This is a genomic window from Pseudomonas sichuanensis (assembly GCF_024749065.1).
Lineage (GTDB): Bacteria > Pseudomonadota > Gammaproteobacteria > Pseudomonadales > Pseudomonadaceae > Aquipseudomonas > Aquipseudomonas sichuanensis.
The window spans coordinates 3,303,612-3,361,282 of sequence record NZ_CP087185.1; the positions used below are offsets into that span (position 1 = coordinate 3,303,612).

Here is a 57,671-nt window from a genome sequence, read left to right on the forward strand (position 1 = left end):
CACTCCTCGGACTACATCTTGCGTTACTGGAAAGCCTTTTCAGCGAACCGGGCCATGGGCATCTAACAAAATTAAGTCTCACGACAAGCACCAGAAACAGCATAATATAACTAGATATTATCGAAAATTAATGGACCTGGATCTTGAACAGCGCCGTTACATTTAGTATCACCTAAACATCGCAACATGCTATGTTGACCCTACCGCTAGAATTCGTGGAGACAATGTGCTCAGCGCTTCGACACGGCAGAATCAGGCTTTAAATTTTTATTCCATTTCCACATAACGGAATTGTCAGAATATCGGATTTCCCATTAAATATTTGACAATCGATACCAAGTTGCTCAAAGACGTACTGGGAGGATGGCGCTGGCATAAAAATTGCTGGAAATTAGGCACAATCAACCCAGCATGGTAAACAGGAGGAAAGCGATGGGCCTTGATGAGAACCATAAAGTACGTTTTTCTAGAGATGTACACTCCCAGGCACAAGTTATATCGCAGTGGCAGCAGCAATATGCGCAGATTTCTCGTGGCGTATTCAAGGGTGTCGGAATCGACCTATCGTTAGATCAGGCAGATTTTTACTTTGAGCAAATGAATAAGGCCACGTACCAGAAGGGCTGTATACCAGACAACTCAATCGGCCTCGTCGTTGCACTCAAATGTGATGAGCAGATGGTAACTTGCGGAAGATCAGTAAGCCAAGGGGACGTGGTACTGATATCAGGACGGTGCGGATACGAATTCAAAAGCGCGGAGAACATGAAGGCACTGATGATCAGCATCCGTAAGGGATCAGAACTCGAAAAACACTTAACAAATGATTTGCTTTTAAATCTTGAATCGTCACCGAGAGTGTTGGCAACAATCTGCGAACCAAACTTGAAAAGACTCGAAAATTCATTCTATCTGTCCAGCGATGCGAACACACACTCTGCCTCCACATCAGTCAACTTGATAGACGTATTCACCGACTCGCTATATGAATGGCGCAAACAAACGAACTCAACTAAATCCCACATCGAAAGCTACATCGTTAATCATTACTGGGAAATCATAAAAAGGGCTTACTCGATAATCATTTCCCAGCCTTATGAGATCCGTTCTATATCGCAACTGATTGATGAATTACACATTTCACGTGGAACGCTTCAAAACGCAACTCATCAAACGGTAGGTATGAAAGCCGCCGAGTTCATGAGAGCAATCCGGTTAAATCAAGTCCTGAAAAACATGTCATCAGGAGAATCGGTAACTACGGCTGCTACTAACTGGGGCTTTCTACACCTCAGCCATTTTTCCAGAGAATACAAAAAGCTATTTGGTGAACTACCTTCGCAAACACTAAAGGCAAAACTCGAAAATCTTTATACTAAACCTAAACATAGGTAAGTTAGGCTGGCAACCAGTCCAGCCTAACAACCTCTTAGCCAGTTTAATACACAGATTCAAACCCGCTCACACACCTGAACCAGCCGCAACGGCGATAAACATTTGAGATACAAACCGCGTGTTGCCCCAATCACAAATGTGCCTACCACCACCGCAACTATCGAAATATTTACAAAATTCCAACCTTGACTTCCTGTCAGGGCGGAAATATTCACAAGAGCTAGGTGCAGGAAACCAACAAGGCAGATCAAAGAGAGGTACGGTGCAATTTTGGAGTTCCACACCGGAACTGCGCGTGAATCCTTCCTGAAGAACAGAATGACTGAAAGAGCAGTTAGGGTAATGATGAGCATGTAACCCAGGGTACCTGCCGCAGACCCCCAAGTATATACCTCTTTGATAGGGTCGAGGTTGAATACAACCGAACCGACAACCAATGCCAAAGCCGTTAGAGTTTGTGTAAACGAAGCTCGATGTGGAGACCCATGAACATGGTGTACGTCAGAGAATCTTGGATTAATAACAGATGAACGGCCCAAAACATATTTATACCGAGCTATCACATTGTGATTTGCCAGTGCAGCGGAGAACAAGCTGGTAATCACCAGGATATTAGCTATATCTTGGGCAACCTTCCCCATATAATGACCTACAAAATCAATATACATATATTCTGTATTACTTAGCGCCTGCTTTACTACATCATCAACACCAACACCAATGATAGTAAGATAAAACGACACACAGTAAAGCACGACAATGATAATGATAGAGTAGTAGGTAGCCAGAGGTATCGTCCGATTCGGATCTTTGACCTCTTCTCGGTAAACGACTGTTGCCTCAAAACCTACAAAGCACAGCACGGTGAAGAGGATGCCAATACCAGGATTACCAGACATGAAGCTGGAGGGTAGTAGAGGAGTGGGATCCAGGCCTGCTAAGCCGTGTTGCCAAAAAACAACAATATCCGCAACAATTATGATAGCGATCTCCGCCACCAGTGCCACACCTAAAACCTTGGCGCTCGCCTCAATATTTCTGTAACCAAGGACACCGATAACTAGGATGATAGCACTGGTGTATATACTCCAGTGTAAATTCACATCCACCCAGCGCTCGACTGCATCCTTTACAAGAATAGATAAGAACACTTCAAGTGCGAGCAATACCAATGTATATGAAACCACAGCAACGGCTGCGCCGCCAATTCCTGTAACTGGCCCCATTCCCTTGAGAATATAAGCGTAGAATGCGCCTGACCCTTCAATATATTTGGACATAGCCACAAATCCAAATGCAAACAGAAGCAAAGCACAACCAACCACCACCGAAGTCATCGGAACACCGATACCGTTACCCAACCCGATCATCAGTGGCCCAGTACCAGCCATTACCGTCAAGGGAGCTGCTTGGGCTAGCACCATCAATACAACGCCCATCACACCAAGGCTGCCTTGCAAACCGGCCATCTTGTTTTGAGTTTCCATTATATTTCACCTTTAACCCTGCAACCGAAGCACTACGTCAGCTAGATAACAGTCCTGAACGCATGTATCGGATATAGAGCTGTTAGATAACGTTATTATTTTAAACTTTTTAGCACTGGCAGCTTTAAGGAAACACTTTGTTATGCAAATCTATTACTTTACACACTTGAACGGAAAGGATGGCCGCTCCACTTGAATGTAGACACTCTTTACTTGAGTATACTCTTTAAGAGCGTAAGCACCATTCTCCCTTCCTAATCCGGAATTTTTATACCCACCGAAAGGGAGTTCAGCAGGCACGACATTGTACGTATTTGTCCAGCAAACACCGGCCTCAAGGTTCTTCGTCATACGTAATGCGCGACTAATATCCTGGGTGAATACCCCAGCAGCCAATCCGAAAAGAGTGTCATTAGCACGGGCAAGCACCTCTTCCTCGGTTTCAAATTTCAAGATCGACATAACAGGGCCGAAAATTTCCTCTCGGACGATATCCATCTCGTCAGTGCAGTCACAGAACACTGTTGGGAATACAAAGCTACCACCCTCCAGCCCCTCAACAACGTATACACCACCACCTACAAGTAAAGTTGCGCCCTGCTGAACACCACTCTCAATGTACGAACACACCGAATCCCTATGCTGAGGAGAAATGAGCGAACCGATCTCGGTTTCCAAATCCATAGGATTGCCAACCTTGAGCGCTTTTGTAGCCTTAGCCACCTTCTCGCAAAACTCATCATAAATCGAAGCTTGGACGAACACTCGTGTTCCATTACAGCAGTTTTCACCTTGTGATGAAAAGTTTGAACACAGGGCCGCCTCCACTGCAACATCAATCTCAGCGTCAGCAAAAATGATTAGCGGTGACTTCCCACCAAGCTCTAGAGTAGTTTTCTTCATCATTTGGGCGGTGCTAGCAGCTACCTTTAGACCGCTAGCGACTGACCCGGTGAATGAAACTTTAGCCACTTGCGGATGCTCAGCCAGGTATCGACCAACCTGACCATCACCTTGTACGACATTGAATACACCTGGCGGTAGACCAGCTTCGCTCAGTATCTCAGCGAACAAGACTGCATTAGAAGGCGTCATCTCAGATGGCTTAAATACCATTGAGTTTCCTGCTGCCAGGCACGGCGCCGCCTTCCAAGCTATGAGCTGGATTGGATAGTTCCACGCACCAATACCTACGCATACACCAAGCGGTTCGTGTCGCGTGTAAGCCATATTTGCCCCCAGATCATACTGCTGGGCATGTACTGTTGCCGCTTGCGCGCTCATGTACTCCAAGCAATCGATAGCCGATACTACGTCATCGGCCCTTGCTTCACGCAACGGTTTACCAGTATCAAGCACTTCAACTTCAGCAAGAACGTCTAATCGCTCACGCATCAACTGGGCCGCTTTACGCAGCACTGCCGCCCTCTGCCCCGGGGGAGTAACTGCCCACTTTTTAAAACCCTCGCTAGCCGCAGCAATAGCGTTATCGCAATCCTGCTCTGCTGCGAAACTAACCTTGAGCAATAACTCCCCGCTAGCCGGATAGAATTTATCAAAGAGCTTCCCGCCCCCTTCAACCTGAGCACCATTAATGTAATTCAGCACAGTTTTCATATAATTCACTCTTGTTGTATCAACGTTGTTTCGACTGCCAATTTTCGACAAATATTGGTTGCCGGGTTGCCGGGGCGATAGGCGCAATGCCCAACACATGATCCGCGCCTTTTTCTCCTATCATGATAGAAGGAGCGTTAATATTTCCCATTGGAACAAGCGGAATAATGGAAGAGTCTATGACACGTAGATTCATTAGCCCTACTACCCTGCATTCAGGATCAACCACGGTCATCGGATTAGCCGGATCGCCCATAACACAGGTTCCACAAGGGTGATACGCACTACCAGTATGCTCGAGGATGAACTGATCGATCTGCTCGTCAGTTTCATAACCGGCTCCCGGCAAAAGCTCTTCTCCAGCAAATTGATTCATAGCCGGCATCCCAATCACTTCCCTAGCGAGCCTAATACCATTGCGAATTTCTACAATATCATCTGGGTGATCGTAGAAATTATAATCAATGCTTGGTGATACATCGGGATCACTCGACTGAATGTGAGTTGATCCTCTGGAAAGAGGCCGAGCAGAAGCAACCATAATTTGGAAACCATGTTTCTGCTCAATGGCAGTACCATCATACTGTATGGCAGCCGGCATGAAGTGAAACTCTAAATTAGGATACTCAATACCCGCTCTATCTCGAATAAACGCACAGGCTTCGAAATGATTCGTAGCACCTAGACCTTCCTTGGTGAGCAGCCATTGAGCGCCAATGAATGCCTTTGATAGAACATTGTTGTGTTTATTGAGAGTGATTGGCTTTTTACAATGCCATTGCATGATCACCTCAGGATGATCCTGCATGTTTTCTCCGACGCCAGGCAATTCGTGCACTAGATCGATTCCGTTTCTTAGCAATACATCAGCTCTGCCAACACCGGAAAGCTCAAGTAATTTCGGTGTATTGATCGACCCTGCACAGAGAATAACTTCTTTATTCGCAAAAACTTCGAAACTATCGCCCCCCTTAGAGTAAGCGACACCTCGAGCAGTTTTTTCCGAGATAATAACTTTATTTACCAACGCGTGCTTAATTAAGGTAACGTTTCCTGTCTCAAGAGCTGGTCGCAGATACGCGCTAGCTGTAGACCAACGACGACCATTATAAACTGTGCGCTCCATAGCGCCGAAACCTTCACCACATGAACCGTTATAGTCTTGGGTTCGATTGTATCCAGCTTCCACTCCTGCATCGATGAAGGCTTTGTACAAAGGGTTTTCCAGCGTACCTCTCGTTACATGCATTGGCCCATCTGTACCCCTCCATCCTTCTTCCCCGGCATGAGATTTTTCCATTCTCATGAAATAGGGAAGGACATTTTTATAAGACCAACCTTGGGCGCCTAACACTTCCCAACTGTCAAAGTCGCGCGCATGCCCACGCACATAGACCATACCATTAATTGAAGAAGACCCACCTATTACCTTACCGCGCGGACAGAAAAGCACACGATTTTTAAGATTTTTTTGCGGAACACTAGAATAATCCCAGTTATATCGCTTAATGCTCATCGAGACTTGAAGGGCTGAAGGCATCTGGAGAATTGGCCCCCAGTCACTTCCACCAGCCTCCAGAACCAACACTTTATGACCTGCAGCCGCTAGTCGGTAGGAAACAACCGCCCCTGCCGATCCTGAACCAACTATTACGTAATCATACTGACTAGTTTTTTTATTAAGCTCTGCGTTCACAATTATCACTCTACGAAATTACTGAAGCGCTATAAGCGACCGCTTGAGTCACTTTGCCGGTAGCATCAGTATGATTTTCGAGAGAGGTGGTCACTATCCATTTTTAGCAAGCAAAGCACCGCACGTCCGCACTCAAGGAGCGGATTGAGAGCGCTTTGCGTTTGCGAACGCTTGCAGTTTCAGCGTCCATACACATGGCCTCGCCAAGGAGATCGACCGAATCCTGAGTGCGCGCAGGGCCGTCAGGAGCCGGGACAGAGCAGCTACCAAAGCACCGTATGATTCGGCTTTGAGGACGATGCCATGGCCCTTCTGATGCCAACCTGTTGCAGTAATTAAGGTGTCTATACGCTGTTCGGTAGCACTTCAGAACTCCACCACCATCCACCTTTCGCTAGCCGTAGAACCCGTCAGGGGCTCCGGCTTTACATTCCCAAAGCCGATGGCAGGCAACGCCCGTTGGGTATTGCTTCTTTGGAGGACAAGATCGTACAGCAGGCGGTTGTTACCGTTCTGAATGCGATCTATGAGGAAGACTTTCTTGGGTTCTCGTATGGGTTTCGACCGGGCCGCAGTCAGCACGATGCGCTGGATGCGTTAACGGTCGCGCTGAACAGCCAAAAGGTGAACTGGATACTTGATGCGGATATCACGTCGTTCTTTGATGAGATCGATCATGAGTGGATGCTGATGTTTCTAGGGTACCGGATTGCAGACCGGCGCTTGCTCGGGCATATCTGCAAGTGGCTTAAAGCAGGTGTCATTGAGGATGGCCGTAGGGTGGCTGCGACCAAGGGTACGCCCCAAGGCGCAGTGATATCGTCGTTGCTGGCGAATATCTATCTTCACTACGTGCTGGATTTATGGGCAAGGCAGTGGCGCGAGCGCCACGCTCGCGGTGATGTGATTGTCGTGCGCTACGCGGACGACAGTGTCGTGGGATTATCAGTTAGTCAACGTCCAGATCGCCCCCGCGCTGCACGCGACGGTCGGGGAAGCACTGCGCCACGTGCTCCAGCGTTCGGGCTACTCCCTCTGTCCCGACACCGGGTCGTAACCACACACCATAAGAGCCCCTCCGGCAACCGAATTCTGTGGAGAATCTATGCCTACTCCTCCCGCTAGCCTACCAACGACACCAAGGCGCCCGGGGTTGCTCTTCGGTACGTTCGAGCTGTGCCTAAGCTTGCTGGGCCTGCTATTCGCTTCTCTGATGTTCTCCGTCGTGCTGGAGTTCGTGGGCATGCTGTGGTTCTGGCCCGAACAGGGTTGGCATCACAGTCATGCCATGTGGCTCACTGAGCTGGGATGGCTCAGCGATCACTTCAAAAATTCGCTGCTCGTGAAGGAACCCGCGCGAGCCACCGCCAAAGTCCTTCAGCACCTGAACGAATGGGTCGTGGTCCGCTCTGGCTGGGCGCATTCTGACACTCAACTGAGGCTCCTGAGTCAGGAAGTGTCGGTGCAGGGTCAGTTTGCTCAAGCCTATGTCGTGCTGCAGGACTACCTATTGGCCGCCCTGTTCACCATTTTCACCTTGGTCGTGCGTCTAACCATCCTCACCCTAGCCACACCACTATTCCTGCTCGCCATAATCACAGGCGCTGTCGATGGCTTGATGCGCCGCGACCTTCGCAAGTTCAGCGCCGATCGCGAGAGCAGCTATGTCTACCACCGAGCGAAGCGAGCCCTATTGCCCCTCATAATCAGCCCATCGATGATCTATCTCTCTTTTCCATCGTCTTTCAATCCTGTTTGGATACTGCTTCCCTCCGCAATTTTGTTGGGATGCACAGTTGCCATAACAACGAGCACATTTAAAAAATATATTTGAGTGTATAGTCGTCAATGCAGCATTTTGGATCTGTAAAGAATACCCCTTTTCGTTTTCCTCTTCTCACTAGTTAAGCCGGGTTAAGCATCGCTCCGTAGGCTGGTCTAAAGTGCAGTCCTGCTATGAACAAGCTGATTACGTCAGCCTCTATCGTTGTCCTTGGCGGGTCAGTCTCGATGCCATGCGTCTAGAGCACTTGCCTTGGGGAAGCTGGCAACCATTCTTGAAAACCCGCACCCGACTCCCCTCAGAAGCGTAGAACACCATACCGCCGGCCAGGTACTCCACATCGAAGGTGGCCGGCACATTGGCACCTTCAAGGAGGATTTTCACGGTGGCACGGCTTTCAATCCAGAACTCGCTGGAGGTTGGCTCGATGATAAGGAGCAGCCGCTTGGGAGCCCCATTGATAAATTGGAATTCTTGGCTGTTGTTCATTTAATTGCCTTCAAAGTGGTCTGACTCATCGCACAACTCCAACCTCTGCGCTGAGTCTGCGCGTGCCTCGTCTTACGGTCTCGAAGCAGAGCAAACCGCCTAATGCTGAGAATGCCATTAGCACAAGGAACATGCTGGTGGGTGCAGAGTAGGTAAGGAAGAACCCGCACAGAATCGGGCTGAGAGCGCCACCCAAGGCCGCGAGGTTTTGGGCGCCGTAATAGCTGCCACGAAGATGCTCTGGGGCGATGGTGTCGATGAACAGGTATTCGCCCGGCAGCACGATCATTTCACCCAGCGTGAATACAAACATTGCAATGCACCAACTGACGCTGTTCTCGGCGTACATGAAACCCAGTAGGCCACTGATGAAAAGCACCGAGCCGATGCCCATCCAGAATGCCAGGTGCTCTCGCTTGAGCAGGCGACCGAACTGATACTGCAAGACGATCACCGTGATCGCGTTACAAGCCAGCACCGCAGAGAGAATACTCATGGCATCGTCGGACGAATATTCAACCAGCAGATACTGCGACAGGTAGATGGTGAATCGGCCATGAACCACCGCATTGAGAAGGCTTCCCAGCGTGAACAGGATCAGGATGCGATCGCCTCTGAGGGTGGCTAACGTGGCGAGGAAGCTGGGAGGCTGAAGGGTGGCAGCTGCGTCTGAACGCTTGCTGGTGGGAACACCCTTCATCAGGAAGATGCTGAGAAAGGCGATGGCACTGGCTGTCCAGAAGGGGGCCATCGGCTGAACGCCAGCCAGGATTACGCCAAGCATCGGGCCAGTGGCATAACCGATATTGGTCAGGGTGTAACGCAGGGAAAAGGCCTTCGCTCGCTGCTCCACAGGCAGGTTGTCACTGAGAATGGCCTTGGAGCCAATGACGAACAATGCTGAGGCTGACTCGGTGATGATCAAGGCCAGCGCCGCGACATGCAGGTCATTGGCGAACGTCAACAGCAGGAATCCGATGGCGCCGGAAAGCATCGACAGGATGAGAAGCCGACGTTTCTCCAAACGATCCACTACGTAGCCGCCATACAGCCCCAGAAACGTACCAATGAACGCAGCAATGCCCACCAGCAGACCAACGTCATTCTGATTCAGCCCAAGCTGGGTGCTGATGAAAAGTGCCAGCAGAGGGCTTGTGACGGCGCGGCTGATAACGATGGTCAGCGAGCACACCATCAGGCGGCGAATGGCGAGCGGGTAAGTAGTCACAGAGATCATGCACGTCCTTGCGGTCATGGGTGGGGGCAAGACAACGCGGTGTTATCCGACCGAAAGCAATTCAGGAAGCTGCTCGGTGGTGTGCAGGTCTTCGAGGCTCAAAAGAAGATTGGCTAAGTGCGTGGCCTTCGGCAAAGGGAGCACGCGCACAGCCAAGCTATAAAATTTGTCCAACAGCGCCACATCGCTGATGGGGTTGCCTGGTGCGCCCAGCGCCAGCTCGACACACAGGCTGGCCTCGCGACCGTCATGAGTACGAAGGGTGACGATAGGTTCCCCGTCTTCGGACAGTGCGGAGTTCACGCTCAGGTGGATGCGCTCGAACCAGTGGCTAATCATCGAATGCTCGCGACACTTGTCTTCGTAAGCGTCCAGCCCTGCGTGGCCATAGGTGAGCCTCGCCGCGAGCGCATACGGTAGGCTCATTTGTGCGCTGGCCAGCGTTTCTATACGGGTATGGCCACACATGTCTTTGAGGATCGCGCACATCTCCACGCGCACCTCAGTGATCTCGTGAGGTGTGATCTCCAGTTGCTCCATGAGCAAACCCACAGCATCGATTGCAGCATGGGTGCCACGGCAGGAAGCATGGGGTTTGATGGAGCAACGCCCCAGTTTCCAGACCTTGCCCAGGGTTTCGTCCAAGGCTTGCGGTTCGGCATCGTCGCCAGCCAGGGTTTTAAGGAAGCCTCCCCACACGTCGTCGAACAAATAGGCCGGCCCAGTGATGCCTTGTTCGGCAAGCATGACCGCCAGCAAACCGCCTTCTGCTGCTCTGCCGGTATGCAGCTTTTTGGTTTGCGAGCCATCGTGGATGAACGCCCACAGTCCGCCGCTGAAACTGCCAGCGATGCCCAGTGCGCAGAGCGTCTGCGCCTGATCCAACCCGAAGATCCGCGCGCAAGCCGCTGCGGCACCAAAAACGCCGCAGGTGGACGTGGAGTGCCAACCGGCACCATTGTGTGCGGAGTAGCTCCCGCAGGCCTCGAGTACACGTCGGCCGACTTCATAGCCGATAACCACGGCCACCAGTAACTCTTTGCCGGAGACAGCCCTGTTGCTGGCCTGCAAGGCAGCCATTACGGCGGGCAACACAACAGCGCCGGAATGATCACAGCCACCGGCATCGTCCAGTTCCAAAGCATGGGCCGCTATACCATTCAACAAAGCTGCATTGCGTGGGCTGGCGCGGTGGTGGGTGCCCCAGAGCACGGTACTGCCTGAGGCTTCGTGCTGAATGAAAAGCTGGCAGGAGGCCTTGAATATGTCACTGGTGGCGCCCGCCAGAGTCGCCCCGAAGGTGTCCAGGATATGGCGTTTGGCTTTTTCTACCAGGGGCGGTGGTAGATCGTCGAACAGGGTCTCGACTACAAAACGGGCCAGTTTCTGTAGGCGCTCAGTCACAGTTGATGCTCCGTATAATGGCGTGCGTAAACAGCGGCAGGGTGGTCAAGGGGCAGCGCGGGGCCGGATTGCGCCCACCACTGCGCCACTTCTTCGGCAGTGGCGAACCAGACGTCCGGAAGCTGCTGAATCCCTTCCAGCAACTCGCGCAGGAGCCCGATGCGGCCCGGTGTTGCGATGATCTCCGGGTGCAGGCGCAGCACGTAGCAGAGGCCATAGCGATGAAACCCGGCGAAGTCCATCTGCAGGTTCTTCAGGGTGTGGCTGTAGGAGGCGATGCGCGATTGAGCGGGCGGCACTGCCGGGCTCAGGTTGAACGCGAAGTAGGGCTCGTCCTCCAGTTCGTAATGCAGGGGTAACTCAATTAACGGCGCGCCGCCGGGCGCCGACTGCAGGTGCGCATACGGCAGATCATCACCACGCAGGGACGACGACCAACGTATTCCTTGGCGGCGCATGGCTTCGGGGAAACCGGGAGCCCAATTGCCCGCAGGCACACGGAAACCTCGCGGCTTTTGCCCGCAGAGGCTGGCCAAGACGCTGCAGCCTCGCTCCAGTTCGAACGCCTGCTCGCAGAGGCTGAGCGAGTCATAGTCCTGATGTCGGTATCCGCAACAGGCGATTTCATGCCCGCCTTCGAGAATCGCATCGATCCGCTCAGGGTTCTGCTCGGCGACGATGCCGGGAATGCACCAAGAGCTACGAACCTGCAGATCGGCGAGGGTCTGCAGCAGGCGTGGCACACCACGTGTGGTGCCGTAGCGCCAGACTGACAGTGTTTTGTCCCGACCTGCGACAGCAGGTGCTTGGGTGAGAATGCCGTGGGTATCGTTGTAGTCGACGGTCACGACTACGGCGCAGCGGTAGGGTGCCGGCCAGACTGGCAGCTCAGTCATTTCCGTGCTCCTTGAGCGTCCATTGGGCAACGTCGCGGCAGGTGGAGAACCAGACATCCTGACGTTGGCGCATATGTTCGAAAAGCTGCTCCAACAGTAAAAGCCGGCCAGGTTTTCCGGTGATCTTCGGATGCAACAGCGTGGTCAAGCACAGACCTTCATCCATGGCACCGTCGAACTCGCGGCACCAGTTGTCGAGGGTCAGCTCATAGCTCGCCGTCCGGTCCAGACCGCAGGGAAAGTCTGGGCGCTTGGTGTAAGCCAGGGAGGCGTAATCGTCGAGCTCCCAGTGGCCTGGGATTTCCACCAGCGGGCGAGCGTGGCCGGCAACGTTGATCAAATAGGGGCGATCATCGCCGCGCATACTACTGGAGTAGGTCACGCCGGCCTCCAGGAGCACTGCTGGGGTTTGGGCGTGCCAATCGCCGGAAGGGGTACGAAACCCTTCTGCACGCACGCCCAGCACGTTCCAGAAAACTTCCCGGCACTTGTCCAGCACTTGGCGTTGTACTTGCGGCTCCAGCGCAAAAAAGGATTCGTGCCTGTAGCCGTGGTAGGCCACCTCATGTCCCCTTTCGACAATCGCTTGGCACTGTCTGGGCCAATTCTCCACCACCCATGCGGGCACGAAGAACGTTGCCGGTATGCGCACGGCATCAAGCAGATCGAGGATACGTGGCAGGGCGCGATAGGGCCCGTAACTGCCAAAGCCGAAATATTCGGGCTTGCGCCAGATCGATCCGTCGAGCATTGCATCGCCGGTCGGACCGTCGACGTCGAAGGCCAGGGCCATGCAGGCCCTGCTTTCGCCGGGCCACTGAAGTGTTGTCGGAGAGGACATGGGTGGGCTCTTGGTTACTGGCCGTTGATAGTCACGCGCTCGACAGCGCCTTTCTCAAGGTCCCACTTCTTCAGGATGGCGTGGTAGCTGCCGTCGGCGATCATGCTTTGCAAAGCCTCGGCCACGGCTTTCGTCAGTTCAGGGTTGGCATTGCTCACGCCGAGCCCGGTGAACTGGGTGGAAATGGCATGGCCCAGGGTCTTAAGGGAGTTTTTGTCCAGGGACATGATGTAGGGCAAGGTCTCACTGCCCTGCATGGCGGCGTCTATGCGACGTTGACGAAGTTGAGTACGAGCATCAGCGCTCCCTTCTGATCCCATCACAACAACCGCGGGCTTTCCTGCTGCTTCGCAGTTCGCTTTGCTCCACTCAGCGATCTCGTCTGGCCATGTTGTGGCTCGGCTCGTCCCCACTTTCTTCCCGCACAAGTCGGTTGTCTCGTTGAGGTCGGTGCGGCTCTGCAGGGTGTAAAACTGTGGTCCACTGACGAAGTAGTCAACGAACGTGATCGCCTTTTGCCGCTCCTTGGTGTCGGTCATGCCGGACAGGATGATGTCAACACGTTTTGTAGTCAGCGCGCTGATCATCTGTTCGAACGAGGTTTCCTGCCACTTTATCTTCACGCCAAGGCGCTCAGCCAGTGCGGTGCCCAGGTCATAGTCGAAACCGGTCAGCTCGTTGGTGGCCGGGTCTCTGAAGTCCATCGGCGGATAGTTGGGCTTGATCGCTGCAACGATTTCGCCTTTGGCTTTGATGGCTGCGGGGAGTTCTGCGGTTGCCTGTGCACAAACGGCAATGCCCATCAGTACGGAGGAGAGGATCAGCTTTTTCATGTACGACGTTCTCTTGAATTATTATTGGCGCCTAGGCGCGAACGGCAGAAATGAAGTTTTGAGTGCGTGGATTTTGTGGGGTTAACAGCACCTCTTCTGGGCTTCCGACCTCCACGACTTGGCCGGCATCCATGAACACCACGCGATTGGAAACCTCGCGGGCGAAACCCAGTTCGTGGGTTACAACAACCATGGTCATCCCCGTTTTAGCGAGATCACGCATGACCGAGAGCACCTCACCGACCAATTCCGGGTCGAGTGCGGAGGTGGGCTCGTCGAACAACATCAGCTTTGGCCGCATGGCCAGCGCCCGAGCGATGGCAACCCGCTGCTGCTGACCGCCGGAAAGCTGGATCGGGTAGTGATCGCGTTTATCAGCCAGCCCGACACGCGCCAGCAACTCAATGGCACCCTCTGTGGCCTCCTTGGGCGAGCGCTTCAAAACCTGGCACGGACCTTCAATGATGTTCTCCAGCACGGTCAGGTGCGGAAACAGGTTGAAGCGCTGGAAGACCATCCCGGTAACCAGGCGTTGGCGGGCGATCTGGGTCTCGTTCAGCTCGTAGAGCTTGCGGCCTACCATGCGGTAGCCCACCAGTTCGTCATCGACCCAAAGTGCGCCACTATCGACTTTTTCCAACTGGTTGATGCAGCGCAAGAAGCTGCTCTTGCCCGAGCCAGAAGGGCCGATGACACAGAGCACTTCACCTTGTTCGATTTCCAGGTTGATGTCTTTGAGGGCGTGGAAATCGCCGTAGTGTTTGTTCAGGCCGACGGCCTTGACGATGCTTCTCATAGGGATATCTCTCTGTGCGTGGCCGGTTAGGAGCGCTTACCTGCGCCTTTGGCAAAGTGACGTTCCAGGCGGCTCTGACCAAACGACAGGACAGTGACGACGGCGAGGTACCAAATACCCGCGACGATCAGCAGTTCCATTACGCGCGCGTTGGCGAAATAGATGTTCTGGGCGTTGTGCAGCAGTTCGGAGTACTGAATGACACTGGCCAGACTGGTCATCTTCACCATGCCGATGAACTCGTTACCCACTGGCGGGATGATGATCCGCATGGCCTGCGGCAAAATGATCCGTTTGAGTGCCTGAAGGCGCGGCATGCCGATGGACTTCGCAGCCTCATACTGGCCGGTGTCGACGGAGAGCAGGCCGGCGCGCACCACTTCGGCGGTGTAGGCGCCTTGGTTGATGCTCAGGCCGAGCAGGGCCGCAACAAATGGCGTCATCACACTCACAGTGTCGATCTGGAAGACGCCGGGAATGCTGATGACCGGGAAGATCAACGCAAGGTTGAACCAGAGTAAAAGCTGCAGAATCAGCGGTGTGCCGCGGAACAGCCAGGTGTAACCCAGGGCGACGTACTGCAGAATGGGGTTTTGCGACATTCTCATGATCGCCGTGATGACCCCGAAGATGATCCCCAGCGTCATGGCGAGCAGGGACATCAGAATGGTGTTCATCAGGCCGAACAGAATCGCTTTGGACGTCAGGAACTGGCCGACATAGGACCATTCGATCTGACCTTTGGCGAAGGCATTCCCAAGGCCGATTAACAGGACCACGAGCAATGTGGCGAAGAACATGCGCCCGTAGTATCGGCGTGGCACGTGTTCGTAATGGGCGATGTCGAATTGGTTTTCCTGTTGCTTGCGCTCGGCGACAAGACGTTGTGCTTGTAATTGACTCATGGTGTTGCTCCGAAGGCAGCACTGGAGGGCTGCGGCTAATCGGTCGATCTGGAAAGCACTACCCTGGGGTCGCGCTCCGTTTGGGCAAAACTCAGATGCGTGGGCCGGCGTAGTTGGCCGTCCACTCGCGCTGACCTTCCAAGGCCGATTTCAGCCGGGTGATTTGCTCCCGGACACGCTCTGGCGCTGTGCCGCCCCAGCCACTGCGAGCGGCGATGGCAGCCTCCAGAGTCAGGCTCTGCTTCACATCGGGGGTCAGTCGCCCATCGATGTCCGCCAACATGCTCGGGCTGGCTTCCCACAACTCGATGTCTTGCTCTTCACAGGCTCGTACCAGAGCACCGGTGATCTCGTGAGCTTCTTTGAAGGGCACGCCGCGTACCGCCAGCCAGTCGGCGACCTCGGTGGCCAAGGTGAAGCCCAGCGGCGCCTGGCGGCGCAGTTCGTCTGTGCGTACGCGCATGGTGCGGACCATACCCGCCATGGCGGGCAGGACCAGGCTCAGGGTTTCGACAGTGTCCAGGACTTCGTTCTTGTCTTCGGCAAGGTCCCGGTTGTAGGAAAGCGGCAGAGATTTCAGCGTAGAGAGCAACCCAGTCAGGTTGCCGATCAGACGGCCAGCCTTGCCGCGGGACAGCTCGGCGATATCCGGGTTCTTCTTCTGCGGCATGATCGAGCTACCGGTGGCATACGCGTCATCCAGGTCGACCCAGCGGAACTGGCGAGAGGACCACAGGCAAAACTCTTCCGATACTCGGGAAATGTTGATGCCCAGCATAGCGGTCACGAACAGGAATTCAGCGACATGGTCGCGGCTGGCCACGGCATCGATGGAGTTTTCACAGGGCGCGGTGAACCCCATCTCAACGGCGGAATGCTGAGGCTGACGGGCGATCGCCGAACCTGCCATGGCCGCTGCTCCCAGGGGCGACAGCGCAGTGCGCGCATCCCAGTCGACCAGGCGCTGGATGTCACGCAGCATGGCTTGAGCGTGCGCCAGCAACTGATGAGCAAAGGTAATCGGCTGGGCCTGCTGGAGGTGGGTAAAGCCAGGGCAGATGGTTTCGACGTGCTGTTCAGCTTGCTCAACCAAGGCGTCTTGCAGGTCCAGCACCTGCGATGCCAACTTGCGGGCGTGGTCACGCAGGAACAGCCGCAGATCATTGGAGGCTTGGTCATTGCGAGAGCGACCGGCGCGGATCTTGCCGCCAAGCGGCCCCAGGCGCTCAGTTAGCACGCGCTCGAGGAAGGTGTGCACGTCTTCGTCATCCAGCGAAGGGCTGAGCCGGCCGCCGCGAAATTCTTCTTCGATGGTATTGAGCGCTTCGAGCATGCGCTGGGTTTCAGTCTCGTCCAGCAACCCTGCACGTTGCAGTTCGCGGGTGTGTGCTCGAGAGCCTGCCAGGTCGTATGGGGCGAGCTGGAAGTAGCGCTCAGGGCAACGCGAGAGGGCTGCCAACGCCTCCGAAGGACCACTCTTGAAACGAGCACCCCAAAGGCGATCAGTAGGTTGAGTCATTATTATTGTTCCTCACTTTTTGAAATAGAACGGGCGAGATTAATACGGATAAGTACTATTCAGCGCGCGCAAATACCTGGGAATTACTGTGGAAGCAAGACGTGTTTGGCGAGAGTTTTTTGGCCGATAGGGCAGGATAAAACATATTTAAATCAGTCGCTTGTGAAATAAACGGCTGATGTGAAGTTTGTTGCAATGCGCCGCTGCATGTGTTCATGATGATTAGGCCGGCTGATTTCTTGTTGTGGTGATCTAGCCTGTTGTATGCCGACTACGAGGTAAATAATCATCATGGAAACCTCACTTTCCACGCCCGGAAACCTGCCCGGAAAGACAGGAATCAGAGCGCCGATGGCGCTGAGCGGACAAGATTTCAAACTGCTGAAAGTCTTCAAAGCTGTTGTAGAAGCCGGGGCTTTAGTGCAGCCCAGAACGAGCTGAATGTGGGCCTCGCGGCGATCAGTAAACAGATTTCGGACCTTGAAATTCGCATCGGAATGCGCCTGTGCAGCCGCGGTCGAGAGGGCTTCAGCCTGACGGACGAGGGCAAGGTGGTTTATCAGGCGTCCATCGACTTATTCAATTCGGTGGAAAACTTCCGAGACAGGATAAGTTCCACGAAAAATGAATTGATTGGGGACCTGAGTATCGGTGTCATTGATAACACGATATTTGATTCAGGCTCTCCGCTGATTGCGGCGATCAGAACGATGGCCGATGAGGCACCCAAGGTGAGGGTGCGATTGAGTGTTTCGCAGTTGGATGAAGTGGAGCGGGGCGTTGTCGAGGGAGATTTGTTTCGGGTATCGTTCCAGTTTACCAGCGAAGGGAGGAATTTGATTATTTTGAAATGTACGAAGAAAAGTCGACACTGTATTGCGCTGTAGGGCATGAATTGTTTGAGAAGGCGGATGAAGAAATTGAGTTAGAACAGTTGAAAAAGTACAGCTTCGTCAATCATCGCTATGCCATACATGCAGCAAAAAGAGAGTTCTTTGACTACGATGAAAGTTCAACGTCTGCCACGCAGGTCGAAGCCGTCGCGATGCTGATCCTGACCGGCAGGTTCATCGGTTTTCTTCCATGCCATTATGCCAGTCAACTCGTCAAAGACGGGCGTTTGCGGGCTATTCGCCCAGATGTCGTTAAATTGTTGACGCCCTTCAGCCTAATCTTGCGCCATAACGCGCCACGCAGTCCGCTGGTCAAAGCATTTGCGGACTTTATGAACATTGACCTAAAACTCGCGATAACAGGGTAATGCTTTCGATGACTACCAACTCCAACCCCCAGAGCAACGTTTCAATTACGTCGACGTCCTCGACACTATGCGACAGGCCGAATATTGTTCTGATCGGAACAGGCGGCACCATCGCTTCGTCAGCGGGAAGTGCTACGGAACTACAGGGTTACAAGGTGACCGCCTCAATCGATGAGGTACTGGCTGCTGTTCCAAACGTCAATGATTTGGCCAAAATCTGCTGCGAACAGGTGGTCAATGTTGAAAGCCACCAGATCGATAACCTGATACTGTTGCACATTGCCAAACGAGTCGACGAACTGCTGAAATTGCCAGACGTCGACGGAGTGGTGATTACCCACGGTACTGACACGCTGGAAGAAACCGCTTACTTCCTGAACTTGACGCTTAAGAGCACGAAACCCGTGGTCATGGTCGGCGCAATGCGGCCCGCAACCGCATTGAGCGCAGATGGCCCACTTAATCTGTATAACGCATTTCGTCTGGTCACTACACCGTGTGCTTCTGGCAAAGGTGTCCTTATAATGCTCAATGACCGAATCGGCTCGGCACGCAGTATGACCAAGGCGAGCACTACCGGCGTCGACGCGTTTCGTTCTGTCGGGCAGGGCTATCTTGGAGAAATCGTAGGAAATGTCGTGCATTTCTACAGTGGTCCTACGCATGCGCACACAGGGGAAAGCGAATTTTTCCTCGATGCGATCGAAAGTTTGCCTCAAGTCGATATCATTTATGACCACCAAGGTGCCGGCGCGCATCTGTACCATTCTGCAATCGCTGCGGGGGCACAGGGAATTGTTTTGGCAGCGACGGGCAATGGCAGCCTCTCACCATCGGCTCGCGCGGGGGCTGAAGAGGCTGTTCGTAATGGTGTGCTATTTGTACGTTCCAGCCGGGCTGGAGACGGGATCGTAACAGGCTCGGCTGATGATGAGACTCTTGGGCTCGTTACCGCGAACTCCCTTAACCCGCAGAAAGCGCGAATACTTTTGATGCTTGCCTTGGGCAAAACCCGTGATTTTCGGATCGTCCAAGGCTATTTTGATCGCTACTAATTGAGATGTGGCAATCCGAAAGTAAGGGGCCGGCGAACACAACTTCCGAATCCAGGCATTAAGGACGATGGTGGCCACATAAACGTGGACACCATCGCCCTTATCGCAAGGATCACCAAGCGCCAGCGCAACTCTTATCCAAAATCGTTCAAGGCCCAGGTCGCTCAGGAATGCCTACAGCCCGACGTATCGATTGCCAGCATCGCTTTACGTCACGGCATTAACGCGAACCTGGCCCGCAAGTGGATACCGCTTTACCGCGATCATCCACCATCTGCACTGCCGGCGTTCACTCCAGCTTGAAAGACATCTGGCGAAACAAGCCAAGCTCGAATTTGCCCTCAGTGCGCTCGAGTAATTGCAGCTATCTTACACTGCCACCGCTGGTGATGTGGCAGACCTCTCCACGCTCAACGACAAGCTGAAAACGCCACTGGATTCCTCAACATCACATCCGAGGCCTCTGACGTCATCCACAACGTGCTGATCGGCGGAATGCTCGAGACCACATATCGCTCCACAACGCTCACATAACCTCCCCGAATACGATGACCCAGACTGCTCGCAATGGCTCTGGGTATCGGAGGGGCGTTTTCAAAGCGTAATGATGCAAGGAGGGATCGCGTCAAAACCCGTCGCTATCGTGTATTTACACCGGAACCATCAACTGGAACCGTTGTCACCAACATTGGATACGTAAATTGGAACCCGGCTCGCTCGACGGGGCCTGTACGCACGCCTCCGCCAGCGATTCTAGGACGAACGCAGCTGGAGGCTGTGTGCCATGATTTCAATCAGAAGCTCCTACCACCCGATTGATGCCGCAATTTTGTGGTGTGGCCTTGCCGCCTACCAAGACGAGATCTTGCGCGTCGACGCGTCCCAACCGGGTTGCCTACGAAAGCATTTTCCGCAGTGGCCGTCGCTGCAAAGACACCTTGAGTGCATCTGCGATGCGATCATCTGTGGCGAGCTCCCCGCGACTTATTTAGGGCGCCCGATCACTTCTGACCACCAAGTGCATCATGAGTATTGCTCAGTACGGCGTGCTGACCTAGTGGCCTGGTTCCTACGTAATTTCCCTGATCAGAGACCTGCATTCCTGTTCCCTCCAAATCTGGATCATTCAGAATGCATCAGCTTGAACGCTCACTTGGTGCAGGAAGCAGAAATTGACGCTTCCCAGCGCACCATTGAAAAGCTGCGCCAAGAGCTCGCAGCCACTACCGAAGAAATGGCAACGCTTGTGAGCGCCAACAGAGAGCTGTCAGAACGGTTGGAGGCCTGCGGCATACCCTCTGAGACCTCCGAGTGTATGCATAACACGCTCGTGGGCGCCGTACTGGAAGTCACGTTGGGCAAATCGAACAGCGGCCAGGTGCAGTCCATCTATCCAAGCCAGGCAGCCTTGGTCGAGGAGATCACCCGCCGTTTCCCGGGAGTCAGCGGCCTGAGCAAAAGTACCCTTGATCGGAGATTTGCCGAGGCTCGCCGCCATTTCGCCCAGGCTTTCCGGGCATGACGCAGCATTGTCAGGCAATGCCCGCCATTGCCTGACAATGTTTTTTCGCCTCGATGAGCCTTCACTGACTGTCACATCCCACCACGCACCACCCGGCGCTAAGGAGTGACATCATGCAACCGACCTGCCCTTCCCCCCTCAATGCCGACCGCCACATCATGCGCCGCGATGAAGTGGAGCAGAAAACCGGCTTCAAACGTTCGCACATCTACAACCTGATGAAGGCCGGCCAGTTTCCGCAGTGTCGACGCATAGGCACCCGCGCCGTAGGCTGGGATTCGCTGGAAATCGAGCAGTGGGTTCAAGACCGGCTGTCCAGCGGGAACTGAATGATGGACGTCCTTTCGCTCATCTCAACCAAGGGCGGGGCGGGCAAGACCACCGTCGCCGCTAACCTGGGTGGATTGCTCGCCGATGCCGGCCTTCGTGTATTGCTGCTGGATTTGGACAGCCAGCCCACCCTGTCCAGTTACTACAGCTTGAGGGAACCCCGTGAAGCGGGTAGCTACGAACTCATCGCACAGGGGCTTACGACGGCAGACTTGGTGATTTCCAGTACCGTCATTCCACGCCTGGACTTGATCGTATCCAACGACCGCGCCGGGCACATCAGCACTCTGCTGTTACACGCAGCCGATGGCCGCCTGCGGCTGCGTAACCTGCTGTCCGCATTCGAGGATGAGTACGATGTGTTGATCATCGATACCCAAGGTGCACGCAGCGTCGTGGTCGAGATGGTGATCCTTGCTACCGACTGCGCGCTGTGCCCGGTACCACCGGAAATGCTTGCTGCACGCGAACTGCGCCGCGGCACGCTGGGTCTGTTCGAAGAATTGGAGCCCTACCGCTACCTGGGGGTCGCCTTGCCGTCAGTAAAGCTGCTGCTCAACCAGGTCAATGCCAATCGCCGCGACACCCGCTTGATCATGCAGAGCCTGCAAGCTTCCTTTCAAGCGGATCCGCATGTCACCGTTTGCACCACGACGATTCCCGACCGCGTGGCCTACACAAATGCCGCCTCGCTGGGGCTTCCTGTGCACCGAGTGGAACCCACGCCAACTTCTGGTAGCCGCAGTCCTTGCGCTGCCCAGGTAATGCGCGCACTGGCAGTCGAGCTCTTTCCTCAGAGGGCCGAACATCTTCTGGCCTTGGAAGTGCACGTGCCAAACCAAAAGTCTGCTGGGCACGACCTCGTACGTCGCGGATAAACGGAGGATGGGTAATGAAACCGCCAACGTCCGAAGACATTACGCGTCAGCTGCAGCAGGCACATTTTCCACAAAACCCCGGCCGCGAGGTTTCGTCCGTACCAATCGCTGATACCCCGATGGTGGTCAGCCTTGAGCAACTGCGCCCGTACGAGCTGAACCCACGCGTGATGCGCAACCCTCTTTACGACGACATCAAGGCTTCGATCCGCGAACGTGGGCTGGACCAGCCACCGTCCATCACACGCCGCCCTAGCGAACCGCATTTCATCATCCGTAACGGTGGCAATACGCGCCTGAGTATCCTTGGCGAACTCTGGCAGGAAACCCGCGAAGAACGTTTTTTCCGCATCCACTGCCTGTTCCGGCCTTGGCAGTCCGAGGCGCATACATTGCTCGGGCACCTGGCCGAAAGCGATCTGCATGGACAGCTCACCTTCATTGAGCGGGCGCTGGCGGTGGCGCAACTGCAGGGCATGCTTCAGGGGAGTGATGAATCACTGAGTCAACGCGAGCTCTCTTTACGCCTGAGCCAAGGCGGCTATCCGATCTCACAATCGCAGATCAGCCGCATGTTCGACACGCTTGAGTACCTGCTCCCTGCAATCCCTCAAATTCTGTACGCCGGTCTCGGCAAACCTACCATCGCACGGCTCATCAGCTTGAGACGGCGGGCGGAATCAATCTGGAACCAGCACTTCGGCGACGCCCTACAGTTCGTGCAGCTCTGGCTCGAAGTACTGTCGATGTATGACAGTGATAAGCCAGAGCTGGATACGGGCGAGTTGCAGGACGAACTGCTGGCCAGGATGTCGGAGATCCTCAAGCAGACACCTCGACTGCTGGCCCTGGAGTTGCACCAGGAACACCAACCCTCGCCGCTTCAGTCGAGTACCGCCCCGCGCCTGCTCCAGGACCTACCCCCCGATGCAACGCCAGAGTCATTGTTCATGGAAGAGGTCCCCAAACCAGCGTCCGAATTTCCCAGCGCTGATAAGGAAGATAGTGACGGCGACCCACCCCCGTTTCAAACGCCACGTCTTCCCCACATCCGCCAGGCACTGATTGACGAACCGCCGCGGGGTGAAAAGTCAGACGCACCTGAACTTGTTCATGTACCGGTTGACTCGGCACCACTCCAGACTTTGGCAGAGGATGACCTTATCACTTTGCGTAAGCGCTGCGCCACGCTGGCCTCCGAACTAGCCGCGTATGCCGATGCCCATGCCATGGTCAGCCCACATGCGGATGGCCTGGGTTTCACACTGGCACCCGAACACCGCGAACAGATGAGTGCCCGTCACACCGGCATTCAACTGCTGCTATCAGCGCTGCTACGGCTGCAGGAAGACGTCAGCTGGAAAGAGCGCCAACAGTTACCCTCCGCCCTCTTCGGACAACTGCTGATTGGTGCCTATGACCTCCCCTGTGCCGAGCGACCTGCGCTCACGGTGGGTCTCGAGCGACTCCCCGACGCCCAACTCGAGCAACTGTTCACACTGATTCGCCACGCCCGGCAGCTCATTCAGCTGACGCTGTCGACCACTCGTTAACGTGAGGAGTTGCCTCATGAGCACGACCTTCAATCTGTTGAACCATGCCATGTTGAACCAGGTGCTGCATGAGCTGCGCCATGGCCGGCTGCAGCGCTGCAAAGCCCTGGGGCTGGCCGATGAGGACATCGAGGTGTTGCAGTCTCTGCCGCCGACCACCCTTTCGCACCTGGCGCATTCGTCGATCGCCTGGGTGGAAGTAAAGGTCGATACCACGGTGCTGCGTCGCCTGATCGCCCAGGCCGAACGTGACGAGCAGAACGAACGGCTGATCAACCGGGCGCTTAAGCTCGGAGCGAGCTCCAACATCATGTACCGCTGCTTTGGTCTGGACCACTCGGAAACCGCCTTGCGCCGACGCGTGCTGAAGATCGAGACCCACCGCGGCCGACCGGTTCAGCTGAGCGAAGCCCAAGAGCATGCGGTGTGGAACCGATGGAGCCAACTGCGGGCGGAGGACCCTGACAATGACCCTCTGGACACGATGATGATGCTGGCCGAGGAACAACACATCACGCTGACCCTGGTCTGGCAGCAGGTCGAACTGTACGGAGGTGCACCGTGCTGAGTTTCTACGAAGTCGACTGGCAGGACGTGGTGCGCCAGTGCTACGACGCACTGCGCCGGCGAAATGAATGGCAAGCGGCGCAGGCCAAGCTGGCCGAGGCCGATGAGACGCCAGCGGTGCGCACCATCTACTACGGCGACAACAATCCGCTGCCGATGGCGCTGCTGCTGGATCGTCGACTGACACCCCTGGAACGCAATACCTGGCAGGTGCTGCGCTGGCTCATCACCGAGCGCAAGGTCAGAACCCCGCGCTACCAAGACCTGCAACCGTATCTAGCCACCAGTCCGTGCGGCACCCAAGCCTCACGCGAGACCATCGCCCGCGCACTCAATGTCTTGCGCACCACTCGCTGGCTTAGCCTGGTCGACCGCTCACGTGATGCCCAGGGCTGCCTGCGTGGCTGTGTCTACGTGCTGCACGGCGATCCGTTGACCCCGGCCGAGCAGCTCGAACTCGACAACGGCTATGCGACACTGCTGCAGCAGAATCTCAGCCACGCCACCAAAGGCGTGCGGGATGTGACACAGCACGTCATTGAAGAAATCCAGGCCGATACGCAGGTGGCCCGGGTCGACAAGGATCGGCTAGTAGCAGCTGAACCGCCGGTGCAACAGCAGACGCTGCCGCTGACGTGTAGCGATATGGGAAATTCCGAACCTGGCGAGCGTCACACCGTTCGGGATTTTGGCGCCGCAGTAACTGATTCCGAACCCTGCGGCAAAGCACCGGTTTCAGCTGATGTTCGGAATGCCGACGCTGGCCGTACAGTACAGAAAGACAAAAGCAAAAAAAGTACGGTACTGGGGCAAGTGGAATTTGGTCGAGCGCGATGGCCCGAAGACTTACCGCTAAACCCGACCGAGCGACGCATGGCCTCCCAGGCGATGCGTCAGCTCGAGCCGGAACAGCAACAAGCGGTAATCAACGAAGCAGCGGTGCGCTGTGCCCGCGGAGAGATCCGCAAACCGGTCGCCTACCTGATGGGTTTGATCAAACGCGCTTGTCAGGGTGAATTCACCTTGTGGGCCGCCCGCGCTGAAGCGTCGGCCTCGGCGCCCGCCTCTTCGCGGACGGCGATGTTCGAACGTTTGTCGCAGCCATCCAGCGAACCACCTCGCCGCAGCGGTCAGCGTACTGCCTCTCCCCTGGCCCTCTCCTGCCTCGAGGAGCTGAAGCAACGCTGTCGCGGGGTCAGTGCGCCGACGTAGGCTGGACGTCGGTGGAATCAATGCCAATGCGATCATTTCCAGCGACGTCCACAGCCGGAAAAATGTGACCTGATCATCTTCGTGTTGATGCTCGTAGACCTTCACGGATTAGGCCATCGTCGGCGTCATTCCGACGGCGAGGTACTGGCGATGGCCGATCACTACCAACTCAACCTGGGGTCCCTGCGTAGCAGCATCACCCTGACCCTGCACACCCATCATGCGGCGCGGCTGTGGCAGGGTCGCTCCCGGCGCGAGGGCGTGCATCCCATCCTCGGCATGCCTGGCTACATCGCCGTCACCAATCTGCTCAAGCAAGCCAGCAGCCAGGATGACCCCTACGCCGACTGGTTCATGCTGCAGCTGGAAGAAAAGCTGCTGCAGACCAAGGCCGAGGTGCGCAATTTGGTCCACCAGGTCAGCCAGGTGGAGCACGACCTGCCCACCCAGGTCGATGTCGGTGACAACCTCAATATCCACCCGGTGACGCTGCCGCTGTACATCGGCAGCCAGCTCGGTTTTCTCGCGGTCTACCTGCTCACCGATTACGACACCCTGGTCCGTCGTGTTCTGCTCGCCCACCACACCGCGCTGATCGGCCGGGTCGACATGGAAAGCTGGATTGATGGCGGGGCCCATCACCTACGCAGCCTGCTCGGCCTGGCCCAGAACTACCGCCTGGCGGGCGTCACTCGGGGTGATATGGCCGCCAACAACGCCCGGGCCCGTGAAGCCCTCGAGAAGTTTGGCACGCCGCCCTTGGATATTCTGGAAGGCACCCGCCGCTCCCAGTTCGCGCCTCCGATTGTGCGCACCAGCGCGGGCTCTCTAACTGAGCCGCCTGAATCGCTGGAGGCCGAGGCCCCACCTCTACCGGATGTCTCCGACGAAGGGGGTGAGGCATGACCTTGGCTGAGGCGATTGCCCGACGCTTGTCGACGGATGCCTATCGCGAGTTCGCACAAGGTGCCTCCCTAAAAGGCCTTTTAAAGCCTTTTAAGGGTAAGGGGGAGCTGCAGCAGTTCGCCGACACGATCCTGCGCCTGCGCACCCAGGTCGCCGAGCTGATGGGGGTGATGCTGGCGATCATGGCGCAACCGCCATTCGTTTTGCTGGACCTGCGACTGGTCATCCAGCACAGCGCGACGGGCACCGACTTCCTGCGCTGGCGCAGTCCGGACTTTCAGCGCATGGGCGTGCAGGTGTGGCAGGCAGCAGTGGTTCATCCGCACCTGCACCCGGAGCTGCGGCAGGCGCTGTATCAACTGGAGACCAACCGCGTGGTGCTGAACCTGCAGATGAGCAGCCTGCAATCGCTGTATCGCCAAGCCAGTAGCGGGGTCTGCAAGCTCGAGGCCGCCGAACACGCCCTTTCCTGTTCCCCCACCGAGGAGTAGCCCCATGAGTACGTTATTTGTTGGCGAAGGCAACATCGGCAACGTGCCGGAATTTCAGGAGTTCAACACCAACCCGGATGAACCGCGGCGCTTGCTGCGGTTAAACGTCTACTTCGACAACCCGGTGCCGCGTGAAGGTGGTTACGAAGACCGCGGCGGCTACTGGGCCCCGGTCGAGTTGTGGCACCGCGACGCCGAGCACTGGAGCACCTTGTACCAGAAAGGCATGCGGATCCTGGTTGAGGGCCGCACGGTCAAGGAGGAATGGGAGGACAGCGAGGACAACGCGCGGGTGACCTTCAAGGTGGAGGCTCGGCGCATCGGCATCCTGCCGCACCGCCTGGCGTCGGTGTCCATGCGTGAAAAAGCGCAGGAAAACGCCGGTTCCGGACGCAAGGGGGGCGGCAAGAAAGCCCCACGCAAGGCCGGTTGATCAGGTGGTACTCATTGGAGCAAGCGCCCGCCGCGCGATACCACTGGGGTTCGTACGCCCTGCTCGGCGGGCAATCCCGGCTATCGGCCGCTGTTCAGTTCCGTCGCGACCTCCCTTCCCCATCGCCGTGCAACACGTGCGATACCTCTGCCAGGTACTGGTCCAGGGCAAGGAACGCCTGCCAGTGCTCCGGGCTCTCCTGAACCCAGGCGATCAACGTGGCACGCGCCTCGGCATTGTCCGGTTCCAGGTGGGTGGCCATGAATAACTCGTAGGCCTTGATCGCTAGCGCATCCGTCTGACTCTGGTTTGATCCGTGCAAGGGCTTGCCTCCGTAGTGACGGGCGGGTCTTACAGGTATTTTCGGTGATACGCCTCATAGGGTTGGCAGTCAACCTTTCAGGTCGTTCATATCTTTGGGTGGCTGGTCGACCATATGGGTCGAATTGGAGAGTGCCCCCATTGCCAGTGAAAGAGCCTAGCCCACATCACATTGGTCGCCAGCTGGCGAAGTATCGTCGCGCCCGCGATCTGACCCAGGCGAAGGTGGGCGAGCACCCTGGGGATCTCCGGTGAAGCCGTGTCGCGGCTCGAACGTGGCGAGGTCGAGCTCTCAGTCAGTAAGCTGCTGCGATTGGCCGACCTGTATGGCTGCCCTGCCGATGAGTTGCTGTTGGCCATCAGTCCGCGCCCGCAGGATCAGGGTCAGCAGATCACCTCGATCATCAAGGAACTGAGCGAAGCGGATAAGCAGTTTGCCCTGCAGTTTCTGCAAACGCTGGCCAGCCACCTAGCACAGCGCAAATAGCCCTTTCCCCGCCGATATGAGCGCGGCGCCATCGTATTTTTGCTAGTAGTCCCTAGTCACCCCGCCACCCTGTCGGTATTCACCGAGAGGGCCAAGCCATGCGCCTGTTTATTTGCGAGAAACCATCCCAAGCCCGGGACATTGCCCGCGTCCTACAGGCCAATCGTCGCAGCGACGGCTGCCTGCTGGGGCAAGGCATTACCGTGACGTGGTGCGTCGGGCATCTGCTGGAGACCGCGCCACCGGAAGCCTATGGCGATTACAAACGCTGGTCGCTTGAGCATCTACCCATCATCCCCGCGCGCTGGAAAGTAGTGGTCAAACCCAAGGTCGCCAGCCAGCTCAAGGTGATCAGCCAACTGCTGCGCACCTGCAGCGAGGTGATCATTGCCACAGACGCAGACCGCGAGGGCGAGATGATCGCCCGTGAGATTCTCGAACGCTGCCAGTACCAGGGATCGATCTCGCGTCTTTGGCTGTCCGCACTCGACGATGCCTCAATCCGCCGCGCCTTGGCCGCATTACGCCCGGGTGAGCAGACATTGCCGCTGTACCACTGCGCATTGGCCCGCTCTCGAGCCGATTGGTTGGTGGGCATCAACCTGAGCCGGCTGTTCACCCTCCTCGGCCGTCGCGCCGGCTTCGAGGGATTGCTGCCGGTGGGGCGGGTGCAGACGCCGACACTGCGCTTGGTGGTGGAGCGAGACCGGGCGATCGCGAGCTTTGTGCCACAGCCGTTCTGGGTTGTCGATGCCCAAGTGGAGACTGAGGGCGTCACCTTCAAAGCGCGTTGGCAGCCGCCGAAGACAGCCTGTGACGCCGATGGCCACTGCACTGAAGAGCTCGCGGCGCAGCAAGCGGCTCGACGTCTGAACCAGCAGGCGACGGCGCGCGTTCAGAGCATCGATGTCGAGCACGTTCGCGAAGGTCCGCCGCTACCGTTCGACCTGGGCACCTTGCAGGAGATCTCCTCCGCTAAACTGGGTCTGGGCGCCCAGGAAACATTGGCCACCGCACAAGCCCTGTACGAGACCCACAAGGCAACGACCTACCCGCGCACCGACTGCGGTTACCTGCCCGAGAGCATGCTCGACGAGGTGCCACGAATCCTTCGAGCCTTGGCCGCCGCCAGCCCATCCCTGGGTAAGGCACTGCAAGAGGTCGACCCCTGCCGCCGTTCTCGCGCCTGGAACAGCAGCAAGATCACCGCGCACCACGGCATAATCCCCACTGCCGTCTCCCTAGACCTGGCCCAGCTCACCGAGCGCGAGCAGGCGGTCTACGCGCTGATCCGCGCCCGCTACCTGGCGCAGTTTCTGCCGGAGCACGAATACTTGAAATCACAGGTGCTGCTGCAGAGCGGGACCGAAGCTCTGCTGGCTCGTGGCAAGCAGATCCTGGCGCGTGGCTGGAAGGCGGTGATCGACGAAAACCACGGCGACGAGGTCGGCGAACAGGCCCAGCGTTTGCCCACGCTACGCGAATCCGCCGTGGTGGCGTTGAAAGATGCCACGGCCGTGGCCCAGCGTACGCAGCCGCCCAAAGCTTACACGGAGGGCACGTTGGTCAAGGCCATGAAAACCATCGCCAACCAGGTGGCAGACCCACACCTCAAGCAGAAGCTCAAAGACAGTTGCGGGCTGGGTACCGAAGCGACCCGCGCGGCTATTATCCAGGGGCTGATCGACCACGGGTATCTGACCAAGAAGAAACGCAGCCTGGCGGCATCGGCCGCAGCCCACACCTTGATTGAAGCAGTGCCGCCGGAGGTGGCTGACCCGGTGCTGACGGCACTGTGGGAGCAGGCGCTGGACCGCATTGAAGCGGGCCAATTGAGCGTCGACACCTTTCTCGCCAAGCAGGCGGAGTGGTTGACGCGCCTGGTCCGCTCACACGCCTCGCTGGCCCTGCGCCCACCTCCCGTCAAAGGGCCGAACTGCCCGGTCTGCCGCAGCGCCATGCGCCAGCGCAAGGGCCGCACCGGCAGCTTCTGGTCGTGCACCCGCTACCCGGATTGCAAGGGCACCAAGCCGGTGGCCAAGTCCAAACGCTCGAAGGACGCATAACTTGACGCGGGACAGCGCCGCTGGTGTAGTGATCAGGCACCTCGCCGCTTGGCGACCAAAGACCGATTCGCTCCGGGCAGCTCGGTCGGACTCGTAGAGTTCGGAGCCACACTACTCAGCGTCCTCGGATCGCTTCTCAGCGTTTTCAAGTTACCCAGGCGGATGACCTGTACGACTTATGCCAGGTCGTACAGGTCATCCGCTTCGGCGACGATGCTCAGCTCCGGTGCCCGCCGGCGAAATACTGGGCACCTTTTGTGCGCGGATGCGTGCCAGTTGATTCCGACCCAGGCCACGACAAGGGTCGGTTGATTCAGGCGGATCGATAGCGGTGGTTTTGCGACGAACCCCGGTATCCGATTGCCGGGTCAAGCGTGGTCCATCTCCTCCTAGCCTGACGACCGTCGGGCTATTTTTTCGCCGCTTAGAATCCACTGAGCACCAACCACTTCCGCTTGCCTAGAGCCCGTCGAATCTGCAGTTGACGGGCCTTTCCCGGGGTTGTATAGATGGGCTGCACACCGCTGTCGTTGACCGCGTCCAGGTAGCCAGAACCTTCAAGGCTACGCCCATTTCGGGTGGTTCTCCCCAAGTGCGATCCGCGTTCGGTAGCTCGCACGGTTACTGCCTCCGGCAGTGATGAGCGCCCTCTAAACGATCACGTTCGTGTACGTCCCCTTGCGGAATTCACCAGCCGCCAGGGCCGGTGGCTGTCCGCGTTTCTGCTCACCAGGAGATCAATCATGACTACTGCAAGCAACAACGCCCCTACCACCTACTTCAATCTGCACACCCAAGGCATCGGTTACCTGAACCGTGTGCGCGAAGTCCCGGTTCGCCGTGGGCAAGCGTTCATGGCGTGTGACATTGCCGCCTTGCACGGTGCCGCTGACGACGTCGAGTACACCCGCTTCGACTGCAAGGTTGCCAGCGGTGAAGCCGACCGGCTGATCCGTGAGCACCTGGAAGACGTCCGCGCGGAACGCAAAGTTCTCATCGCGTTTCGCATTGGCGACCTCTGGGTTGATCCTTTCATTTACGAGAAAGGCGAGCGCAAGGGGCAACCCGGCGCGAGCCTCAAAGGCCGATTGATCTTCATCGAATGGATCAAGGTCGATGGCCAATTCAGCTACCGTGCACCCGCTCGCACCGAGTCCGCTGCTGCCCCTGAGGCTGTAGCGGAAGTGGACGAGGCAGTTACTGACGCCGAACAGCGTCAGCCTGCCCCGGCTGCTGCACGTAAATCCACCGCCGCTCGCCAGCCTGCCTGAGGCAGCTTGACCGGCAACCATAGGCGTTCTCCCGAACGCCTTTGGTTCATCTACGTCGGAGGCCGCCATGGAAAGCTTCTGGCTGTGCGAGGACTGCTTGCAGGCAGTCGCGTATGACGACTTCAGTGCACTGTCGCTCTACTACAGCGAGGCTGAGGTCGACCAACGCATCGCCCATCTGCGCAGCGAACTGCAAACCTTGTTGCCACTGAGTGCTGATTTCGATCCCCGCACTGGCACCGGCATCGAGGTCTTTTCCACCCGACCATGTGAGGGCTGCCACAGCCCACTGCATGGAGCTCGACATCGCTTTACGCGTCTGTGACTCACCACTCTCTCACCAGCCTGGGGCTCTCCCCCTGGGGGCGCTCCGTCTCCCACGAGGAATTGCCCATGAACACTGCCCAGAACCGAGTCGAGCGTCTTGACCCTGCATTGGCCCAGCGTGCCCGCGAGGATGCGTTGCTGACCGAAGCGCTGGAATTGCTGGATCAACGTTACTTCCAGCGCGGCGAGCAACTGATCACACCGTGCGATGCAGCGTCCTATCTGAAGTTGCAGCTCGCACCCTATCACCATGAGGTGTTTGCCCTGCTCTGCCTGGATTCGCGCCACCGCGTGCTGAGCTTCGACATCCTCTTCACCGGCAGCATCGACGGTGCCTCCGTGTACCCGCGCCAGGTCGTCGTTAAGGCACTCGAGCACAACGCCGCTGCGGTGATGTTCAGCCACAACCACCCCTCTGGCTGCTCGGAGCCGAGCGGCGCCGATCGGGTGCTCACTACCCGCCTGATCGAAGCCTTGGCCCTGGTTGAGGTACGTGTGCTGGACCACATCATCGTGGGTGAAGGCACGCCGCTGTCGCTGGCCGATTACGGCTGGATCTGACCACCCCCACCACTTGGAGGGTCACTGCCTGTACGGGGTGCCCTTCGCATTCTTGGAGCACCCCATGTCCACTTCCCCTCGCAATCCCTTCCTCCGCGGCTTTCAGGACCTGAGCTTCGAACGTGTGGTGCAAATCAGCTACGCCGACGATTGCCCGCCCTGCTACCGATCCCTTCACCCTGCGCTGCATGACCTGCCGGATGACGGCATTAATTTCCAGCCGTGCCTGTTCGATGATGACTTCGCGGTGATCACCGACGGCAAAAGCGTGCCCGAGTTTGTCCGTATGCCGTTCCCTGCCGACGGTACCGTGAGCCAGGTGCTCTACCAGGTCACAGGGCTGCACCATGGCCGCCGGCAAACACGTCAGCGATCTCCCCAACGAGGAAGCCGCACAGCACTTGATTGAGCAGCTGTCATTCACCAACGGGCACTACAGCCGCAGCTGGGAAATCAGCAGTGCGCACCTACCAGCAGATGAGTTCGAGTTCCTGCAGATGTGCGCCTGGTGTCGCTCACCGTCGAGCTTCTTCGAATGCTTCGTGCTGACTAGCAACAACGCGGTGGGCTGCAAGCTGTACTCGACGCCCTGGCTCAGAAACATTGCCGCCAGCGGCAGCTAATGCCGCATTGAGGAAGTGACTGCACGTCTGCGCGCAGATCATGTGCCACCGGTCCTGCTGCGCCTGCTCTTGATGGCCGGTGAAGCAGACACCCGTTTGCTGATCTTCGACCCTGATGCGCGGCCGCTCCCCGAACTGCCGTTGTTCACCGAAGATTGACCTCAAGGCGCCCTCCGGGCGCCTTTTTCATGGTTGCGCCAGCGTAAATCGGCCGGGGAGATTCGATTTTTCGGTAGGGGCGCGCTCTGGCTTTTCGACAAGGTGTCGGCATCTTTTGTCGAGATCTGGTCATGCATACCCCCACGCTCCTCACACTCGGACTGATGCTCACGTTGCTGGGCTGCAGCACGCCTCAACCGGCGCCCACCCCTACGCCACCTGCACCGGCCCCGACCGCAATGGCCAAGCCAAAATCCCCGGTACCCGCCTGGGTCCGACAGGACCGCTACACCTTGGCCAGCACCCGGCCAACGCTGGAGCAGCGCCAACCGCTGTATCAGCTGATCAACGTCCAGATCGCTCCAGCGCTGCACGCGACGGTCGGTGAAGCGCTGCGCCACGTGCTGCAGCACTCGGGCTACTCCCTCTGTCCCGATGACCCTGCCGTGGCGCGGTTGTTCCACCGCCCCTTGCCTGCCGTGCATCACGACCTCGGGCCGATTTCACTACTGGATGCCTTGACCGTCATCGGCGGCCCCGCTTGGCGACTGGACATTGATTCGGTCGAGCGGAGCGTGTGCTACGCCCTGCGCCTGCCCCCGCCCAAGCCGCCCTTCTCGACACTGGAGACCGCACCATGAAGGTTCACCATTTTCAGGCCTTGGTGATCGGCGCGCTATGCCTGGGGGCTGCCGTCCTCGCGGCTGAAAGCTACAACCAGCATCAGCAACTGTCAGAACTGCAGACTGCTGCACGGAATGCGCCGGCTGACCCTGGCCCGTCACTGCGTCGCGACATCGGGGAATTGCGCACCACACTCGCCACACTTTCGCCACAAGTCGCGGCCCTGGAAGACGCACAACACCAGCAGACCACTGCGCAGGCAACGCTCGGCCAGCAACTCGACGAGCTGGCGACCTCCGTCAGGGTCCTGCAAGCGGCACCGCCAGGACCGAGCAGCGCCGATCTGACCGCCCTGGCGCAACGCATGAGGGAGGCAGAAGCGGCACTCGAGAAGCTCTCGACCGGTCCTAAGGTGCCAGCAGCTACCGCCGCATCCCAACCTGCCTCCTTCCGCGAAAAATCAAAAGCCACGGCGCCGCAGCCGCCTTTCACCCTGCAGGGTATCGAGATGCGCGGCACCATCAGGTTCGTGACTGCGTTGCCTGCCGGCACCCATGCACTGTCCACCGTGCACCTGCTTCAGCCTGGTGACAGCTTGAACGGCTGGCAACTGCGGGCGATTCGCGAGGGCCAGGCCGTGTTCTACGTTCCGGGCCATGGCGATCGCACCCTGCCCATCCCATGAGGAGGTGAACGTGCATAGGTTCTCTGCGCTTGCGCTCATCCTACTGCCGGCTTACGTGTTCGCCGATCAGGGCTCGAGTGTCCCCAAGCATGTCGACGCTCAGGTGCAGTTCAGTGAGCAGTCGCCGCTGGCACGACAGGCGTCTGCTGCAGACCAGGCCAAGACCTGGGGCCTGACGGATGACGAATGGGCCACGTTTGAGCGCCTGCAGACCGGCCCCCGCCATTACTGGTCGCCGCAACTTGACCCGCTCACCACCCTGGGTGTCGAGGCCAACTCGGATCAGGAGCGGCAGCGCTACGCCGAGCTGCAGGTCCGTCTGGAAGCCAAGCGTGCCGAGCGCGAACTGGCCTACCAGAAGGCCTACTCCGCGGCCTGGGCACGGCTGTTTCCAGGTCTGCAGCCCATGCAGGGCATGAGCGACGATGCCGAACCCTCGAACAGCAGCCGTACGGCGCTTTTCGTAGAAGACAAATGCGCCGCCTGCGTGACCAGCCTCCAGCAATGGCTGCGGGCCGGGGCGCGGCTGGATGTGTACCTGGTCGGCAGCCAAGGCAACGATACGCGGTTGCGCCAATGGGCGCAGGGTGCAGGTATTACCGCCACACAGGTCAGCGGCGGCCAGGTCACCTTGAACCATGACCGCGGCCGCTGGTTTGCCCTGGGCGCCAGCCGGCCCCTGCCAGCCCGCTATCAGCAGGTGGATGGAAAATGGCAGCGCGTCGACTGATTCTCGCCCTGGCGATGGTCGGGGCGGCCAGCGTTCACGCAGATACTCTGCCGCCGCCGGCCTATCAATTGGCGGCCGCGCGTGCCGGTATCCCCGCCTCGGTGCTGTTCGCCATCGCCCTGCAGGAAAGTGGTACACCGCTGCGCGGACAGCTTATGCCCTGGCCGTGGACCCTGAATGTGGCGGGTTCACCACTGCGGTTTGCCCGACGCGGCCAGGCCTGTGCCGCACTGAGGGAAGCGCTCAGTCGCCACGACCCCAAGCGCATTGATGTCGGGCTGGGACAAACCAACCTGGGTTATCACCCGGACCGCTACCCGAGCGCTTGCGATGCCCTCGATCCCCGCACCAACCTCGCTGTCACCGCCGAGCTGTTGCGCGCGCACTTTGTCGATACCGGTGATTGGGTTGTCGCCGCCGGCCGCTATCACCGGCCTGCCGGTGGTCCTCCTGCGGCGCACTATCGCCGTCAGTTCACCCGTCACTGGCAGCGCGTCCAGCCCGTCGCGACGGCACCAGGGCGGTCCCTGCCATGAGACGTTTGCACTTGGTCGCCATAGCTCTCTGCCCCTGGCTGTCACTTGCCGCGAGCGCTGAGTCCAAAAGCCCACCCGACCCAGCCACGTTGAATTGGGTGCTGCCGGTGCGCAGCGCTCGCCTCTCGCCAGGTCCCGTGCTGCCCAGGACGTTGAGACTGCCCGGCATGACGCCGTTGTTCCTGGTTGGGCAGGACCCTGCTTCCGTGGAGTGGCTGTCGCGGCACGCCCAGGCGCTACAAGACTTGGGCGCCAACGGGCTGGCGGTCGAAGTAGACAATGTGCAGGCGCTGCGTCGCATCCAGACGGCAGCGCCCGGGCTGAACATCTGGCCAGTCAGTGGTGACGACATTGCCGAACGGTTGGAGCTGGACCACTACCCGGTGCTGATCACGCCCACCAACCTGCAACAGTGAGGGTACTTCATGGGCGAGCATGCGATGGAATCCCTGCTGCGACCGGCGGTGGAACTGTACACCGTGGGTCTCTGCGCCGGTGCCGGTGCGCTGTGCCTGCATTCACCCTGGGCCGTGGCCCTGTCGCCTGAGGTAGGGGCTGGCATGGCCCTGGCCTACACCGCGTTCGGTCTGAAGCGGCTCAACGAAGCGCGGATCGTCCTGCGCTACCGGCGCAATATCCGCCGCCTGCCGCGCTATTCGCTGACCAGCCGGCAGATTCCGGTGAGCAGCAAGCGGTTGTTCATGGGCCGCGGCTTTCGCTGGACCCGCCTGCACACGCAGCGCCTGCTCGAAGCTCAGGACCCGGCGCTGGCCCGCTATGTCAACCAGTCGACTGCCCACCAGTGGGCGCGACGCATGGAACAGCTACTGGAGAAAGCCCCACCGGTACTATCACTGCTGCCTCGCCTGACCGCGTGGGACAGCCCGTTCAATCCGGTGCGTCCATTACCGCCGGTGGGCGGCTCGCCATTGCTGCACGGCGTCGAACCGAAGGAGCAGGAAGCCAGTCTGCCGCTCAGCGAGCGCGTTGGACATACCCTGGTGCTGGGCACCACACGGGTGGGCAAGACTCGCCTGGCCGAGGTGTATATCACCCAGGACATCCATCGACCGAGCCGGGAAGTGGTCATCGTCTTCGACCCCAAGGGCGACGCCGACCTGCTCAAGCGCATGTACGTCGAGGCGCGGCGCGCTGGCCGCGAGCACGAGTTCTATGTCTTCCACCTGGGCTGGCCGGAGATCTCCGCACGCTACAACGCCATCGGCCGCTTCGGGCGCATTTCGGAAGTCGCTACCCGGATCGCCGGCCAGTTGAGCGGTGAAGGCAACTCGGCGGCTTTTCGCGAGTTTGCTTGGCGCTTCGTCAACATCATCGCGAGGGCGCTGATTGAGCTCGGTCGCCGCCCGGACTACCTGCAGATCCAGCGCCATGTGGTGAACATCGATGCGCTGTTTATCGAGTATGCCCAGCATTTCTTCGCCCGCCATGATCCGCTGGCCTGGGAAGCGATCGTGCAGATCGAAGGCCGCTTGAACGAGAAGAACATTCCGCGGCATATGGTTGGCCGGGAAAAGCGCGTCGTTGCCATCGAGCAGTACCTGACCGCCAAGCGCATCTTCGACCCGGTAATGGACGGCCTGCGCTCTGCCGTGCGCTACGACCGCACCTACTTCGACAAGATCGTGGCGTCGCTGCTGCCACTGTTGGAAAAACTCACCAGTGGCAAGACTGCACAACTGCTGGCCCCGAATTACTCCGACCTGGATGATCCGCGACCGATCTTCGACTGGCTACAGGTCATCCGCAAACGCGGCATCGTCTACGTCGGCCTGGACGCGTTATCGGATGCCGAAGTGGCCGCCGCAGTCGGTAACTCGATGTTCGCCGACCTGGTCTCCGTCGCCGGCCACATCTACAAACACGGCATCGATCACGGCCTGCCCGGCTCCTCAAGCGCAGCGGACAAGGTGCCCATCAACCTGCACGCTGACGAGTTCAACGAGTTGATGGGCGACGAGTTCATCCCGCTGATCAACAAGGGCGGCGGTGCCGGTATCCAGGTCACGGCCTACACCCAGACCTTGAGCGACATCGAGGCACGTATCGGCAACCGGGCCAAGGCCGGCCAGGTCATCGGCAACTTCAACACCCTGCAGATGCTGCGCGTACGGGAAACCGCCACCGCTGAACTACTGACCAACCAGCTGCCCAAGGTCAACGTGCAGACACGCACTTTGGTCTCCGGAGCGACGGACACCGCCGATCCGGATGCCCGTACCGACTTCACCTCCTCTTCGCAGGACCGGGTCACCACCACTGCCGTACCACTGATCGAACCGGCGCACATTATCGCCCTGCCCAAGGGCCAGATGTTCTCGTTTCAGGAAGGCGGGCAACTGTGGAAGGTGCGCATGCCGCTACCGAAACCGGCCAGCGATGATGCTATGCCAGAAGACCTGCAGACCCTGGCGGCGCGTATGCGAGAGTCCTATAACGCCAATGCGGGGAGTTGGTGGAGTAACGCGGGAGGCGCACCCACGGCAGATTTCGATCCCGAGATGCCTCCACCAGGGCGCAGGCACGCGCCGTAAGCGACCAAGTACTGCGGAGCCCCTATGCCGACCACTCCAGTCAGCCAACCTCCTGCGCAAAAACGTCCGGGGCTGATCTTCGGCACGCTTGAGCTTTGTCTGCGGCTGCTCGGTCTGCTGTTCGCTTCGCTGATTTTCTCCATCATCCTGGAGTTCGTGGGCATGGTCTGGTTCTGGCCCGAGCAGGGCTGGCATCACAGCCATGCCATGTGGCTGAGTGAGCTGGGATGGCTAAGCGATCACTTCAAAAACTCGCTGCTCGTGGAGGAACCCGCGCAAGCCACCGCTAAAGTGCTTCAGCACTTGAGCGATTGGGTCGTGGTCCGCACCGGCTGGGCGCATTCAGACACTCAACTGAAACTCCTAAGTCATGAAGTCTCGGTGCAGGGTCAGTTTGCTCAAGCGTACGTTGTGCTGCAGGACTACCTATTGGCCGCCCTATTCACCGTATTCACCTTCGTCGTGCGCCTCGCCGTCCTCACCCTAGCCACGCCGCTATTCCTGCTCGCCGTGATCACCGGCGCTGTCGATGGCTTGATGCGCCGAGACCTTCGCAAATTCAGCGCCGATCGCGAGAGCAGTTTTGTCTACCACCGAGCGAAGCGGACATTATTTCCATTGATGGTTAGCCCATGGGTGATCTACCTTTCCCTACCTTGGACACTCAACCCCATCTGGGTCTTAGTGCCTTGTGCAGCACTGCTCGGCTGCATGGTGGCGATCACAGCTGCTACCTTCAAAAAATATCTCTGATAAATGGACTGCAGTATCAGAGCTCGCACTATCCCACAAATTCGGATTTTTCCCCTCACTGTTCGATGATCCATTCAATGTGGGACGTGCTTTGCATACCTACTATTCCAGCGTTAACAAAACACACTTCAGTGTGTGCTGGCCACAACGCTAGAAAGACAGTGCTGGAACTTCTCCACCAACACGTCGATTTCCTCGGCACTGATCGTCAATGGCGGCAGGAACCGAACCACCGCACCATGCCGCCCGCCCAGTTCGAGGATGACGCCCTCGCGCAAACACTGCTGCTGCAGGGCCTTGGCCAGTGCGCCATCGCCAGCCGGCACCCGTGCCTGGCCCGGCGCCGTGCAAACGAGCTCCACACCGACCATCAGACCGCGCCCACGGACATCGCCCATGCAGGCAAAGTCGCGCTGCACCTCGCGCAGTCGCGCCATCAGATGCTCGCCCAGGCGCTCGGCATTGGCCACCAGGCCCTGCGCCTGGATGTAACGCAAGGTCGCGGTACCGGCGGCCATCGCCAGCTGGTTTCCGCGGAACGTTCCGGCGTGGGCCCCTGGTTTCCACACATCGAGGCTGTCGCGGTAAACCACTACCGCCAACGGCAGGCCGCCGCCGACAGCCTTGGAAATCACCAGGATGTCCGGCTCGATGCCGGCGTACTCGAAGGCGAACATCCGCCCGGTGCGCCCGATGCCGCTCTGCACCTCGTCGATGATCAGCGCGACACCGTGCGCCTGGGTCAGCTTGCGCAGGCCCTGGAGCCAGCGCGTCGGCGCCGGAATGACGCCGCCCTCGCCCTGCACCACTTCCACCACCACCGCCGCCGGCAGCGATACGCCGGACTCCGGATCGGTCAGCAGTTGCTCGATGTAGCTGAGGCCGGCGTCCACCCCAGCCTCACCGCCAATACTGAACGGGCAGCGATAGTCATAGGGGTAAGGCAGCACCTGCACATCAGGCATCAGCGAACCCGGCAGTTGCTTTGGCCCCAGGTTGCCCATCAGGCTCAGGGCGCCGTGGGTCATCCCATGGTAGCCGCCAGAGAAGCAGAAGATCCCCTTGCGGCCAGTGGCGATCTTCGCCAGCTTAATCGCCGCCTCGATGCCGTCAGCGCCGGTCGGCCCACAGAACTGGATGCGTGCCTGGGCGGCGAAGGCCGGCGGCAAGGCATTGAACAGGGTCTCGACAAACTCGTCCTTGACTGCGGTGGTCAGGTCGAGGGTGTGCAGCGGCACACCGCTGTCCAGGGTCTCGCGCATCGCCGCCAGGGTGCACGGATGGTTGTGGCCAAGCGCCAGGGTTCCAGCGCCCGCCAGGCAGTCCATGAACAGTTGCCCACGGCTGTCGAGAACATAGAGACCGTGCGCCTCCTTGAGCGCCAGCGGAATGCGACGCGGGTAGGAGCGAGCATTCGACTCGCGCGCAGCCTGCCGCTCCAGCATTGGCTCAGCCTCGAAACTGCGGGCGGGTTGCTGGCGAAAATGCGCCAGGCTGAACAGAGGGAACTGAACATCTTCCATGGATGAACTCCTCGTCTGCATGTAATCAGCTCTGGCCGCCGGATTGAAGGGCAACGCGCAGACTCAGCGGACGCATGTCCGTCCAGTGCTGCTCGATCCAGGCCAGGCACTGGGCCTTGTCCCCCTGCTGGCCAACCGCGCGCCAGCCTTCAGGCAGGGCCTTGTAATCCGGCCAGATCGAATATTGCTCCTCATGATTGACCACCACTACGAACCCGCTTTCAGCCTTTTCCCAACTCATTTTCTATTCCTTGGACAAGAGTTTTTTCATGGATCCCGGCTGCCCGATTAAGGCCCAGTCGAGGCGCGCTACGAAACGTGCGAATGCTAATAAATAGCATTAACACTTGCCATATCTTTCGTATATATTTCGCCGGCGCCCGGTGGTCTACCCACGATGGCATTTGGCTGTGACAACTAAGAGAACAAAGGAGCAAGCTCATGGGACGAGGTGTCGGGCAGAACAATGGCCTGTCGGTGCAAGCGCTCATGCCAGACCGCAATCTGCCGCTGCTGGTCAAGCCGGAGCAGCCCGGCGCATGGAGCATCGAGGCATTGCATGCACTGGCCGACGAGTGCCTACATGAAAGTGGCGCCCTCTTGCTGCGGGGTTTCGATGTGCTGGGTGAACAGTCGTTCCAGGCACTGGTACGCAGCTTTGGCCACCCGTTGCTCAACTACGAATTCGGCTCCACCCCGCGCAAGGCAATCGAGCAGGGGGTGTACACCTCCACCGAATACCCCGCGCACCAGGTCATCCCGCTGCACAACGAGCAGTCGTATACCTTGCAGTGGCCGATGAAGATCTGGTTCCACTGTGTCCAGCCCAGTGCAGAGGGTGGCGAAACACCGATCGCCGACAGCCGGCAGATCTACCAGCAGCTCGACCCCACCCTGCGCCAACGTTTCAGCGACAAGCGCCTGATGTACGTGCGCAACTACGGCAATGGCCTCGACCTGCCCTGGGAACAGGCCTTCAACACCGAGGACCGCGCCGTCGCCGAGGCTTACTGCCGGGCCAACCAGATCGCCTTCGAATGGAAGGACGACGGCGAGCTGCGCACCCGCCAGGTGTGCCAAGCCACCGCTCGCCACCCTGTCACGCAAGACTGGGTATGGTTCAACCAGGCCCACCTGTTCCACGTCTCCAACCTGCCGCCAGCGGTGCGTGAAAGCCTGCTGGCCGTGGTCGACGACCCGCTCGACCTGCCGCGCAATGTGTATTACGGCGATGGCAGCGAGCTGGAGGAAAGCGCGCTGGCAGAAATCCGCGGTGTACTGGAGCAATGCACCGTGCGCTTCCCCTGGGAAAAAGGCGATGTGCTGATGCTCGACAACATGCTGGTGGCCCATGGCCGCGCCAGCTTCAAAGGGCCACGGCAAGTGATCGTGGCCATGGCCGAACCGGCTCAGGAGTGACCCAGGATGACGACCTCCCATTCGCAGCACGCCGCCAGCACCGGCCAGCAGGCGCTGTGGCAGTACCACCAGCTCAACCCAACCAGCCCGGCATACAACATGGTCGCCGCCCGCGAACTGCGCGCCGACCTCGACCCCGCCACCCTGTGCCGGGCGTTCGCACGGGTGGTCGAGCACTGTGAAACCCTGCACTGCGGCTACCGCGAGCAGAACGGCGTTGTGTTCATGTACCACCCCGGGCAGGTCCGGGTGAACGCCAGCGTCGAGCACAACGATAGCCTGGACAGCAAAGGCGTCGCCGACTGGATCGAACAACACGCCGACCAGCCGTTCGACCTGGCCGCGGCGGACATCTGCCGACTGCGCCTGCTGCAGTGCCAGGGGCGTCTGTACCTGTGCATGGCCGCCCACCATATCAGCGGCGACTTCCTCAGCGTCGAATGGATGCTCAAGCTGACCTTCGCCGCCTACCATGCCGAACTCACCGGCGAGCCGCTGGTGCTGCCCCAGGCCGGGCTGTACTTCGACTGGCTGGACGAGCAACGCGAACTGCAGGCCGAGCACAAGCTCGGCGCGGCCGCCGCCTACTGGCGCGAGCAGCTCACGGGCAACCCGACGGCGCTGACCCTGGCCGCCGACCGCCCTCGCCCACGCACGCCCGGCTTTGCCGGCGGCGAAGTCGAATTACTGCTGGACCAGGCCCGCAGCGACCAGCTGCGCCAGTTGGCCGAGGCGCATGGCGTCAGCCTGTACGTGGTGCTGGCGACCCTGTTCCAGGTATTCATGCACCGCTACACCGGCCAGGACGATTTCCTGATCGGCACGCCGACCATGGACCGCCACAAGGCCCGCTACAAGGAACTGATCGGTTTCACCCTCAACAGCCTGCCGCTGCGCGCCCGTTTCGGCCATGCCCCGAGCCTGGCCGACTGCCTGCGCGACACCGCCCAGCAACTGCGCGAAGCCCTGCGCCATCGCCGCTACCCGGCGGCGCTCCTGCAACAGGAGGTCGCCAGCGGCCCCCTGTTCCACTGCATGATGACCTACATGCCAAGCCGGCGTGACGATGCCTTCGCCGACTACAGCGTACGCGAGCACCTGTTCACCCAGCGTGGCGCCGCCAATGAACTGAACCTGCGCTGGCAGGACGACGGCGTACAATTGCTGGCGCAGTGGCGCTATCGCAGTGACCTGTTCGATGCCGAACGTATCGCCCGCCTGGCTGAAGACTTCGCCTGGTTCGCCGGCAACGCCCTGGCGCACCTGGACGCCCCCGTTCACCAGTTGCCCGCAGCGCCACCGGCCAACAGCGCGCGTCGCGCCGGTGCCTGCCAACCGCCGGCCTTCGCCACTGCCACGGCCGCCTTCGATCACCAGGTCCGCAACCACGGCCAGCGCACCGCCCTGCGCGATGCCGACGGCAGCCTGAGCTACGCCGAACTGGACCAGGCCGCCAGCGCGCTGGCCGAGCGCTTGCGTGAAGCGGGCGCCGGCGCCGGTCAGATCATCGCCATCACCCTGCCCCGCAGCCGCGCACTGATCACCGCCATGCTGGCCAGCTGGAAACTCGGCGCGGCCTACCTGTGCCTGGACCCAACCCTGCCCACCGCACGGCAGCGGCAATTGCTCGAAGACAGCGCCGCCAGCGTGCTGATCGACCCCACCCACACGCTGCACGGCCTGGCCCGCAACGCCAGCGTCGCAAGCGCTGATGCGCACCCGCTGCAACTGGCCTACCTGATCTACACCTCCGGCTCCACCGGCACGCCCAAGGCGGTGCGGGTGACCCAGGGCAACTTGATCCACTACGCCGAGGCCGTGCTCAAGCCATTGGCCCTGAGCCCTGACGCCAGCCTGACCGCGCTGGCCAGCGTCGCCGCCGACCTGGGCTACACCGCCTGGTTCGGCGCACTGCTCAGCGGCCGCACCCTGCAGTTGATCAGCGACGAGCTGGCCAGCGCCCCGGAGGAACTGGCCCAGTTCCTGGCGAGCAACCCGGTCGACTGCCTGAAGATCGTGCCCTCGCACCTCGGTGCCCTGCTCGCCGTGGCCGAACCGCAACGCCTGCTGCCCCACCAGTGCCTGGTACTCGGCGGCGAAGGCCTGGACCTGGCCCTGATCAGGCGCATCCAGGCCCTGGCCCCGGGCTGCCGGATCGTCAACCACTACGGTCCCACGGAAAGCACGGTCGGCTGCCTGACCCACGCCGTGCAGGACGACGCCCCGAGCCTGTCCGGGTTCGCCCCGGTCGGCCAGCCGCTGGACAACGTCCAGGCCCAGGTGCTCGACCAGCACCTCACGCTGCTGCCGCTGGGCAGCATCGGCGAGCTGTACATCGGCGGCGCCGGGGTGGCCGACGGCTACCTGGGACAACCGGGCCTGACGGCCCGCCAGTTCATTCCCGACCCGTTCTCAGGCTTGGGCCAGCGCCTCTACCGCACCGGCGATCGCGTGCGCATGCTGGCCAGCGGCGCCATCGAATTCCTCGGCCGGATGGACGACCAGGTCAAGATCCGCGGTTTCCGTGTCGAACCCGGCGAGGTCGAGGCCTGCCTGCGCGCCTGTGCCGGGGTGCGCGAAGCGGCGGTGCTCGCCCGTGCCCTCAACGAAGGCGAAGCACCACGGCTGATCGCCTACCTGGTGGCCGAGCCCGGGCTGGACCATGATCGACTGCGCCGGCAACTGGCCGAACAACTGCCCGAGCCGCTGGTGCCCAGCCTGTACCTGGAGCTCGACCGCCTGCCCCGCCTGGGCAACGGCAAGGTCGACCGCCACAACCTGCCACTCCCGACCCCGGGCCAACCCGCCGCGCAGCAGCAAGACGCCCCACGCGACCCGGTCGAAGCAGTGTTGCTGACACTGTGGCGCGAAATTCTGGACAAGCCGACACTGTCGATCCATGACGATTTCTTCGCCCAGGGCGGCGACTCGATCATGGCGCTGCAACTGATCGCCAAGGCAAGCAAGGCCCAGCTCAAGTTCACCCCCAAGCATTTCTTCGCCCACCCCACCATCGCCCGCCTCGCGGCCACCCTGGACTCGCCGCTCAAGGCCCTGGAGGCGCAATTGCTGGCGGTCTGGCGCGAGGTGCTGGAGCGCCCGGACATCGGCCGCGAGGATGACTTCTTCGGCGTTGGCGGCGACTCCATCATCGCCCTGCAGGTGATCGCCAAGGCCCGCAAGCTGGGCGTGAAATTCAGCCCGAAGGAACTGTTCGCCCACCCGCGCATCGACGCCCTGGCCCTGCTGGTCAGCCAGCGCCAGCCGACACAGCCCGCCCCCGTCACGCCAGCGCCGGCAACACCAGCCAGCGTCTCGGTGTCGCTCGGCGCCGACCAGCGCCAAGCCTTGCAACCGCTGGTCGGCACAGCCCTGGAAGACGCCTACCCGCTCTCGCCGTTGCAGAAAGGCCTGCTGTTCCACAGCCTGCTCGAAGGCGCCAGCGGGGTGTACGTGAACCAGCTGCAGGCCGAGCTGCAAGGCCCACTGGACGCCGAGCGCTACCTGGCCGCCTGGCACGCCACCTTCGCCGCGCACCCGCTGATGCGCACGGCGATTCTGTGGCAAGGGCTGGACGAACCGATGCAAGGCGTGTGCAGTGAACTGACCCTGCCGGTGCAACGCCTGGACTGGAGCGCCCTCGACGCGACGCAGCGCCAGCAGGCCCTGGACGCTTACTGCCAGGCCGACCGCGCACAAGGCTTCGACCCACAGCGCCCACCGCTGCAGCGGGTGGCGCTGATCTACCTCGACGCGCAGCACAGCTGGCTGATCTGGAGCCGCCACCACCTGATTGCCGACGGCTGGAGCTCGGTGATGCTGATGGAGGAAATCCTGGCCCGCTACAACGGCCTCGCCGTGCCATCCCGCCCGCCCTACCGCGACTATATCGCCTGGCTCGCGGCGCAACCGGCCGAGCACAGCCTGCAGTACTGGCAGCAGCACCTGGCGAACTTCGAGGGCGTCGGCAGCCTGCCGGCCCTGAACCCGGCCGAGCCCGTCACCCCGCGCTACCACAGCCACAGCCTGCGCCTGAGCGAGGCCCACAGCCGCCGCCTGAATGACCTTGGCAAGGCCTGCCGGGTCACCCTCAACACCTTGATGCAAGCCGCCTGGGGCCTGCTACTGGCCCGCGGCAACAACCACACCGAGGTCATGTTCGGCGTCACCAGCAGCGGCCGCCCGGACGCACTGGCCGATGCCGGGCAAATGCTCGGGGTGTTCATCAATACCCTGCCGCTGCGCCTGCGCACGGCCCCCGACATGGCCCTGTGCGACTACCTGCAACAGGTGCAGGCGGTCAGCGTGGCCATGCGTGAGCACGAGCAGACGCCACTGGCGCAGATCCTCCAGCAGCACCCTCGCGGTGCCGGTCTGTTCGATACCCTGCTGGTGTTCCAGAACCTGCCGGCGCTCAGCGAACGGCAGTTGCAGGCTGGCGAACTGACCTTCAAGGTCCTCGACAACCTTGAGCAGACCAGCTACGGCCTGACCGTCGAAGTGCTGCCAGGCCGTTGCCTGGAAGTGCTGTTCAGCGCCGACGCCCAGCGCCTGCCCGCCGTCGCGCTGGAGCGCCTGGGCGATGACCTGCTGAACCTGCTGCAGGCGCTGGACTGCCCGCCGGACACCCGCCTCGAGCAGCTCACCACGCTCAGCCCGGCACAGCATCGACGCCTGCTGGACTGGGGGCTCAACCCGGCCGACTACAGCCTCGAACACAGCTGGGAAGCGCGGGTGGCCGCCCAGGTCGCGGCCCACCCCGAGCGCATTGTCGCCCGCTGTGCCGAGCAGTCGCTGACCTACGCGCAACTGTGGCAGCACTCCGAACGCCTGGCCCGCGGCCTGCAGGCCCTCGGCGCGCGGCCCGACCAGCCGGTGGCACTGCTGGCCGAGCGCGGCATCGAATGGTTCTGCCTGATGGTCGCGACCCTGCGTGCCGGCTGCGCCTGGCTGCCGCTGGAGCCCTCGCAGCCGCCGGCACGCTGGCAACAGGTACTGGCGCGCCTGGAAGCGCCACTGGTGGTCTGCAGCCAGGCCTACGCCGAACCCCTGGCCTCGGTCTACCAGGGCCACCGCGCACTGCCTGCCGACCTGCTGGAGATGAGCGCCACCGGCATGCTGCCGAGCGAGCCGGCGCGCGCCGACCAGCTGGCCTACGTGCTGTTCACCTCCGGCTCCACCGGTCAACCCAAAGGCGTGATGGTGCCTCGCGCCGGCATGCTCAACAACATGCTGGCCAAGCTGCGGCCCCTGGGCCTGAACGCCGACGACGTGATCGCCCAGACCGCCCCGGCCTGTTTCGACATCTCGGTCTGGCAGACCCTCACCGCACCGCTGTTCGGCGCCTGCGTGGAGATCATCGGCGATCATCTGGTCCGCGACCCGCAGGCGCTGCTGCAGCTGGTGCGCGAGCGCCGGGTCAGCCTGCTCGAACCGGTGCCGGCGCTGCTGCAGGCGATGCTCGAAAGCCTCGATGGCCAGCCGCTGCCACTGCCGCACCTGCGCTGGGTACTGCCCACCGGCGAGGCGCTGCCGGTCGCCACCGCTCAGGAATGGTTCCGTCATTACCCGCAGATCCCGTTGATGAACGCCTACGGCCCGGCCGAATGCTCCGATGACGTAGCCTTCCAGCCGCTGTACCAGGCCCCTGGCCAAGGCGCCAACGTGGCCATCGGCCGGCCCACCGCCAACAGCGAGCTGTACGTGCTGGGCCACGACCTGCAACCGGTGGCCGACGGCGTGGTCGGCGAACTGGCCATCGGCGGTATCGGTGTCAGCCGCGGCTACCTGGCCGACCCGGCACGTACTGCCGCCAGCTTCATCCCCAACCCGTTCGGCGCGCCGGGCAGCCGCCTGTACCTGAGCGGCGACCTGGCCCGCTGGGACGCCGACGGCGTCCTGCAGTACCTGGGCCGCAAGGACTTCCAGCTCAAGCTGCGGGGCTTCCGTATCGAGCCCGGCGAGATCGAGGCGCACCTGGAGCGCCACCCGGATGTGCTGCGCGCCATGGTCAGCCTGCAACACTTGGGCGGCAGCGACATGCTAGTTGGCTACTGGCAGGGACGCAGCGGCCATCAGCTCGATGACAACCTGCTGGCCCAGCACGTGCGCGACAGCCTGCCGGCGTACATGGTGCCGTCGCTGTGGGTCGCCATGGACACCTGGCCGACCAACGCCAACGGCAAGGTCGATCGCAAGGCCCTGCCGCCACCGTCGCTGCAACAGGCCGAGGTCGAACCCCTGGCCAGCGAAAACGAGCGATTGCTGGGCGAGCTGTGGGCGACGCTGCTGCCCGCCCAGCCACTGGGGCGCAACAGCCACTTCTTCGAGGCCGGCGGCCACTCGCTGCTGGCCACCCGGCTGATCGCCCGGGTTCGCCAGCGCTGCGCCCTGGAGCTGCCGCTGCGCAGCGTGTTCGAGGCACCGCTGCTGTGGCAACTGGCCGCCCGCCTGGATGCCCTGGCCGCCGAGCCGGCCCAGGCCACGGCGGGCCCGCAACTGCTGCCGGTAGCGCGCCAGGCGCACATGCCGCTGTCGCTCAGCCAGCAACGGCTGTGGATGGTCGATCGCCTGCACGGCCCGTCGGCGGCCTACAACATGGCCGCCAGCCTGACCCTGGACGGGCCGCTGGAAATGCCCGCGCTGCGCGCCACCTTCAATGCCCTGCTGGCGCGCCACGAAGTGCTGCGCAGCAGCTACCAGGACATCGACGGCGAGCCGATCACCCTGATCGCCGAACAGCTGGAACTGGACGTCACCCTGCGCGATCTCAGCGCGCTGGACGACGCCCAGCGCCAGCAGGTGGCCGAACAGGAAAGCCTGGACAACCTGCGCCTGCCATTCGACCTGCGCCAGGCCCCGCTGATCAGGGCCCGGGTGCTCAAGCTCGGTGAGCAACAGCATCTGCTGTTGCTGGCCCTGCACCACATGGTCGCCGACGGCTGGTCGGTGGGCGTGCTGGTCAACGAGTTCAGCCAGCTGTATGCCAACCTGCGCGAGGGGCGCCAGGCACCGTTGCCGGCGCTGCCGGTGCAGTACGCCGACTACGCGGCCTGGCAGCGCCAATGCCTGCAAGGCGCCGCACTGGAGCGCGAGGTCGACTTCTGGCAGGGCCAGTTGCACGACGCGCCCCAGGTGCTGGCCCTGCCCAGCGACTGGCCGCGCCCGGCCCAGGCCGACGCCCGCGGCGCCGCCAGGGCGCTGGAAATTCCCGCGCCACTGCTGGCCCGCCTGGAAGCCCTGGCCCTGGCCGAAGGGGTGAGCCTGTACATGCTCCTGCTGGCCAGCTTCGAGCTGCTGCTGCACGCGGTCACCGGTGCCGACGACCTGCTGCTGGGCACCGACGTCGCCGGCCGCGAGGAGGCCAACCTCGAAGGCCTGATCGGCTTCTTCGTCAATGTCCTGCCGCTGCGCTCGCGCCGGCTGGCCGGCGAAAGCCTGCGCGCGTTCCTCGGCCGCACCCGCGACACCTGCCTGCAGGCCCTGGAGCACCAGGCGCTGCCGTTCGACCGCATCGTCGAGGCGCTGCAGGTCCCGCGCGAGCGTAGCCGCAACCCACTGGTGCAGGCGCTGTTCGTGCTGCAGAACACCCCCGAGGGCGACTTCTCGATCCCAGGGCTCGAGGTGCGCATGCGGCCTGCCGCCGAACGCACCAGCAAGTTCGACATGGCGCTGTTCCTCGAGCGCCACGGCGAGGTCATGCGCGGCGACTGGGTTTACGCCCGCGCCCTGTTCAAGGGCGAGCGCATCGACGCACTGATCGACGCCTGGCTGAACCTGCTGCAACAGGTGGTCGACCAGCCCCACGCCGCCCTTGCCCATTTCACCGTCACGCTGCCCACCGTGGAGACACCGGCCTTGGCAAAACCAGCCCCATCGTCCAGCAAGCTCGACAAACTGAAGAAACTCCCGGCCCGCGCCGCCGCGCCCCGGCCACTGATCCGCACCTCGGCGCTGCAACCCGGCCGCGAGTTCCCGCTGCTGATCGAGCCCGTGGCCCCGGACCTGGACCCGGTGGGTTGGGCGCAGAGCTCCCGCGACCTGATCGACACCCTGCTGTGCCAACACGGTGGCCTGCTGTTCCGCGGTTTCGCCCTGGACGACCCGAAAGCCTTCGAAGCCTTCGCCGAAGCCATTCACCCCGGCCTGTTCGGCGGCTACGGCGACCTGCCGAAGAAGGAAGGTGGGCGCAACATCTACCGCTCCACGCCTTACCCGGAGCGGGAAATGATCCTGTTCCACAACGAGAGCTCGCACCTGCCCCGCTCGCCGCGCAAGCAGTGGTTCTACTGTGAGCAACCGTCGCCGGTCGGCGGCGCCACGCCGATCGTCGACTGCCGCGAGCTGTACCGGCAACTGCCGCCGGAGCTGGCCGAAGCCTTCGAACGCAAGGGCCTGCTGTACGTGCGCACCTTCACCGAGCGCCTGGACGTCAATTGGCGGGAGTTCTTCAAGACCGACAGCCGCGAGCAGGTCGAGGACCTGTGCCGGGCCAGCAACACCGAGTTCCGCTGGCTGGCCAACGACGAACTGCAAACCCGTACCCGTTGCCCGGCGGTGATCCGCCACCCGCTGAGCGGCGAGCGCAGCTTCTTCAACCAGTTGCAGCTGCACCACACCTTGTGCCTGGAGCCCCAGGTACGCGAAGACCTGCTCAACATGGTCGGCCAGGAGCGTATGCCGCGCCAGGTGTACTTCGGTGACGGCAGCCCGATCGACGACGCCAGCATGGCCCTGATCGGTCGCCTGTACGAAGCCTGCGCGGTGCGTTTCGACTGGCAGCGCGGCGACGTGGTGATGCTCGACAACCTGATCGCCGCCCACGCCCGCGACCCGTACGAAGGCCCGCGCAAGATCGCCGTCGCCATGGGCGACATGCATGAACCGGCCCAGCTGGCCGCCCGACACACCGCAATGGAACTGCAGGATCAGACCGCGCAATGAACCACACCCTGGATTTGAGCCACGACCTACCCCTCAGCGCCGAACAGGCCCTGGCCGTGCAGCACGGTCGCGCGCCCCTGCAGCTGGGCGTCAACCTTGCCGGGCCCCTGCAGCCGGGCCGCCTGCACGAAGCCTTGCTGCAGGTGATCGAGCGCCACACCAGCCTGCGCGTGGCGCTGCGCCCATCGACCCTCTACCGCAGCCTGCGCCAGAGCGTGGTCGCCAGCACCCTCGACTGGCACCTGCTGGACGCCGGGCAGCACGCCGAGGCCCAGGCCCTGGCCGCCCAGCCGCTGGCCATCGACCAGGGTGCCCTGGTGCGCGCTGTCCTGCGCCAGCAGGGCCCCGAACAGTGGCGGCTGGACCTGTACGTCGCCACCTGCGCCAGCGACCGGCTGAGCCTGCAGAACCTGCTCGGCGAGCTGGCCGCGCTGTATGCCCAGCCCGATGCGCCACTGGAGGAAGCCTTCCAGTACAGCCAGTACGTCGAGTGGCGCAACGACCTGGACGCCGATGAGGAAGCCCCCGCCGGGCGTGCCTACTGGGCCGGCCTGCGCCTGGAACACCTGGCCCCGGTACGCCTGGGCAGCCTCGCCGAGGCCTCGCCGCAGGCCCCTGGCAACGCCGTGCAACAGGCCCTGCCCGAAACGCTGCAGGCACAGTTGCAACAACTGGCCGAAAGCGCCGGGCAAGCACTGGATACCGTGCTGCAGGCAGCCTGGTGGGCGCTGCTGGCGCGCATCGGCGGCAACGCCGAGTTCATCGCCGGCTGGCAACAGGACTGCCGCTTCGACTATGAGACCCTGGCCAACGGCATCGGCGTCTACGAGAAGATCCTGCCCCTGGCCCTGGCACCTGCGCTCGACCAACCCTTCAGCGCCTGGCTGCAACGCCTGGCCGAACAGCTCGAAAGCCATGCCCAGCAACAGGAGTACTGGAACGTCGCCGACACCACGCTGACGCTGCAGCGCACCGTCGGTTTCAACCTGGTGCGCCACAGCGCGGCGTTCGCCAGCGGCGGCCTGCGCTGGTCGGTCGATACCCTGCCCGGCGCCGATTCGGGCTTCGAACTGGCGCTGCAGGTAACCCTCGACGCCCAGGGCCAGCTGCAGCCACTGAGCCTGCAGTCACCCACCGCGCAGTACCCCGAGGCCGACCTGCGCTGCCTGCTGGAGCAGTATGCACAGCTACTCGAAGCACTGGTCGAACAGCCACGCCAGCGCGCCATCGGCGAACTGCCACTGAGCCCGGCGGCGCATCAGCGCCTGCAGCAAAGCCTGCGCGGCCCACAGCGCGACTTCGGCAGCCGCCCGCTGATCGAGCGCCTGGCCCACTGGGCGCAGCACAGCCCCGACGCCCCGGCGCTGATGGCCGCGGGGCAGACCTTGAGCTATGCCCAGCTGCATGCGCAGGTCGAGCACCTTGCCGGGGTGCTGCAGGCGCGCGGCATCGGTCGCGGCGCCAACGTCGCGCTGCTGCTGCCACGCTCGGCCGAGCTGCTGCTCGGCATGCTCGCCGTGCTGCGCGCCGGCGCCGCCTACGTACCACTGGACCCGGCCTGGCCACAGGCGCGCGTCGAGCGGATCCTCGCCGACGCCCAGCCGCAGCTGTTGATCGGCGGCCCGCAGGGCAACGCCCTGGCCGAGCTGCTCCAAGCCCCCGCCGCCGCACCGGCCGACCCTGACATCAGCCTGGCCGATGCCGCCTACCTGCTGTACACCTCCGGCACCAGCGGCGAGCCCAAGGGCGTGCTCATCGAGCACGGCCAACTGCTCAACTACACTGCCGCGGTCAGCGAAGCGCTCAGCCTGGCGCAGTGCCGGCGTTTCGCCCTGATTTCCTCGGTGGCCGCCGACCTTGGCAACACCACCCTCTACGCCGCGCTGTGGACCGGTGGTTGCCTGGTGCTGGCCGACGACCAGGCCAGCCGCGATGCCGCCGCCTTCGCCCGCTATCTCGAAGCCGGGCAAGTCGACTGCCTGAAGATCGTGCCTTCGCACCTGGCGGCGCTGCTCGAAGGCCAGCAGGCCTGCAGCCTGCCCCAGGTGCTGATCCTCGGCGGCGAGGCCTGCCCCGGCAGCCTGCGCCAGCGCATCGAACAGCTGGCGCCGGGCAGCCGCGTGCACAACCACTACGGCCCCACCGAAACCACCGTGGGCGTGCTGTACAGCCTCGACCAGGGCTACAGCCCACGCGCCCCGCTTGGCCTCGAACACGCCCTGGCCAACACCTGGGTGCGCCTGCTCGAAGCCACGCCGGCCGGCCTGCAACCGGCCCCGCTCGGCGCCCTGGGCGAGCTGTACATCGGCGGCGCCCAGGTCTGCCGTGGCTACCTGAACCGCAGCTCCGATGCCTTCATCGACGACCCGCTGCACCCCGGCCAGCGCCTGTACCGCAGTGGCGACCTGGCGCGCCTGTCGGCCAGTGGCCAGCTGCAACTGGCCGGGCGCAGCGACAAGCAGATCAAGATCCGCGGTTTCCGCGTCGAGCCCGGCGAACTGGAAGCGGCCCTGGCCGCCCTCGAAGGGGTCAGCCAGGCCGTGGTGCAGTTCCACAACGCCAGGCTGCTGGCCTATGCCGTCAGCCAGCGCGACAGCGCCGCGTTGCTCGGCGAACTGCGCACTCGGCTGCCCGACTTCCTGGTGCCGGCGCAACTGCTGTGCCTGGCCGAGCTGCCACGCCTGGCCAACGGCAAGGTCGACTTCGGCGCGCTGCCGAGCGCCGACAGCCAGGCCAGCGAGCGGGTCGAGCTGCCACCGCGCGACGCCCTCGATGCGTTGCTCGTCGACCTCTACAAGGAGCTGCTCGAACGGGCGGCCCTGAGCATCGACGACAGCCTGTTCGACCTCGGCGGCCATTCGCTGATCGTCATCAAGCTGTGCACCCGCCTGCGCAGCCTGCTGCAACTGGAAGTGGCCCCGGCGCTGGTGTTCGACCACCCCAGCGTGGCGGCGCTGGCAGATGCCCTGCGCGCCCAGGAAAGCCAGCCAGGCAAGCTGCTGAAGATCGCCGAGCTGCGTCGCATGCTGGCGGCGATGTCGCCCGAGGAACGCGCCGCCCTGCAGGCCCGCGCCCAATCCGCCGCTGCGCCAAGGAGCTGATGCCATGCAACTCGACCCCCAGCAACTGGCCGAGCGTATCGCCAGGCTCGCCCCGGAAAAACGCCAGGCCTTCGCCGCGGCCCTGGCCGCCCAGGGCTTCGCCCTCAGCCGCCTGCCAATCGTCGCGGCCAGCGAACCTGGCCCGCACCCACTGTCGTGGGCGCAGCAGCGCCTGTGGTTCCTGCATCGCCTGGAGCCGTCCAGCAGTGCCTACAACATGCCGGCGGCCCTGCACCTGCGCGGTCACCTGGACAGCGCGGCGCTGCAACGCAGCTTCGACCAGCTGATCGAGCGCCACGCGATCCTGCGCAGCACCTTCGACGAAGTCGACGGCCAGGCCCGCCAGACCGTCCACCCGCAGTTGCCGATGCCCCTGGCCCAGGTGGACTTTTGCGCGCTGCCCGCCGAGCAGCGGGCCGTGCGCCTGCAACAACTGATCGACGCCGAGAGCAACCGCCCCTTCGACCTGCGCCAGGCGCCGCTGCGCGGCCTGCTGGCGCGGCTGGACAGCGATGAGCACGTGCTGATCCTGTGTGCCCAGCACATCGTCGCCGACGGCTGGTCGCTGGGCATCCTGGTCAAAGAACTGACCGCCCTCTACAGCGCCGCCCTGCAAGGCCGCGACAGCGACCTGCCGGGCTTGCCGATCCAGTACCACGACTACGCGGTCTGGCAGCAGACCAGCCTGAGCGACAGCGCGCTGGCGACCGACCTTGCCTACTGGCGCGAGCAGCTGGGCAGCGAACAGCCGACCCTGGAGCTGCCCACCGACCACCCACGGCCCCGGCAGCCGAGCGGGCGCGGCACGCGTCACCAACTGCGCATCGAGGCGCCGTTGTGCCAGGCCCTGCGCGAGCTGGCCCAGGCCCGTGGCACCACCTTGTTCAGCGTGCTGCTGGGCGCCTTTAACGTGCTGCTGTACCGCCTCAGCGGGCAGACCGACCTGCGCGTCGGCGTGCCTGTGGCCAACCGTACCCGGGTCGAGACCGAGGGCCTGATCGGCTGCTTCATCAACACCCTGGTGCTGCGCTGCCAACTCGACGGTCGCCAGCCCTTCAACGCCCTGCTCGACAGCATCGAGCAGACCCGCCGCCAGGCCCTGGCCCACCAGCAATTGCCCTTCGAGCGGCTGGTCCAAGCCCTGGAACCCGAGCGCCAGCTGCAGCACTCGCCGCTGTTCCAGGTGATGTTCAACCTGCTCGACGGCCAGACCCCGCGCCGCCTGCAACTGCCCGGCCTGGAGATCGACGAGATCGAGCGCGAGCAGCTGACCGCGCATTACGACCTGGTGCTCAACGTCGTCGAGCGCAGCGACGCCCTGGAAGTCACCTTCACCGGCAATGCCGACCTGTTCGAACACGCCACCCTGGTCGGCCACGGCCACAGCTATGCCACCCTGCTGCACAGCCTGGTGCAGGCGCCCACGGCTCGTATCGCGCTATTGCCGCTGTACGACGGCGAGCAACAGCAGCGCCTGCTGGCCGACTGCCAGGCTTCGCTGGCGCTCGGCCCACTGCCGGAGCTGGTGCACCTGCGCCTGGCCGCGCAGGCGGCCGAGCAGCCCGAGCGCATCGCGCTGATCCACGACGACAGCACCTGGAGCTACGCCACCCTGCAACAGCGTGTCCAGCTGATCAGCCGCCACCTGCTGGCCCTGGGCCTGCCCGCCGAAGCGCGCATCGGCCTGTGCCTGCCGCGCGGCCTGGACATCGTCGCCGCGGTGTTCGGCACGCTCAATGCCGGGCTGACCTTCGTGCCACTGGACCCACAGTTCCCCGGCGAGCGCCTGGCGCACATGATCGACGACGCCGATATCCGCCTGGTGCTGGTCACCCCAGAGACCCAGGCGGTCATGGCGCCCTACCAGCGCCCGTGCCTGGACGTCACCGCCCTGGACGCCACGGCGCCAGCACTGGCCGGGGTACCGAGCACACGCCCGGTGCAGCGCGAACAACTGGCCTATGTCATCTACACGTCCGGCTCCACCGGCAAGCCCAAGGGCGTGGCGGTCACCCACCGCTCCCTGGCCGGCTACAGCGAAGTCGCGCGCGCCTACTACGGGGTCGCTGCCGACGACCGGGTGCTGCAGTTCTCGACCTTCAACTTCGACGGCTTCGTCGACCAGCTGTTCCCGCCGTTGGTGTGCGGCGCGGCCCTGGTGGTGCGCGGCCCGGAGCTGTGGGACAGCGCCGAGTTCCATGCACGCCTGTACCGCCACCGGATCACCGTCGCAGCCTGCCTGACCACTGCATACTGGTTCCAGCTGGCCCAGGATTTCGCCCGGCAGCCGCACGCGGCCTACGGCGAGCTGCGCCTGGTCAGCGTCGGCGGTGAAGCGATGCCCAGCGCCGGCCTGGATGCCTGGCGCAAGGCCGGCCTGGCCGCGGTGCGCCTGCTGAACATCTACGGCCCCACGGAAATCACCGTGGTCTCCAGCATCCAGGACTGCAACGCGCTGCTGCAGCGCGACCCACTGCCACTGCAACTGCCGATTGGTGCGCCGCTGCGCGGGCGCGCCTACTACCTGCTGGACCGCGACGACAACCTCACCCCGCCGGGCGTCCCTGGCGAGCTGTGCGTCGGCGGCGAGCTGCTCGCCCGCGGCTACCACGACGTGCCCGGCCTCACCGCCGAGCGCTTCTGCCCCGACCCCTACGGCCCGCCCGGCAGCCGCATGTACCGCACCGGCGACCGTGCCCGGCGCCTGGCCGACGGCACCTACGAGTACCTCGGGCGCATCGACCAGCAGGTCAAGCTGCGCGGCTTCCGTATCGAACTGGGCGAGATCGAGTCGCGCCTGCGCAGCCACCCTCAGGTGCGCCAGGCCCTGGCGCTGGTACGCGAGGACCGTCCCGGCGACCGCCGCCTGGTGGCTTACCTGGTGTACCACGAGCAGGCCCCGCAAGCCGCCGAGCTGCGCCAGCATCTGGCCGCGCAGTTGCCCGACTACATGGTGCCCGCCGCCTTCGTGACCCTGGCGCAGATGCCCATGACCCCCGGTGGCAAGCTCAACCGCGCCGCCCTGCCGGCACCGGACTACAGCGCCCAGGGCAGCAGCCAGCGGGCGCCGCAGAGCGAGCGCGAGCAACAGTTGCTGGCGCTCTGGCAGAACGTGCTGGGGCAGCAGGCGATCGCCATGGACGACAACTTCTTCGCCATTGGTGGCCACTCGCTGCTGGCCGCGCAACTGGTTGCGCGCATTCGCCTGGAGCTGAACCTGGAACTGCCCCTGCGCAGCCTGTTCGAGGCGCCGACCATCGCCCAGCTGGCGTTGCTGCTGGACAACGCCGCGCCCAGCCGCCAGGCACCGATCACCGTGGCCGCGCTGCCGGCCGATGGCCGCCGGGTGCTGTCCCACGCCCAGCAGGGCATGTGGCTGGTACAGGCGATGCAGCCGGACAGCGCGGCCTATCACATCCCCAGTGCCGCGCGGCTGCTCGGCCAGCTCGACCTGCCCGCCCTGCGCCAGGCCTTCCAGCACCTCGGCCAGCGCCACGAAGCGTTGCGCAGCAGCTTCCACGAACAGGACGGTACGCTGCATGTGCGCGTACAGGACACCCTCGAACTGCCGTTCGAGCTGCATGATCTGGGCCCTGTGCCCGAGGCCGAACGCGAGGCCAGCGCCAAGCGCCTGCTGATCGAACTGGCGACGCGCCCCATCGACCTGCGCCAGGCACCGCTGCTGCGCCTGCACCTGGTCCGCCTGGACGAGCGCCAGCACCTGCTGTTGCTGGTGATGCACCACATCGTCTCCGACGGCTGGTCGATGGGCGTGCTGGTGCGCGAGCTCAGCCAACTCTACAGCGCGGCCCTGAGCGGCAGCGCGACGATCCTGGCGCCACTGCCGATACAGTACAGCGACTACGCCGCCTGGCAACGCCAGC

46 protein-coding genes and 4 pseudogenes (1 of these 50 only partly in view) are annotated in these 57,671 nt (G+C 61.3%); 35 read left to right on the forward strand and 15 right to left on the reverse strand.

Going from position 1 to position 57,671, the window contains the following annotated elements:
* Positions 1–432: 432 nt before the first annotated feature.
* Positions 433–1,395, forward strand: coding sequence for a helix-turn-helix domain-containing protein (locus LOY51_RS14885; protein ID WP_258641791.1), 963 nt, complete (start codon positions 433–435; stop codon positions 1,393–1,395).
* A gap of 56 nt (positions 1,396–1,451) precedes the next feature.
* On the opposite strand, the gene LOY51_RS14890 is transcribed toward LOY51_RS14885, so the two are convergent.
* The 3 genes from LOY51_RS14890 to LOY51_RS14900 form a co-directional block, all read right to left on the reverse strand.
* A complete protein-coding gene (locus LOY51_RS14890; protein ID WP_258641792.1) occupies positions 1,452–2,882 on the reverse strand; it encodes an APC family permease in 1,431 nt (476 codons plus the stop codon).
* A 153-nt stretch (positions 2,883–3,035) separates the two neighbouring features.
* Positions 3,036–4,499, reverse strand: coding sequence for a betaine-aldehyde dehydrogenase (gene betB / locus LOY51_RS14895; protein ID WP_186556059.1), 1,464 nt, complete (start codon positions 4,497–4,499; stop codon positions 3,036–3,038).
* Positions 4,500–4,518: 19 nt separating this feature from the next.
* Positions 4,519–6,195 (reverse strand): choline dehydrogenase, encoded by a 1,677-nt coding sequence (locus LOY51_RS14900; protein WP_258641794.1) that lies wholly within the window; start codon positions 6,193–6,195, stop codon positions 4,519–4,521.
* Positions 6,196–6,669: 474 nt separating this feature from the next.
* Here LOY51_RS14900 and LOY51_RS14905 point away from each other — a divergent pair.
* From LOY51_RS14905 to LOY51_RS14915, 3 genes and pseudogenes are all read left to right on the forward strand, one after another.
* Positions 6,670–7,080, forward strand: a pseudogene (locus LOY51_RS14905) (reverse transcriptase domain-containing protein); the annotation flags it as partial.
* 58 nt (positions 7,081–7,138) lie between these two features.
* A pseudogene (locus LOY51_RS27360) lies at positions 7,139–7,249 on the forward strand (PilL N-terminal domain-containing protein); the annotation flags it as partial.
* A gap of 51 nt (positions 7,250–7,300) precedes the next feature.
* Entirely contained in the window at positions 7,301–8,029 is a 729-nt protein-coding gene (locus LOY51_RS14915; RefSeq protein WP_258641795.1) for a TIGR03747 family integrating conjugative element membrane protein, read from the forward strand.
* A 147-nt stretch (positions 8,030–8,176) separates the two neighbouring features.
* On the opposite strand, the gene LOY51_RS14920 is transcribed toward LOY51_RS14915, so the two are convergent.
* The 9 genes from LOY51_RS14920 to argH all read right to left on the reverse strand — a co-directional run bounded on the left by LOY51_RS14920 (position 8,177) and on the right by argH (position 16,898).
* Entirely contained in the window at positions 8,177–8,467 is a 291-nt protein-coding gene (locus LOY51_RS14920) for a hypothetical protein (protein ID WP_186556062.1), read from the reverse strand.
* 25 nt (positions 8,468–8,492) lie between these two features.
* Positions 8,493–9,695: an MFS transporter gene (locus tag LOY51_RS14925; RefSeq protein ID WP_186556137.1), complete on the reverse strand. Its 1,203-nt coding sequence runs from the start codon at positions 9,693–9,695 to the stop codon at positions 8,493–8,495.
* Positions 9,696–9,746: 51 nt separating this feature from the next.
* Positions 9,747–11,108, reverse strand: a complete 1,362-nt coding sequence (locus tag LOY51_RS14930; RefSeq protein WP_258641796.1) for an MmgE/PrpD family protein — start codon at positions 11,106–11,108, stop codon at positions 9,747–9,749.
* Positions 11,105–12,004 (reverse strand): polysaccharide deacetylase family protein, encoded by a 900-nt coding sequence (locus LOY51_RS14935; protein WP_186556064.1) that lies wholly within the window; start codon positions 12,002–12,004, stop codon positions 11,105–11,107. Before LOY51_RS14935 ends, LOY51_RS14930 begins: the two co-directional genes overlap by 4 nt.
* Positions 11,997–12,845, reverse strand: a complete 849-nt coding sequence (locus tag LOY51_RS14940; RefSeq protein WP_186556065.1) for a polysaccharide deacetylase family protein — start codon at positions 12,843–12,845, stop codon at positions 11,997–11,999. The genes LOY51_RS14935 and LOY51_RS14940 overlap by 8 nt, the downstream gene beginning before the upstream one ends.
* Before the next feature lie 14 nt (positions 12,846–12,859).
* On the reverse strand, positions 12,860–13,678 hold the full coding sequence (locus LOY51_RS14945) for an ABC transporter substrate-binding protein (RefSeq protein WP_258641797.1): 819 nt from the start codon (positions 13,676–13,678) through the stop codon (positions 12,860–12,862).
* A 31-nt stretch (positions 13,679–13,709) separates the two neighbouring features.
* Positions 13,710–14,474 carry an amino acid ABC transporter ATP-binding protein gene (locus LOY51_RS14950; protein WP_186556067.1) on the reverse strand — a complete coding sequence of 255 codons (765 nt, stop codon included), beginning with the start codon at positions 14,472–14,474 and terminating at the stop codon, positions 13,710–13,712.
* 26 nt (positions 14,475–14,500) lie between these two features.
* Entirely contained in the window at positions 14,501–15,379 is an 879-nt protein-coding gene (locus tag LOY51_RS14955) for an amino acid ABC transporter permease (protein WP_186556068.1), read from the reverse strand.
* A gap of 91 nt (positions 15,380–15,470) precedes the next feature.
* On the reverse strand, positions 15,471–16,898 hold the full coding sequence (argH, locus tag LOY51_RS14960) for an argininosuccinate lyase (protein WP_186556069.1): 1,428 nt from the start codon (positions 16,896–16,898) through the stop codon (positions 15,471–15,473).
* 291 nt (positions 16,899–17,189) lie between these two features.
* Here argH and LOY51_RS14965 point away from each other — a divergent pair.
* The 12 genes and pseudogenes from LOY51_RS14965 (at position 17,190) to LOY51_RS15020 (ending at position 27,106) form a co-directional block, all read left to right on the forward strand.
* Positions 17,190–18,159, forward strand: a pseudogene (locus LOY51_RS14965) (LysR family transcriptional regulator).
* An 8-nt stretch (positions 18,160–18,167) separates the two neighbouring features.
* The gene (locus LOY51_RS14970; protein ID WP_258641798.1) at positions 18,168–19,214 is read left to right on the forward strand and encodes an asparaginase; all 1,047 of its coding nucleotides are present in this window, start codon (positions 18,168–18,170) and stop codon (positions 19,212–19,214) included.
* Between the two features lie 84 nt (positions 19,215–19,298).
* Positions 19,299–19,517, forward strand: coding sequence for a transposase (locus tag LOY51_RS14975; RefSeq protein ID WP_258641799.1), 219 nt, complete (start codon positions 19,299–19,301; stop codon positions 19,515–19,517).
* A gap of 481 nt (positions 19,518–19,998) precedes the next feature.
* Positions 19,999–20,736 (forward strand): hypothetical protein, encoded by a 738-nt coding sequence (locus LOY51_RS14980; RefSeq protein ID WP_186556072.1) that lies wholly within the window; start codon positions 19,999–20,001, stop codon positions 20,734–20,736.
* A 113-nt stretch (positions 20,737–20,849) separates the two neighbouring features.
* Positions 20,850–21,065, forward strand: coding sequence for an AlpA family transcriptional regulator (locus LOY51_RS14985; RefSeq protein ID WP_186556073.1), 216 nt, complete (start codon positions 20,850–20,852; stop codon positions 21,063–21,065).
* Between the two features lie 3 nt (positions 21,066–21,068).
* A complete protein-coding gene (locus tag LOY51_RS14990) occupies positions 21,069–21,944 on the forward strand; it encodes a ParA family protein (RefSeq protein WP_258646653.1) in 876 nt (291 codons plus the stop codon).
* Positions 21,945–21,958: 14 nt separating this feature from the next.
* A complete protein-coding gene (locus LOY51_RS14995) occupies positions 21,959–23,497 on the forward strand; it encodes a ParB family protein (protein WP_258641800.1) in 1,539 nt (512 codons plus the stop codon).
* Between the two features lie 16 nt (positions 23,498–23,513).
* The gene (locus LOY51_RS15000; RefSeq protein ID WP_089230149.1) at positions 23,514–24,065 is read left to right on the forward strand and encodes a DUF2857 domain-containing protein; all 552 of its coding nucleotides are present in this window, start codon (positions 23,514–23,516) and stop codon (positions 24,063–24,065) included.
* The gene (locus LOY51_RS15005; protein ID WP_258641803.1) at positions 24,059–25,276 is read left to right on the forward strand and encodes an STY4528 family pathogenicity island replication protein; all 1,218 of its coding nucleotides are present in this window, start codon (positions 24,059–24,061) and stop codon (positions 25,274–25,276) included. Before LOY51_RS15000 ends, LOY51_RS15005 begins: the two co-directional genes overlap by 7 nt.
* A gap of 150 nt (positions 25,277–25,426) precedes the next feature.
* Entirely contained in the window at positions 25,427–26,182 is a 756-nt protein-coding gene (locus LOY51_RS15010; protein ID WP_258641805.1) for a PFL_4669 family integrating conjugative element protein, read from the forward strand.
* The gene (locus LOY51_RS15015) at positions 26,179–26,673 is read left to right on the forward strand and encodes a DUF3158 family protein (protein WP_186556077.1); all 495 of its coding nucleotides are present in this window, start codon (positions 26,179–26,181) and stop codon (positions 26,671–26,673) included. The genes LOY51_RS15010 and LOY51_RS15015 overlap by 4 nt, the downstream gene beginning before the upstream one ends.
* 4 nt (positions 26,674–26,677) lie before the next feature.
* Positions 26,678–27,106 (forward strand): single-stranded DNA-binding protein, encoded by a 429-nt coding sequence (locus LOY51_RS15020; RefSeq protein WP_186556078.1) that lies wholly within the window; start codon positions 26,678–26,680, stop codon positions 27,104–27,106.
* Between the two features lie 94 nt (positions 27,107–27,200).
* On the opposite strand, the gene LOY51_RS15025 is transcribed toward LOY51_RS15020, so the two are convergent.
* On the reverse strand, positions 27,201–27,368 hold the full coding sequence (locus tag LOY51_RS15025; RefSeq protein ID WP_258641808.1) for a hypothetical protein: 168 nt from the start codon (positions 27,366–27,368) through the stop codon (positions 27,201–27,203).
* Positions 27,369–27,568: 200 nt separating this feature from the next.
* Between LOY51_RS15025 and LOY51_RS15030 the strand changes: the two are divergent.
* From LOY51_RS15030 to LOY51_RS15100, 15 genes and pseudogenes are all read left to right on the forward strand, one after another.
* Positions 27,569–27,914, forward strand: a pseudogene (locus tag LOY51_RS15030) (helix-turn-helix domain-containing protein).
* A gap of 98 nt (positions 27,915–28,012) precedes the next feature.
* On the forward strand, positions 28,013–29,980 hold the full coding sequence (locus LOY51_RS15035; RefSeq protein WP_258641809.1) for a DNA topoisomerase III: 1,968 nt from the start codon (positions 28,013–28,015) through the stop codon (positions 29,978–29,980).
* Between the two features lie 743 nt (positions 29,981–30,723).
* On the forward strand, positions 30,724–31,251 hold the full coding sequence (locus tag LOY51_RS15040; protein ID WP_258641811.1) for an STY4534 family ICE replication protein: 528 nt from the start codon (positions 30,724–30,726) through the stop codon (positions 31,249–31,251).
* 67 nt (positions 31,252–31,318) lie between these two features.
* Positions 31,319–31,576, forward strand: coding sequence for a hypothetical protein (locus LOY51_RS15045; RefSeq protein ID WP_186556081.1), 258 nt, complete (start codon positions 31,319–31,321; stop codon positions 31,574–31,576).
* 68 nt (positions 31,577–31,644) lie between these two features.
* Complete coding sequence (locus LOY51_RS15050) at positions 31,645–32,139, forward strand: JAB domain-containing protein (RefSeq protein ID WP_258641813.1); 495 nt, start codon at positions 31,645–31,647, stop codon at positions 32,137–32,139.
* A gap of 64 nt (positions 32,140–32,203) precedes the next feature.
* Positions 32,204–32,548 carry a hypothetical protein gene (locus LOY51_RS15055; RefSeq protein ID WP_258641815.1) on the forward strand — a complete coding sequence of 115 codons (345 nt, stop codon included), beginning with the start codon at positions 32,204–32,206 and terminating at the stop codon, positions 32,546–32,548.
* A complete protein-coding gene (locus LOY51_RS15060) occupies positions 32,541–32,762 on the forward strand; it encodes a hypothetical protein (RefSeq protein WP_258641816.1) in 222 nt (73 codons plus the stop codon). Before LOY51_RS15055 ends, LOY51_RS15060 begins: the two co-directional genes overlap by 8 nt.
* Positions 32,763–32,777: 15 nt before the next feature.
* The gene (locus LOY51_RS15065) at positions 32,778–32,921 is read left to right on the forward strand and encodes a DUF5983 family protein (protein ID WP_258641818.1); all 144 of its coding nucleotides are present in this window, start codon (positions 32,778–32,780) and stop codon (positions 32,919–32,921) included.
* A gap of 239 nt (positions 32,922–33,160) precedes the next feature.
* Positions 33,161–33,562 (forward strand): PFGI-1 class ICE element type IV pilus protein PilL2, encoded by a 402-nt coding sequence (gene pilL2 / locus LOY51_RS15070; RefSeq protein ID WP_225915588.1) that lies wholly within the window; start codon positions 33,161–33,163, stop codon positions 33,560–33,562.
* Positions 33,559–34,230 (forward strand): hypothetical protein, encoded by a 672-nt coding sequence (locus LOY51_RS15075; protein ID WP_186556084.1) that lies wholly within the window; start codon positions 33,559–33,561, stop codon positions 34,228–34,230. Before pilL2 ends, LOY51_RS15075 begins: the two co-directional genes overlap by 4 nt.
* 10 nt (positions 34,231–34,240) lie before the next feature.
* Positions 34,241–34,960 (forward strand): TIGR03759 family integrating conjugative element protein, encoded by a 720-nt coding sequence (locus LOY51_RS15080; RefSeq protein ID WP_186556085.1) that lies wholly within the window; start codon positions 34,241–34,243, stop codon positions 34,958–34,960.
* Positions 34,942–35,496, forward strand: coding sequence for a lysozyme family protein (locus LOY51_RS15085; RefSeq protein ID WP_258641819.1), 555 nt, complete (start codon positions 34,942–34,944; stop codon positions 35,494–35,496). Before LOY51_RS15080 ends, LOY51_RS15085 begins: the two co-directional genes overlap by 19 nt.
* A complete protein-coding gene (locus LOY51_RS15090; RefSeq protein ID WP_186556087.1) occupies positions 35,493–35,912 on the forward strand; it encodes an integrating conjugative element protein in 420 nt (139 codons plus the stop codon). Before LOY51_RS15085 ends, LOY51_RS15090 begins: the two co-directional genes overlap by 4 nt.
* Positions 35,913–35,921: 9 nt before the next feature.
* Positions 35,922–38,048, forward strand: a complete 2,127-nt coding sequence (traD, locus tag LOY51_RS15095; protein ID WP_258641820.1) for a type IV conjugative transfer system coupling protein TraD — start codon at positions 35,922–35,924, stop codon at positions 38,046–38,048.
* 24 nt (positions 38,049–38,072) lie between these two features.
* Positions 38,073–38,801, forward strand: coding sequence for a TIGR03747 family integrating conjugative element membrane protein (locus tag LOY51_RS15100; RefSeq protein ID WP_125859228.1), 729 nt, complete (start codon positions 38,073–38,075; stop codon positions 38,799–38,801).
* A 128-nt stretch (positions 38,802–38,929) separates the two neighbouring features.
* Here LOY51_RS15100 and LOY51_RS15105 read toward each other — a convergent pair whose 3' ends face one another.
* Positions 38,930–40,345, reverse strand: coding sequence for a diaminobutyrate--2-oxoglutarate transaminase (locus tag LOY51_RS15105; RefSeq protein ID WP_125859229.1), 1,416 nt, complete (start codon positions 40,343–40,345; stop codon positions 38,930–38,932).
* A gap of 4 nt (positions 40,346–40,349) precedes the next feature.
* A complete protein-coding gene (locus LOY51_RS15110) occupies positions 40,350–40,565 on the reverse strand; it encodes an MbtH family protein (RefSeq protein WP_258641821.1) in 216 nt (71 codons plus the stop codon).
* Between the two features lie 200 nt (positions 40,566–40,765).
* On the opposite strand from LOY51_RS15110, the gene LOY51_RS15115 reads away from it, so the two are divergent.
* The 4 genes in view from LOY51_RS15115 to LOY51_RS15130 are tightly spaced (at most 6 nt apart) and all read left to right on the forward strand, a layout consistent with a single transcriptional unit that may run on beyond the window.
* On the forward strand, positions 40,766–41,743 hold the full coding sequence (locus LOY51_RS15115; RefSeq protein WP_258641822.1) for a TauD/TfdA family dioxygenase: 978 nt from the start codon (positions 40,766–40,768) through the stop codon (positions 41,741–41,743).
* Between the two features lie 6 nt (positions 41,744–41,749).
* A complete protein-coding gene (locus LOY51_RS15120) occupies positions 41,750–50,686 on the forward strand; it encodes a non-ribosomal peptide synthetase (RefSeq protein WP_258641823.1) in 8,937 nt (2,978 codons plus the stop codon).
* A complete protein-coding gene (locus LOY51_RS15125) occupies positions 50,683–53,787 on the forward strand; it encodes an amino acid adenylation domain-containing protein (protein WP_258641825.1) in 3,105 nt (1,034 codons plus the stop codon). Before LOY51_RS15120 ends, LOY51_RS15125 begins: the two co-directional genes overlap by 4 nt.
* A gap of 4 nt (positions 53,788–53,791) precedes the next feature.
* Positions 53,792–57,671: the 5' portion of a non-ribosomal peptide synthetase gene (locus tag LOY51_RS15130; RefSeq protein ID WP_258641827.1), read on the forward strand. It continues 887 nt past the right edge of the window; 3,880 of the gene's 4,767 nt are visible here — the first part of the coding sequence; it begins with the start codon at positions 53,792–53,794; the stop codon falls past the right edge of the window.

What these genes read in the sequence shown, in the direction of transcription:
- LOY51_RS14885 (WP_258641791.1), top strand. Translation starts at nt 433, where the DNA reads ATGGGCCTTGATGAGAACCATAAAGTACGTTTTTCTAGAGATGTACAC.
- LOY51_RS14890 (WP_258641792.1), bottom strand. Translation starts at nt 2,882, where the DNA reads ATGGAAACTCAAAACAAGATGGCCGGTTTGCAAGGCAGCCTTGGTGTG.
- betB (WP_186556059.1), bottom strand. Translation starts at nt 4,499, where the DNA reads ATGAAAACTGTGCTGAATTACATTAATGGTGCTCAGGTTGAAGGGGGC.
- LOY51_RS14915 (WP_258641795.1), top strand. Translation starts at nt 7,301, where the DNA reads ATGCCTACTCCTCCCGCTAGCCTACCAACGACACCAAGGCGCCCGGGG.
- LOY51_RS14920 (WP_186556062.1), bottom strand. Translation starts at nt 8,467, where the DNA reads ATGAACAACAGCCAAGAATTCCAATTTATCAATGGGGCTCCCAAGCGG.
- LOY51_RS14935 (WP_186556064.1), bottom strand. Translation starts at nt 12,004, where the DNA reads ATGACTGAGCTGCCAGTCTGGCCGGCACCCTACCGCTGCGCCGTAGTC.
- LOY51_RS14940 (WP_186556065.1), bottom strand. Translation starts at nt 12,845, where the DNA reads ATGTCCTCTCCGACAACACTTCAGTGGCCCGGCGAAAGCAGGGCCTGC.
- LOY51_RS14945 (WP_258641797.1), bottom strand. Translation starts at nt 13,678, where the DNA reads ATGAAAAAGCTGATCCTCTCCTCCGTACTGATGGGCATTGCCGTTTGT.
- LOY51_RS14950 (WP_186556067.1), bottom strand. Translation starts at nt 14,474, where the DNA reads ATGAGAAGCATCGTCAAGGCCGTCGGCCTGAACAAACACTACGGCGAT.
- LOY51_RS14955 (WP_186556068.1), bottom strand. Translation starts at nt 15,379, where the DNA reads ATGAGTCAATTACAAGCACAACGTCTTGTCGCCGAGCGCAAGCAACAG.
- argH (WP_186556069.1), bottom strand. Translation starts at nt 16,898, where the DNA reads ATGACTCAACCTACTGATCGCCTTTGGGGTGCTCGTTTCAAGAGTGGT.
- LOY51_RS14970 (WP_258641798.1), top strand. Translation starts at nt 18,168, where the DNA reads ATGACTACCAACTCCAACCCCCAGAGCAACGTTTCAATTACGTCGACG.
- LOY51_RS14980 (WP_186556072.1), top strand. Translation starts at nt 19,999, where the DNA reads ATGATTTCAATCAGAAGCTCCTACCACCCGATTGATGCCGCAATTTTG.
- LOY51_RS14985 (WP_186556073.1), top strand. Translation starts at nt 20,850, where the DNA reads ATGCAACCGACCTGCCCTTCCCCCCTCAATGCCGACCGCCACATCATG.
- LOY51_RS14990 (WP_258646653.1), top strand. Translation starts at nt 21,069, where the DNA reads ATGGACGTCCTTTCGCTCATCTCAACCAAGGGCGGGGCGGGCAAGACC.
- LOY51_RS14995 (WP_258641800.1), top strand. Translation starts at nt 21,959, where the DNA reads ATGAAACCGCCAACGTCCGAAGACATTACGCGTCAGCTGCAGCAGGCA.
- LOY51_RS15000 (WP_089230149.1), top strand. Translation starts at nt 23,514, where the DNA reads ATGAGCACGACCTTCAATCTGTTGAACCATGCCATGTTGAACCAGGTG.
- LOY51_RS15010 (WP_258641805.1), top strand. Translation starts at nt 25,427, where the DNA reads ATGGCCGATCACTACCAACTCAACCTGGGGTCCCTGCGTAGCAGCATC.
- LOY51_RS15015 (WP_186556077.1), top strand. Translation starts at nt 26,179, where the DNA reads ATGACCTTGGCTGAGGCGATTGCCCGACGCTTGTCGACGGATGCCTAT.
- LOY51_RS15020 (WP_186556078.1), top strand. Translation starts at nt 26,678, where the DNA reads ATGAGTACGTTATTTGTTGGCGAAGGCAACATCGGCAACGTGCCGGAA.
- LOY51_RS15025 (WP_258641808.1), bottom strand. Translation starts at nt 27,368, where the DNA reads ATGGCCACCCACCTGGAACCGGACAATGCCGAGGCGCGTGCCACGTTG.
- LOY51_RS15035 (WP_258641809.1), top strand. Translation starts at nt 28,013, where the DNA reads ATGCGCCTGTTTATTTGCGAGAAACCATCCCAAGCCCGGGACATTGCC.
- LOY51_RS15040 (WP_258641811.1), top strand. Translation starts at nt 30,724, where the DNA reads ATGACTACTGCAAGCAACAACGCCCCTACCACCTACTTCAATCTGCAC.
- LOY51_RS15045 (WP_186556081.1), top strand. Translation starts at nt 31,319, where the DNA reads ATGGAAAGCTTCTGGCTGTGCGAGGACTGCTTGCAGGCAGTCGCGTAT.
- LOY51_RS15050 (WP_258641813.1), top strand. Translation starts at nt 31,645, where the DNA reads ATGAACACTGCCCAGAACCGAGTCGAGCGTCTTGACCCTGCATTGGCC.
- LOY51_RS15055 (WP_258641815.1), top strand. Translation starts at nt 32,204, where the DNA reads ATGTCCACTTCCCCTCGCAATCCCTTCCTCCGCGGCTTTCAGGACCTG.
- pilL2 (WP_225915588.1), top strand. Translation starts at nt 33,161, where the DNA reads ATGGCCAAGCCAAAATCCCCGGTACCCGCCTGGGTCCGACAGGACCGC.
- LOY51_RS15075 (WP_186556084.1), top strand. Translation starts at nt 33,559, where the DNA reads ATGAAGGTTCACCATTTTCAGGCCTTGGTGATCGGCGCGCTATGCCTG.
- LOY51_RS15085 (WP_258641819.1), top strand. Translation starts at nt 34,942, where the DNA reads ATGGCAGCGCGTCGACTGATTCTCGCCCTGGCGATGGTCGGGGCGGCC.
- LOY51_RS15090 (WP_186556087.1), top strand. Translation starts at nt 35,493, where the DNA reads ATGAGACGTTTGCACTTGGTCGCCATAGCTCTCTGCCCCTGGCTGTCA.
- traD (WP_258641820.1), top strand. Translation starts at nt 35,922, where the DNA reads ATGGGCGAGCATGCGATGGAATCCCTGCTGCGACCGGCGGTGGAACTG.
- LOY51_RS15100 (WP_125859228.1), top strand. Translation starts at nt 38,073, where the DNA reads ATGCCGACCACTCCAGTCAGCCAACCTCCTGCGCAAAAACGTCCGGGG.
- LOY51_RS15105 (WP_125859229.1), bottom strand. Translation starts at nt 40,345, where the DNA reads ATGCAGACGAGGAGTTCATCCATGGAAGATGTTCAGTTCCCTCTGTTC.
- LOY51_RS15110 (WP_258641821.1), bottom strand. Translation starts at nt 40,565, where the DNA reads ATGAGTTGGGAAAAGGCTGAAAGCGGGTTCGTAGTGGTGGTCAATCAT.
- LOY51_RS15115 (WP_258641822.1), top strand. Translation starts at nt 40,766, where the DNA reads ATGGGACGAGGTGTCGGGCAGAACAATGGCCTGTCGGTGCAAGCGCTC.
- LOY51_RS15120 (WP_258641823.1), top strand. Translation starts at nt 41,750, where the DNA reads ATGACGACCTCCCATTCGCAGCACGCCGCCAGCACCGGCCAGCAGGCG.
- LOY51_RS15125 (WP_258641825.1), top strand. Translation starts at nt 50,683, where the DNA reads ATGAACCACACCCTGGATTTGAGCCACGACCTACCCCTCAGCGCCGAA.